At 54.6% G+C, this 57,671-nt stretch carries 56 protein-coding genes and 1 pseudogene (2 of these 57 only partly in view); 33 read left to right on the forward strand and 24 right to left on the reverse strand.

Features of this window, described 5'->3' with window-relative positions:
* A protein-coding gene (tssB, locus tag K5L82_RS13480) for a type VI secretion system contractile sheath small subunit (RefSeq protein ID WP_223134498.1) crosses the window boundary here: on the reverse strand, positions 1-60 show its start. The gene continues 438 nt to the left of window position 1, outside the view; only the first 60 of its 498 coding nucleotides appear in the window; its start codon is at positions 58-60; the stop codon falls past the left edge of the window.
* A 271-nt stretch (positions 61-331) separates the two neighbouring features.
* Here tssB and K5L82_RS13485 point away from each other — a divergent pair, with 271 nt between their 5' ends.
* Together K5L82_RS13485 and K5L82_RS13490 are read left to right on the forward strand one after the other, a co-directional pair.
* Positions 332-592 carry an acyl-CoA-binding protein gene (locus K5L82_RS13485; protein ID WP_133007096.1) on the forward strand — a complete coding sequence of 87 codons (261 nt, stop codon included), beginning with the start codon at positions 332-334 and terminating at the stop codon, positions 590-592.
* A gap of 148 nt (positions 593-740) precedes the next feature.
* Positions 741-1,052 (forward strand): site-specific integrase, encoded by a 312-nt coding sequence (locus K5L82_RS13490; RefSeq protein WP_223134499.1) that lies wholly within the window; start codon positions 741-743, stop codon positions 1,050-1,052.
* Between the two features lie 11 nt (positions 1,053-1,063).
* On the opposite strand, the gene K5L82_RS13495 is transcribed toward K5L82_RS13490, so the two are convergent.
* Both K5L82_RS13495 and greB read right to left on the reverse strand, forming a co-directional pair.
* Positions 1,064-1,537 carry a hypothetical protein gene (locus K5L82_RS13495; RefSeq protein WP_165950624.1) on the reverse strand — a complete coding sequence of 158 codons (474 nt, stop codon included), beginning with the start codon at positions 1,535-1,537 and terminating at the stop codon, positions 1,064-1,066.
* Between the two features lie 108 nt (positions 1,538-1,645).
* On the reverse strand, positions 1,646-2,158 hold the full coding sequence (gene greB, locus K5L82_RS13500) for a transcription elongation factor GreB (RefSeq protein WP_223134500.1): 513 nt from the start codon (positions 2,156-2,158) through the stop codon (positions 1,646-1,648).
* Positions 2,159-2,451: 293 nt separating this feature from the next.
* Between greB and K5L82_RS13505 the strand changes: the two genes are divergently transcribed.
* Positions 2,452-2,733 carry a hypothetical protein gene (locus K5L82_RS13505; protein WP_223134501.1) on the forward strand — a complete coding sequence of 94 codons (282 nt, stop codon included), beginning with the start codon at positions 2,452-2,454 and terminating at the stop codon, positions 2,731-2,733.
* Positions 2,734-2,735: 2 nt separating this feature from the next.
* On the opposite strand, the gene K5L82_RS13510 is transcribed toward K5L82_RS13505, so the two are convergent.
* The 8 genes from K5L82_RS13510 to ftsY all read right to left on the reverse strand — a co-directional run bounded on the left by K5L82_RS13510 (position 2,736) and on the right by ftsY (position 10,845).
* A complete protein-coding gene (locus K5L82_RS13510; protein ID WP_223134502.1) occupies positions 2,736-4,214 on the reverse strand; it encodes an ATP-binding protein in 1,479 nt (492 codons plus the stop codon).
* Positions 4,201-4,881, reverse strand: coding sequence for a response regulator transcription factor (locus tag K5L82_RS13515; RefSeq protein ID WP_133007660.1), 681 nt, complete (start codon positions 4,879-4,881; stop codon positions 4,201-4,203). The genes K5L82_RS13510 and K5L82_RS13515 overlap by 14 nt, the downstream gene beginning before the upstream one ends.
* Before the next feature lie 104 nt (positions 4,882-4,985).
* Complete coding sequence (gene hyi, locus K5L82_RS13520) at positions 4,986-5,765, reverse strand: hydroxypyruvate isomerase (RefSeq protein WP_223134503.1); 780 nt, start codon at positions 5,763-5,765, stop codon at positions 4,986-4,988.
* A gap of 22 nt (positions 5,766-5,787) precedes the next feature.
* Positions 5,788-6,699 (reverse strand): NAD(P)-dependent oxidoreductase, encoded by a 912-nt coding sequence (locus tag K5L82_RS13525; RefSeq protein ID WP_223134504.1) that lies wholly within the window; start codon positions 6,697-6,699, stop codon positions 5,788-5,790.
* A gap of 154 nt (positions 6,700-6,853) precedes the next feature.
* Complete coding sequence (gene rpoH, locus K5L82_RS13530; RefSeq protein ID WP_133007089.1) at positions 6,854-7,714, reverse strand: RNA polymerase sigma factor RpoH; 861 nt, start codon at positions 7,712-7,714, stop codon at positions 6,854-6,856.
* 206 nt (positions 7,715-7,920) lie between these two features.
* Entirely contained in the window at positions 7,921-8,928 is a 1,008-nt protein-coding gene (ftsX, locus tag K5L82_RS13535) for a permease-like cell division protein FtsX (protein WP_133007088.1), read from the reverse strand.
* A complete protein-coding gene (gene ftsE, locus K5L82_RS13540) occupies positions 8,918-9,610 on the reverse strand; it encodes a cell division ATP-binding protein FtsE (RefSeq protein ID WP_223134505.1) in 693 nt (230 codons plus the stop codon). The genes ftsX and ftsE overlap by 11 nt, the downstream gene beginning before the upstream one ends.
* Before the next feature lie 26 nt (positions 9,611-9,636).
* Complete coding sequence (gene ftsY / locus K5L82_RS13545; protein WP_133007086.1) at positions 9,637-10,845, reverse strand: signal recognition particle-docking protein FtsY; 1,209 nt, start codon at positions 10,843-10,845, stop codon at positions 9,637-9,639.
* Positions 10,846-11,003: 158 nt separating this feature from the next.
* Here ftsY and rsmD point away from each other — a divergent pair, with 158 nt between their 5' ends.
* The gene (gene rsmD, locus K5L82_RS13550) at positions 11,004-11,642 is read left to right on the forward strand and encodes a 16S rRNA (guanine(966)-N(2))-methyltransferase RsmD (protein ID WP_133007085.1); all 639 of its coding nucleotides are present in this window, start codon (positions 11,004-11,006) and stop codon (positions 11,640-11,642) included.
* An 81-nt stretch (positions 11,643-11,723) separates the two neighbouring features.
* On the opposite strand, the gene K5L82_RS13555 is transcribed toward rsmD, so the two are convergent.
* Positions 11,724-12,902, reverse strand: coding sequence for a fatty acid desaturase (locus tag K5L82_RS13555; RefSeq protein WP_223134506.1), 1,179 nt, complete (start codon positions 12,900-12,902; stop codon positions 11,724-11,726).
* A 183-nt stretch (positions 12,903-13,085) separates the two neighbouring features.
* On the opposite strand from K5L82_RS13555, the gene mutM reads away from it, so the two are divergent.
* The 6 genes from mutM to K5L82_RS13585 all read left to right on the forward strand — a co-directional run bounded on the left by mutM (position 13,086) and on the right by K5L82_RS13585 (position 18,312).
* Positions 13,086-13,898, forward strand: a complete 813-nt coding sequence (gene mutM, locus K5L82_RS13560) for a bifunctional DNA-formamidopyrimidine glycosylase/DNA-(apurinic or apyrimidinic site) lyase (protein WP_223134507.1) — start codon at positions 13,086-13,088, stop codon at positions 13,896-13,898.
* A 192-nt stretch (positions 13,899-14,090) separates the two neighbouring features.
* The gene (locus K5L82_RS13565) at positions 14,091-14,423 is read left to right on the forward strand and encodes a hypothetical protein (protein ID WP_114335264.1); all 333 of its coding nucleotides are present in this window, start codon (positions 14,091-14,093) and stop codon (positions 14,421-14,423) included.
* An 86-nt stretch (positions 14,424-14,509) separates the two neighbouring features.
* Positions 14,510-15,196 carry a GMP/IMP nucleotidase gene (gene yrfG / locus K5L82_RS13570; RefSeq protein ID WP_133007081.1) on the forward strand — a complete coding sequence of 229 codons (687 nt, stop codon included), beginning with the start codon at positions 14,510-14,512 and terminating at the stop codon, positions 15,194-15,196.
* Between the two features lie 57 nt (positions 15,197-15,253).
* Positions 15,254-15,661: a ribosome-associated heat shock protein Hsp15 gene (gene hslR / locus K5L82_RS13575; RefSeq protein WP_223134508.1), complete on the forward strand. Its 408-nt coding sequence runs from the start codon at positions 15,254-15,256 to the stop codon at positions 15,659-15,661.
* Positions 15,662-15,750: 89 nt separating this feature from the next.
* Positions 15,751-16,605: an Hsp33 family molecular chaperone HslO gene (gene hslO / locus K5L82_RS13580; protein ID WP_223134509.1), complete on the forward strand. Its 855-nt coding sequence runs from the start codon at positions 15,751-15,753 to the stop codon at positions 16,603-16,605.
* 171 nt (positions 16,606-16,776) lie between these two features.
* Positions 16,777-18,312 (forward strand): phosphoenolpyruvate carboxykinase, encoded by a 1,536-nt coding sequence (locus tag K5L82_RS13585; protein WP_133007078.1) that lies wholly within the window; start codon positions 16,777-16,779, stop codon positions 18,310-18,312.
* Between the two features lie 65 nt (positions 18,313-18,377).
* On the opposite strand, the gene K5L82_RS13590 is transcribed toward K5L82_RS13585, so the two are convergent.
* A complete protein-coding gene (locus K5L82_RS13590; protein WP_223134510.1) occupies positions 18,378-20,444 on the reverse strand; it encodes a TRAP transporter large permease subunit in 2,067 nt (688 codons plus the stop codon).
* Positions 20,445-20,471: 27 nt separating this feature from the next.
* Positions 20,472-21,524, reverse strand: coding sequence for a hypothetical protein (locus K5L82_RS13595; RefSeq protein ID WP_223134511.1), 1,053 nt, complete (start codon positions 21,522-21,524; stop codon positions 20,472-20,474).
* A gap of 156 nt (positions 21,525-21,680) precedes the next feature.
* On the opposite strand from K5L82_RS13595, the gene K5L82_RS13600 reads away from it, so the two are divergent.
* Entirely contained in the window at positions 21,681-21,953 is a 273-nt protein-coding gene (locus K5L82_RS13600; RefSeq protein WP_133007075.1) for an HU family DNA-binding protein, read from the forward strand.
* A 46-nt stretch (positions 21,954-21,999) separates the two neighbouring features.
* Here K5L82_RS13600 and K5L82_RS13605 read toward each other — a convergent pair whose 3' ends face one another.
* The 8 genes from K5L82_RS13605 to gshB all read right to left on the reverse strand — a co-directional run bounded on the left by K5L82_RS13605 (position 22,000) and on the right by gshB (position 28,939).
* Complete coding sequence (locus K5L82_RS13605) at positions 22,000-23,019, reverse strand: putative solute-binding protein (protein WP_223134512.1); 1,020 nt, start codon at positions 23,017-23,019, stop codon at positions 22,000-22,002.
* 205 nt (positions 23,020-23,224) lie between these two features.
* Positions 23,225-24,523: a dihydroorotase gene (locus tag K5L82_RS13610; RefSeq protein ID WP_223134513.1), complete on the reverse strand. Its 1,299-nt coding sequence runs from the start codon at positions 24,521-24,523 to the stop codon at positions 23,225-23,227.
* Complete coding sequence (locus K5L82_RS13615; protein ID WP_223134514.1) at positions 24,520-25,539, reverse strand: aspartate carbamoyltransferase catalytic subunit; 1,020 nt, start codon at positions 25,537-25,539, stop codon at positions 24,520-24,522. Before K5L82_RS13615 ends, K5L82_RS13610 begins: the two co-directional genes overlap by 4 nt.
* A gap of 27 nt (positions 25,540-25,566) precedes the next feature.
* Positions 25,567-26,076, reverse strand: a complete 510-nt coding sequence (pyrR, locus tag K5L82_RS13620; RefSeq protein ID WP_133007071.1) for a bifunctional pyr operon transcriptional regulator/uracil phosphoribosyltransferase PyrR — start codon at positions 26,074-26,076, stop codon at positions 25,567-25,569.
* Between the two features lie 10 nt (positions 26,077-26,086).
* The gene (ruvX, locus tag K5L82_RS13625) at positions 26,087-26,527 is read right to left on the reverse strand and encodes a Holliday junction resolvase RuvX (protein WP_133007070.1); all 441 of its coding nucleotides are present in this window, start codon (positions 26,525-26,527) and stop codon (positions 26,087-26,089) included.
* On the reverse strand, positions 26,520-27,086 hold the full coding sequence (locus K5L82_RS13630) for a YqgE/AlgH family protein (protein ID WP_223134515.1): 567 nt from the start codon (positions 27,084-27,086) through the stop codon (positions 26,520-26,522). The genes ruvX and K5L82_RS13630 overlap by 8 nt, the downstream gene beginning before the upstream one ends.
* The gene (locus K5L82_RS13635; protein ID WP_223134516.1) at positions 27,083-27,940 is read right to left on the reverse strand and encodes an energy transducer TonB; all 858 of its coding nucleotides are present in this window, start codon (positions 27,938-27,940) and stop codon (positions 27,083-27,085) included. The genes K5L82_RS13630 and K5L82_RS13635 overlap by 4 nt, the downstream gene beginning before the upstream one ends.
* 48 nt (positions 27,941-27,988) lie before the next feature.
* Positions 27,989-28,939 (reverse strand): glutathione synthase, encoded by a 951-nt coding sequence (gene gshB, locus K5L82_RS13640; RefSeq protein ID WP_133007068.1) that lies wholly within the window; start codon positions 28,937-28,939, stop codon positions 27,989-27,991.
* 310 nt (positions 28,940-29,249) lie between these two features.
* Between gshB and pilG the strand changes: the two genes are divergently transcribed.
* The 12 genes from pilG (at position 29,250) to K5L82_RS13700 (ending at position 45,913) form a co-directional block, all read left to right on the forward strand.
* The gene (pilG, locus tag K5L82_RS13645) at positions 29,250-29,642 is read left to right on the forward strand and encodes a twitching motility response regulator PilG (RefSeq protein WP_114335249.1); all 393 of its coding nucleotides are present in this window, start codon (positions 29,250-29,252) and stop codon (positions 29,640-29,642) included.
* 33 nt (positions 29,643-29,675) lie between these two features.
* Positions 29,676-30,038 (forward strand): twitching motility response regulator PilH, encoded by a 363-nt coding sequence (gene pilH, locus K5L82_RS13650; RefSeq protein ID WP_223134517.1) that lies wholly within the window; start codon positions 29,676-29,678, stop codon positions 30,036-30,038.
* A 21-nt stretch (positions 30,039-30,059) separates the two neighbouring features.
* Entirely contained in the window at positions 30,060-30,605 is a 546-nt protein-coding gene (locus tag K5L82_RS13655; protein ID WP_133007067.1) for a chemotaxis protein CheW, read from the forward strand.
* A 93-nt stretch (positions 30,606-30,698) separates the two neighbouring features.
* Entirely contained in the window at positions 30,699-32,771 is a 2,073-nt protein-coding gene (locus tag K5L82_RS13660) for a methyl-accepting chemotaxis protein (RefSeq protein WP_223134518.1), read from the forward strand.
* 27 nt (positions 32,772-32,798) lie between these two features.
* Complete coding sequence (locus tag K5L82_RS13665) at positions 32,799-33,698, forward strand: CheR family methyltransferase (protein WP_133007065.1); 900 nt, start codon at positions 32,799-32,801, stop codon at positions 33,696-33,698.
* An 11-nt stretch (positions 33,699-33,709) separates the two neighbouring features.
* Positions 33,710-41,173: an Hpt domain-containing protein gene (locus K5L82_RS13670; RefSeq protein ID WP_223134519.1), complete on the forward strand. Its 7,464-nt coding sequence runs from the start codon at positions 33,710-33,712 to the stop codon at positions 41,171-41,173.
* Entirely contained in the window at positions 41,173-42,225 is a 1,053-nt protein-coding gene (locus K5L82_RS13675) for a chemotaxis protein CheB (protein ID WP_223134520.1), read from the forward strand. The genes K5L82_RS13670 and K5L82_RS13675 overlap by 1 nt, the downstream gene beginning before the upstream one ends.
* An 11-nt stretch (positions 42,226-42,236) precedes the next feature.
* Positions 42,237-42,698 (forward strand): chemotaxis protein CheW, encoded by a 462-nt coding sequence (locus tag K5L82_RS13680; protein ID WP_133007062.1) that lies wholly within the window; start codon positions 42,237-42,239, stop codon positions 42,696-42,698.
* A 72-nt stretch (positions 42,699-42,770) separates the two neighbouring features.
* The gene (locus tag K5L82_RS13685; RefSeq protein WP_223134521.1) at positions 42,771-43,262 is read left to right on the forward strand and encodes a Fur family transcriptional regulator; all 492 of its coding nucleotides are present in this window, start codon (positions 42,771-42,773) and stop codon (positions 43,260-43,262) included.
* Entirely contained in the window at positions 43,255-44,028 is a 774-nt protein-coding gene (znuC, locus tag K5L82_RS13690) for a zinc ABC transporter ATP-binding protein ZnuC (RefSeq protein ID WP_223134522.1), read from the forward strand. The genes K5L82_RS13685 and znuC overlap by 8 nt, the downstream gene beginning before the upstream one ends.
* Positions 44,015-44,827, forward strand: coding sequence for a zinc ABC transporter permease subunit ZnuB (znuB, locus tag K5L82_RS13695; protein WP_133007059.1), 813 nt, complete (start codon positions 44,015-44,017; stop codon positions 44,825-44,827). Before znuC ends, znuB begins: the two co-directional genes overlap by 14 nt.
* Positions 44,828-44,908: 81 nt before the next feature.
* Positions 44,909-45,913, forward strand: a complete 1,005-nt coding sequence (locus K5L82_RS13700) for a PAS domain-containing protein (RefSeq protein ID WP_223134523.1) — start codon at positions 44,909-44,911, stop codon at positions 45,911-45,913.
* A gap of 4 nt (positions 45,914-45,917) precedes the next feature.
* On the opposite strand, the gene K5L82_RS13705 is transcribed toward K5L82_RS13700, so the two are convergent.
* On the reverse strand, positions 45,918-47,000 hold the full coding sequence (locus tag K5L82_RS13705; protein ID WP_223134524.1) for a patatin-like phospholipase family protein: 1,083 nt from the start codon (positions 46,998-47,000) through the stop codon (positions 45,918-45,920).
* 213 nt (positions 47,001-47,213) lie between these two features.
* Between K5L82_RS13705 and K5L82_RS13710 the strand changes: the two genes are divergently transcribed.
* Complete coding sequence (locus tag K5L82_RS13710; RefSeq protein WP_316933400.1) at positions 47,214-48,299, forward strand: diguanylate cyclase; 1,086 nt, start codon at positions 47,214-47,216, stop codon at positions 48,297-48,299.
* Here the strand turns inward: K5L82_RS13710 and K5L82_RS13715 are convergent.
* Entirely contained in the window at positions 48,296-49,201 is a 906-nt protein-coding gene (locus K5L82_RS13715) for an alpha/beta fold hydrolase (protein WP_223134525.1), read from the reverse strand. The two genes, K5L82_RS13710 and K5L82_RS13715, sit on opposite strands and share 4 nt — an antisense overlap.
* 200 nt (positions 49,202-49,401) lie before the next feature.
* Between K5L82_RS13715 and folE the strand changes: the two genes are divergently transcribed.
* The 9 genes and pseudogenes from folE to K5L82_RS13760 form a co-directional block, all read left to right on the forward strand.
* Entirely contained in the window at positions 49,402-49,974 is a 573-nt protein-coding gene (gene folE, locus K5L82_RS13720) for a GTP cyclohydrolase I FolE (RefSeq protein ID WP_114335236.1), read from the forward strand.
* Positions 49,975-50,148: 174 nt separating this feature from the next.
* A pseudogene (locus tag K5L82_RS13725) lies at positions 50,149-50,967 on the forward strand (SDR family oxidoreductase); the annotation flags it as partial.
* Positions 50,968-51,109: 142 nt separating this feature from the next.
* Entirely contained in the window at positions 51,110-51,826 is a 717-nt protein-coding gene (locus K5L82_RS13730) for an enoyl-CoA hydratase/isomerase family protein (RefSeq protein ID WP_223134527.1), read from the forward strand.
* 31 nt (positions 51,827-51,857) lie between these two features.
* Entirely contained in the window at positions 51,858-52,280 is a 423-nt protein-coding gene (locus tag K5L82_RS13735; RefSeq protein ID WP_223134528.1) for a CoA-binding protein, read from the forward strand.
* Between the two features lie 81 nt (positions 52,281-52,361).
* Complete coding sequence (locus K5L82_RS13740) at positions 52,362-53,600, forward strand: HD-GYP domain-containing protein (RefSeq protein WP_316933401.1); 1,239 nt, start codon at positions 52,362-52,364, stop codon at positions 53,598-53,600.
* Positions 53,601-53,688: 88 nt separating this feature from the next.
* Positions 53,689-55,935, forward strand: coding sequence for an EAL domain-containing protein (locus tag K5L82_RS13745; protein ID WP_223134938.1), 2,247 nt, complete (start codon positions 53,689-53,691; stop codon positions 55,933-55,935).
* Between the two features lie 54 nt (positions 55,936-55,989).
* Positions 55,990-56,310 (forward strand): hypothetical protein, encoded by a 321-nt coding sequence (locus K5L82_RS13750; protein WP_133007051.1) that lies wholly within the window; start codon positions 55,990-55,992, stop codon positions 56,308-56,310.
* 236 nt (positions 56,311-56,546) lie between these two features.
* Positions 56,547-56,978 carry a MerR family transcriptional regulator gene (locus K5L82_RS13755; protein WP_223134530.1) on the forward strand — a complete coding sequence of 144 codons (432 nt, stop codon included), beginning with the start codon at positions 56,547-56,549 and terminating at the stop codon, positions 56,976-56,978.
* Between the two features lie 3 nt (positions 56,979-56,981).
* Positions 56,982-57,671 carry the 5' end (the start) of a heavy metal translocating P-type ATPase gene (locus K5L82_RS13760; protein ID WP_223134531.1) on the forward strand. It continues 1,902 nt past the right edge of the window, so the window shows 690 of its 2,592 coding nt (coding positions 1-690); its start codon is at positions 56,982-56,984; its stop codon lies off the right edge, out of view.

Raw genomic sequence — 57,671 nt, forward strand, 5'->3', positions numbered from 1 at the left:
GGGGACATACTTGATATTAATGCGCTCTTTTGGCGCGACAGAACCATCTTTACCAGACATGACGTGCTCCCTGTGCAATTCATTTGCAACGTATTTCATTCCTTTGTGTCTGCCATCCTGGCAAACAACAAGCGAGACTCTACACCGGTGTTCGAGCTAGCTCAATAAGCCATTGGCCATAATTGGCTCAAAATGAGCACTCGGGCAAACTTTTGCCAGATTGCCGTAATGCCAAGTAGAGCGCTCTTTTAGTCAATGACGGGGATGGCACCCAAAGCTATACTTCGTTGACCCTTATAGGAAGCAACCCTGCACACCAAGGACCACAACGATGAGTGACCTGAAAGCCAAGTTTGAAGAATCAGTAAACTACATCCAGACCGCCGAAGGCGACTTCAAGCCGTCCAACGAACTAAAGTTGGAATTCTACGCCCTCTACAAGCAAGCCACCGAAGGTGATGTTACGGGCAAGCGCCCCGGCATGATGGATTTCGTTGGCCGCGCCAAGTACGACGCGTGGGACAAACTGAAAGGCACTTCCAGTGAAGAGGCCATGCAACAGTATATCGACAAGCTCGAATCGTTGAAGTAAAACGCTTCAGTCGCTGCCGCTGCTCACTAGCGGCGGCGGCACTCTTCCCCGTAACGCCCCTTCTTTCGATTCATCTTTGCGCCTTTCAAACGTTTGTCATATGATGCGCGCACCATAAGAACAACAAGTCATTCGGAAGATCTTACACATGGATATTACTGAAGCGCTGGAGCAGTCACGCCCCGGCTTGGTGAACCTTGTTCAAGCTGCTATTCACAAACGCGAACTGAACCAGCGGGCAGAACAGACCTACCTGCATTGGATTAGCCGTTTCGTGCTATTTCATGATCTGCAAGACCCTGGAACCCTGTCGGACGACGATCAGGCGCGTTTTTTTGCGTATCTAAATGAACAATTGCGCGTGTCTCGGGCGCGGCTCAACCAAGCCAGACAAGCTCTCGAGTTTTTCTATAACGACGTGCTGAGCAAACCGGAGCAGCAAGACAGCGCTGCGGCCTAAGCCAACGGAAGTTATGGCCGCTCGGTCATGTTCACATTAAGCGCGTCGTAAGTTCGGTTCTGAGGTGGGCGGATCAAGTAGTTATTGCTGTGAGTCTGCCCCGGCACCACTTTCGGGTTGGCGAAACGGATATCCACCGGGATTTCTGACCGCCCCAGATCGGTCCGTTCGTCCCGGGGTTGAAGTGCCAGGGGATCAAGATAAAAGTCCGCGTTTTTTCCCGCCTGCACGGGTACACCCGCGGCAGGAGCGGCTAGCCCGCCTTCGATAACGGTGTTTGCCAACACTTCTTCCTCCATCGAACGGAAAGGAATCGTTTCAATGGTGGAGCGCTCTTCGTATTCAAACACCGAGGCGTCGGCATCCCTGGTCAATGCCTGACCATACGTCGGCAACGACAACCCAATCCCTAGCATCAATCCGATGCACGCTCCCCAAAAGCCGTGGCCTGACGTTTTTCCGGGGGTGTAGTTAGCGGCATTCATGGCAATCATCCTGATCAGAGCGCGCACTCAGTTGGAGTGACAATTTTTGATCAGTGTATCGCCAAAATCGACAAACCGCTCACCGATTAGACGATTTTGTGACATCTCTCACTCGGTGGACGTGTTAGCGTTATACCGAATGCCTGTAATGACAACGTTTTTCCAACCATCGGGTGTTTTCACCGACACGTCATCATCCAGATGCTTTCCTATCAGTGCTCTCGCCAGCTGCGCATTAATACTTAAATAGCCTTTGGTCAGATCAAACTCATCCGCCCCCACCAAACGATAGGTTTGTTCCTCGCCATCTTCATCTTCGACCGTTACCCAAGCTCCGAAATACACACGAGATTGGTCCTCCGGCAGCCGATCTACGACCGTCAACTCATCCAGCCGCTTGCTGAGAAAACGTACCCGGCGATCAATCTCTCGCAATTGTTTCTTTCCGTAGATGTATTCCGCATTTTCAGAGCGATCGCCTTGAGCGGCTGCTTCCCGAACGGCTTGGGTGACTTCGGGTCGCTTGATTTTCCACAGGTACTGAAGCTCTTCTCGCAGCGCCTGTTCGCCGTCTGGAGTAATGTAGCGGGGCGGATGTCCGGAAGATGTGGGTTTTACCATGATACGTTTGCGCTCAACCTGACTAGAGAATGTGGGGGCATAAAAAAACCCCGTGGATCACGGGGTATAAGGCTAGCGCTGTGCTGGAGGAAGAAGCAACCTTAGCGGGCCTGCTTCTTCATCTACAATAACCATTATGCAGTTTGACCATTACCCGGCAGTGGCCACTGCATTACCTTTTGGAAAGAGCCGTCACAACATCTCCCCTGCCAGGAAATTAGGTTGCACACTCTAGACACTATCGATAATTTCCCCCTCACTACCCCTTACTCACCATTTTGTGGAGACACACCATGAACACTCAAAAGATTCTGAATCTGGCGCTGGAAGGCGTTGATAGCTTGGGCTTCAAACTGGAAGAACTGGGCATCACCAACAAGATAAACCGCCACAACATTGCGGCCTTTATGATGGCTGAGCAAAAGCACCTGGAAGGTGAGTGGGACAGCCTGCAGGTGAAAGTGGATCACCGTCGTGCTCAATTTGAAGGGCTGACCAAGCTAGTTGAAGGGCGTGCGGAAGCACTATTCAGCCCTTTAATGGCGCAAGTTAACCGTTTCCGCGCCAGCCACTGAGATTACGCCTGACTGTCTGCGGATGAGCGCGCCTCATCCGCACCGTCGGGGATCTGCTCAATCTGGGCCGCCTTAATACGCTTTCTTACCCCGGTGAACGCAGGCATTTTCACCGCAACCGTTAGCCCCGGCATCTCCGCGTCGAGGTGACTGTCACTCAGCAGAATTTCTCCTTGGTGAATCTCTGCCACTGCGCTGACCAAGCTCAAGCCCAAGCCGTTTCCGGGTAATGATCGACTTTTACCAACCCGGTAGAAACGCTGAAACACCTGATCTTTTTCATCATCCGGAATACCAATACCGGAGTCCTGCACCTCGAAAATGGCACTGGCTCCCTCTTTACGAACCACAACCACAATACCGCCTTGCTCAGGCGTGTACTTGATCGCATTATCGATCAGGTTACTGACCATCTGAAACAGCAGATCCCGGTCACCCTCAATCATCACTTTGGGCTCCATCACCTGCTTAAACTGCTGATCTTTGTCTTCGGCCAGCGCTTCGTAGAGCTCGCAAGCATCACACACCAACTCATCCAGCGAGATCACTTTCATGTCAGCTGTATTGCCACGGGTTTCCAGCCGAGCAATTCTCAGCAACGCATTGAAAGTGGCTAGCAGCTGATCGGCCTCGCCTACAGCCCGGCCAACCTGTTCCCGGGCTTCGTCGTTATCCACAGAAATCAGGGTTCGCTCCAGCTGGTTGCGCAGCCGTGTCAGCGGGGTTCTTAAATCGTGAGCAATGCTGTCGGAAACGTGTCGAATGCCTTCCATCAAATACACAATACGATCGAGCATCTGGTTCAGGTTTTCGGCCAGCTGGTCAAAATCGTCTTCGGTACCGCGGGTCGGAATTCGCAAGGAAAGATGGCCGTTCATGATACGGCGAGAGGTGTTGTTGATTACTTCGATACGGCGGGTGGTACTTCGGCTCATTAAAAAGCCACCCAACAAAGCCAGCGCCAGGGTAATACCCATACCCCAGTTAATGGCACCTTCGATCACTCGTTTGAGGCTGGTCAGTTCATCGACGTCGCGCCCGACCAACAATCGAAGGCCGCCCTGTACATCAAAGATACGGGCACGGGCTAATCGTTCCGGGCCTTGCCAGCCTACGCTAGAGTCCAGAGTAAAGTTGATCCAGCCACTTTCAGCCGTGCGGCTGCCTTCCGGCCAGTCTTCAATATTGCCCGCCAGCTTTAGCAGATCATCGGTCGAAAGAAGGTAAACCGTTTTAGCGTTAGGGTCTCGTGCGACACGTTCCCGGATAATGGTAATTAATCCGTTAACGCCTCGCCCTCGGTACTGCTCCGCGAGGCCTGCAATTTCGGCCTCGATTGTCTCATCAGTCTGAGCGGTCATGAATCCCGCTGTGCGCCAGTATATAAATGCCAAAAGCAAAAATACCGAGGTGGCAAACACCACCATATAAAGCAGCGCCAGCTGGAAAGACGACGTTCTGAGCTGACTAAGCAGTTTCACGCAGCATGTATCCCGCACCCCGGACTGTTTGCAGCAAGGGCGTGTCGAATTCTTTATCGATTTTCGCGCGCAGACGGCTGATGTGCACGTCAATCACGTTAGTCTGGGGATCAAAGTGATAGTCCCAAACCTTCTCCAGCAGCATGGTTCGGGTGACCACCTGGCCGGCGTTACGCATCAAATATTCCAACAACCGGAACTCACGGGGCTGAACATCAATGTTCTGACCGGAGCGCTTGACGGTACGCGCGAGCAGATCCATCTCCAGGTCGGCCACTTTCAAAACCGTTTCGGTTTCTGCCGCCTGTCGGTTGCGGCGTACCAAAGATTCGATCCGCGCCAGCAATTCGGTGAACGAGAATGGTTTAGTCAGGTAATCATCACCACCCCCGCGCAGACCTTCAACCCGGTCGTCCACATCGCCCAGTGCACTCAAAATCAGCACGGGAACCTGGTTGCCAGTGGCCCGCACCGTCTTGATGATGGAAAGGCCGTCCATGCCGGGCAGCATACGATCCACAATCATGATGTCGTATTCTTCACTCGCAGCCATCATCATGCCGTCTTTACCGTCGGCAGCATGATCCACTACGAAGTCGGATTCCTTTAGCCCCTTTACCAGGTAACTTGCTACATCCTGATCGTCTTCGATTACCAGTGCTTTCACCGGTGAGCCCTCCTGATAGCGGATTACATTAACTCTAAGGTTACGAAGAACCGGCAGCGCGGGCCAGTTACGATCTTGTAAGAGGGTGTCGCGTCTGGCGACGGTCAAGCTGTGGAGCTGAACCATCCCAGCGTCTGTTCTGTTACCCCTGAAGGTCTGTACTCTGCACTGACCCAGCCCCCGTACCCCATGTTATCCAACGCTGTAAAAACATTCGAAAAGTTAATCTCGCCGGTGCCCGGTTCGTGCCGGCCCGGATTATCAGCAAATTGCACGTGAGCAATCCACGGCAGCAAACACTCCATAGACCGGACCAGGTCCCCTTCCATAACCTGCATGTGATAAATGTCGAACTGTAGACGCACATTATCGGCATCCACCTCTTCAATCAACGCCACCACCTTGCCGGTGGTATCCAACATAAAACCCGGCATATCCACACGAGAATTAATCGCCTCCAGACACAAGGTCAACCCCGCCTCGGAAAATCGCTCGGCGGCATACTGAACATTCGTCACCAGTGTGCGCCAGGCTTCGTCTTCGCTTAGCGCTTCCGGCTTTAAGCCCGCCAAACAATTCAACTGCTTACAACCCAGCACCTTCGCATAAGCGATGCCTTGCTCCACCCCAGCCCGAAACTCCTCAACCCGGTCCGGCAAACAGGCGATACCCCGCTCGCCCGCCTGCCAATCCCCCGGCGGTAGATTAAACAATACCTGAGTCAGCACATTCGCCTTCAGCTCCGCCGCAATCGCCTCAGCGGGCCACTCGTATGGAAACAAATACTCCACGCCAGTGAACCCGACAGCTCGGGCTCTGGCAAACCGCTCAAGAAACGGCACCTCAGTGAACAGCATCGACAAATTAGCAGCAAAACGGGGCATAGCAATCTCCTAAAACCGAATCTTATTCCTTGGGTCCACGGCCCAGAGACCCCATCAACGTGCCGTTCAAGTGTTCCAACTCAAGCAAAAGCCCGCTGTGGTCCACCTCACTGTGCCCGTTCGCCATCAGCGACAAATATTCATTATGCACCTGCTGCGACAGCGGCAACGTCAGCCCTTCAGCACGGGCCTCATCCAGAATCATCCGTAAATCCTTCAATTGAATCCGTGCGGGCGCACCCGGCGCAAAATCCCGATCAATCATCCGCTGACCGTGCAATTCCAGAATTCGACTCCCGGCAAACCCGCCCATCAAAGCCTCCCGAACCGCCGCTGGATCCGCTCCGCCCTTGGCCGCCAACAGCAAAGCTTCAGACACCGCACCTATGGTAATCCCGACAATCGCCTGATTCGCCAACTTAGCCAACTGCCCGGCCCCCGTCGGCCCAATGTGAGTGCACTTCCCCAGCACTTCAAACACCGGCAGAGCCCGAGCCACATCTGTCTCGGAACCACCCGCCATAATGCTCAACCGAGCCTCAGCCGCACCCACCGTGCCACCCGACACCGGTGCATCCAAATACCCCGCACTCCGCTTCGCCGCCAGCGCCGCATGACCACGCGCTACCGACGGCTGCACCGAACTCATATCAATCAGCAGCGCACCCGCCTTCAACGCAGCAATCGCGCCCTGCTCAACCAACACATCATCCACCACCTGCCCGTTCTCCAGCATGGTGATCACCACATCCGCATCGGCAACCGCTTCGGCCGGCGATTGGGCGATGGTGGCTTCGTCGGCAAACGGCTCGCACTTACTCTCCGTTCGGTTCCACAATGTCATTGGATAACCCGCGTTCAGCAGGTTTCGGGTCATAGGCGCGCCCATCAAACCAATGCCAAGAAAGGCGATACGAGGAAGTGTTGTAGTCATTTTCTGGAATCCCACTCAAAGGTCCGACGAAGGCTGCCCCAACCCCTTCACCCCGGATGCATGAATTTATACAAGTATCAGGATTATACAAACAAAAACGCCACCAACCGCAAAACGGTGGTGGCGTTTTCAAACACTCAAAACAAAAGGACTATCAGGCCGCTTCCGTCATCTGAGCCTTAATCTTCTTCATGGCGTTTTTTTCCAACTGCCGAATCCGCTCCGCAGAAACGCCATATTTATCCGCCAGCTCATGCAGCGTCGACTTACTGTCCGTCAACCAACGCTCACGCAGGATATCCTGACTGCGCTCATCCAGCACACTCAACGCCTGCATCAAGCGGCCATTGGAATCTTCAGACCAGTTAGAATTCTCAAGCTGCACGGCCGGATCTGCACGACGATCCTCAAGATAATGGGCCGGTGCCTGGTAAACGGCATCGTCATCGTCGTCCATTGGACCATCAAACGACGCATCACGGGAGGCCAAGCGGCCTTCCATCTCACGAACCACCTTGGGCTCCACACCCAAATCTTCCGCGACCGCATTCAGCTCATCGTGATTCAACCACGCCAGCTTCTTCTTTTGGCTGCGCAGGTTAAAGAACAACTTACGCTGTGCCTTAGTCGTCGCCACTTTCACGATACGCCAGTTGCGCAAAATGAACTCGTGAATCTCAGCCTTGATCCAGTGCACGGCAAACGATACCAAGCGCACACCGTATTCCGGATTGAAGCGCTTTACCGCTTTCATCAAGCCTACGTTGCCTTCCTGAATCAAATCAGCCTGAGCCAGACCGTAGCCTGAATAACTGCGAGCGATATGAACCACAAACCGAAGGTGAGAAAGCACCAACTGCCGGGCCGCCTCCACATCGCCGTCGTAATGTAGCCGTTCCGCCAAATCCCGCTCTTCTTCTACTGTGAGAACAGGAATGCGACTTGCCGCCTGAATATAGGATTCTAGATTCGCGCCCGGAACCAGTCTGTCAGCCAGCTGTAAACTCGTACCCATGCATTAACCTCCGAACCTGACGTGCTTAAAATATATCAACAAACTGTAAGACCGCCAAGATCTTAATAAGTTCCCGAGAACTCCAGTAAAACGTTAATTATCAACAATCTGGAAAACTCACCGTGCCTACCTGAAACGCTACTGCAATCGCATTAAGCTACGCCAGAACAAGCTCTAATTTCAATACGGTATTCCCGTGACCTGCGTCACCCGCCGGCTATCTCACCCGGTTCTATATCGTCCAGATGACGCTTCACTGCCACCCAAGCGCCTAGCCAGCCTAACAGCATTGCGATGATAATCAATGCTGCCGCGCCCTCGAAGCCTAGCCCCTGCAAAGCAAATTCACTGCGATACAAATCGGCCAAACGTTCTATGGGGCCGTTTAGCCACCACAACGAGGCCTGTATTAACACCCAGGCAACCAGACCGCCTCCCAAACCAAACCAAGCACCGGAGTACAAAAACGGCCTACGGACAAACGCATCTGTGCCACCGACCAGTTTCGCCACCAGAATTTCATCGCGACGATTCTCGATCGCTAAACGTACGGTATTACCAATCACCAGGATCACCGCCGCGCCCAATAGCAATGACAATGCCCACACCGCTCGCGCCAAAATTTCGGTCATGGCATTCAAACGCTGCAACCAACCCAGATCGACCTGAACCTGATCCACCCGCCCCATACCTTCAATAAAGACTACCAAAGCCTGCACACTCGCGGCCGTGCGGGCATTCTCTTGAGGGGTAATCAGTAATGTATGCGGCAACGGGTTGTCGCCTAGAAAATCCAGCGCATCGCCCAAACCGGAAGCCTCCCGAAACTCAACCAAAGCTTGATCCCGCTCCACCAGCTCGACCGACAAAATCCGGCCGTCACTGTCTATATCGCGAGTAAGCTTTTGAGCCTGTTGCACAGAGGTATCCAGACTCAGGTAGGCGGTGATCCGAGCGCTGCTCTCCCAACCGGCACTCACTCCCTGCAAACTGGTCAGCAATAGCAACAAAGCCACCGGCAACGCCAGTGCCACGCCCATCACTGTCCATGTCATTGCACTGGCAACCGGCGTTTTCAGCAAACGCTGGGCAGAGGCCCGGGCCACCTTGCGATGGTGGTCCAAATAACTTCTGGCCTGATTATTAATCGGAGATTTCGAACGCGTGGCGGCACCACGAGGATTAACGGGTTTCTGTTTTTGGTCAGCGGCCACTCAGACCTCCTCCGACCGGGGCACTACCGCCTGCGATCAGCTCACCGTGGTCCAATGTCAGCCGGCGACGGCCCATTTGGTTAATCAAGGCGATGTCGTGTGTGGCAATCAACACCGTTACACCCACCTGGCTGAACTCCGTAAACAGCTGCATGATGTCTGCCGACAATTGCGGATCGAGGTTACCCGTCGGCTCATCCGCCAAGAGGACCGGAGGTTTATTGACCACGGCCCGGGCAATGCCAACCCGCTGTTGCTCACCCCCAGACAATTGCATGGGGTTCATTTTTTCTTTGCTCAGCAGCCCCACCTTGTCCAATGCAGCCCGCACCCGGCGGCCGATGTCTCTGGGGGCTACACCCATGACTTCAAGCGGCATGGCCACGTTGTCGAACACGGTGCGATCAAACAGCAATTGGTGATTCTGAAACACCACACCGATGTGCCGTCGAATGTAGGGAATCTGTCGCTTCGGCAGGCTATTAAGGCGCTGGCCACCAACCATCACTTCGCCCGCGCTCGGCCGCTCCATCACCATGATCAGTTTCAACAAGGTACTTTTACCGGCTCCGGAGTGACCGGTCAGAAACGCCAGCTCACCCCGGTCGAGATGAAAGTTCACCTGGCGCAGGGCGGTGTGATCAGAATCGTAGCGTTTGCTTACCTGACGAAACTCTATCATCTAGGCTGAGGCTCCCGAGCTGAGTGTCATTCGTCGAACAAGGCACTGACGAACGTTTCTGCATCAAATGTACGCAGATCTTCGGCCTGTTCACCCACGCCGATATAACGGATAGGTAGCTGAAGCTGACGCGCAATAGCAAATACGATACCGCCTTTCGCCGTGCCGTCCAGTTTCGTCAACGTAATACCGGAAACACCGACCGCCTGTTGGAACACCTGCGCCTGGCTCAAGGCATTTTGGCCCGTGCCGGCGTCCAGTACCAACATGACTTCGTGAGGCGCTGACTCATCCAATTTCTTCATAACCCGAACGACCTTGGTAAGCTCGTTCATCAGGTTGTCTTTGTTCTGCAAACGCCCGGCGGTATCGGCAATCAAAATGTCGGTACCACGGGCTTTCGCCGATTCAATAGCATCGAAGATCACCGATGCACTGTCGGCACCGGTGTGCTGGGCAATCACCGGCACATCGTTACGCTCACCCCAAACCTGCAGTTGCTCCACTGCGGCAGCCCGAAAGGTATCGCCGGCGGCCAACATGACAGACTTGCCTTCGCTCTGGAATTTTCGGGTCAGCTTGCCAATCGTGGTGGTTTTGCCAACGCCATTAACGCCAACCACCAAAATGACATAAGGCGCTTTACCGGAGTCAATTTCCAGAGGCTTGGTAACATCTTTCAGCAATCCGTGCAGCTCTTCCCGTAGCGCTTTTCGCAGAGCTTCGCCATCTTTGAGCTGATTGCGCTCCAGTTTTTCCGTCAACGATTCGATGATTTCTGACGTAGCGGTCACGCCGACATCCGCCATCAACAAGGACGTTTCGATTTCTTCCAGTAGGTCTTCATCGATTTTCTTACCCACGGAAAACATGTCAGCCAGCCCACCGGTCAGGCTGGCGCGGGTTTTCCCAAGACCTTTCTTGATACGCTCAAAGACGCTGATCTCTGGCTCTGGCTCTGGCTCTGGCTCTGGCTCTGGCTCTGGCTGAGATTTTACTTCCGGCGCCGGAACAACCTCTGGCTCTTCAACCGGCGTTTCCGGTGCAACCTCGGCTGTTGGCTCGGACGCTTCTTTTTCGGCCTCTGCTATCGGGGCTGGGCCTTTGGCAACGTCTGGTTTGCGCTGCGGGACCGGCTTCGGGCGCGGAATCCGCTTACGATTGCTGGCAACGTCCAGCACGAAGAAAAGAACAAGAAGGGCCAACAGGCCAATTGAAATCCACTCTGCCGTCATAGTCTTACCATCTGTCTGAAAATGGGCGCGCAAAAGAAAGCCGACATTCTAGCAGACTGCCGGCGCTAAGTGATGGGCCAAGCGGTTATCGCTCGACTCTGGCTTTCCGGTACTATTGCATCCCTAACTCACAACTCTTCCAGCCCGCGGAGCAGACCATGGCGAAACGCAAACCAGCCCCTCGAAAACCTGGCTCTGGCGCATCGCAAAGCGCTGGTCAAGGCGACAATGGCGAGTTGCGGATCATCGGTGGCGATTGGCGTAGTCGAAAATTGCGTTTCCCGGATGTTGGCGGTGTCCGCCCAAGCCCGGCCCGAATCCGAGAGACCCTGTTCAACTGGCTGAACTATCACGTCGCCGGCAGCGACTGCCTGGACCTGTTTGCCGGTTCCGGTGCGCTGGGCCTCGAAGCCCTATCTCGGGGTGCGGCTCAAACCACTTTGGTGGATCACACGCCTGCACTGGCGAAAGCTCTACGAGACAACCTTCGGCTTCTTAAATCAGACAAAGGTGCGGTGATCTGCCAAGACGTTGAGCAGTTTCTGAGCCATCGACAACAGCCCCCGTTTGACATCGTATTTATGGACCCACCGTTCCGCCAGGGCTGGCTCGACAAACTCTTTCCGCTGCTGGATTCGGAGCAATGGCTAAAACCCGGAGGCTGGATCTACGTGGAGCACGAAAGCGAGCTTCGCACCCCGCCCACTCCAAAAAGCTGGGAACTGCACCGCCAGAAGATCGCAGGACAGGTTAACTACAGCCTGTACCGCGTAGCCGTAGAGGCAGTCTCGACGTAGGGCCATTCCACAAGCCATCGGCCTTAAAACGAAAAAAGCCCGAATGACTGAGTCACTCGGGCTTCTTACTGCGGCAGTTGATCAGCTCGCAGGGCGCAGCGAATAGGCTCGCAGGTGCGCTGAAAACTCTTCCAGATACCGAATGCCACTGGCTTCGGCATCCTTGCACCATTCCATCAATGCCTGCAACTTTTCCTGGGGCTTCAAGCCACGCTGACGCCACAGCAATTGTAGCTCCTGATGCTTTTCATAGATCTGACGCAGAATTTCATTGCGCTCGAGAACCGTCTCCAAGTGCGCCTTTTCGCGCGGTTTAATGAGCGCTTCTTCCCGGTGCAGTAACCGCTTCAATTTTCGGTACATAGGCCGGATGTCCTCATCCATTACCAACCGCTGCTGACGCAGAACCGGGGTCATGACACGCTTACGATACTGGCGCATGATGTCAAAACGGTTGTTGGCAATGGCCTGCACAGTTTCCACATCGACATCCAGCTTACCGGGAACATGATGCGCAATCGGGCGATAGCCTTTCGGCTTGGCCAGTCCAAACAACTGAAACAGTCGAATATAGCCCCAGCCAATATCCACTTCGAACCAGCGGCGCGACAGTTTCGCCGAGTTCGGATAAGTATGGTGATTGTTATGCAGCTCTTCACCGCCGATCAAAATACCCAGCGGTGAAATGTTGTGTGCATTATCCGCACATTCATAATTTCGGTAACCCAGATAGTGACCAAGCCCGTTGACCACACCTGCGGCCCAAACCGGGATCCACATCATCTGCAGAGCCCAGATCCAAATACCGTTCACGCCAAACAATGCCAGGTTGATCACCGCCATCAGCGTGATACCCATAAACTTATGGGGGGTATACACTTTACGCTCGATCCAGTCTTCCGGCGTGCGCTGCCCATAACGCTGAAGAATCTCAGGCGTCGCAGACTCGGCGTAAAGTTCAGCACCTTCAAAAAGTACTTTACGAACCCCGAGAACAACCGGGCTGTGCGGATCTTCTTCAGTTTCACACTTGGCGTGGTGTTTGCGGTGAATGGCAGTCCATTCTTTGGTGTTCTGAGCTGTGGTTAACCACAACCAAAAACGGAAGAAGTGCTTCAGGACCGGGTGCAAATCCAGTGCGTTATGAGCCGAATGTCGATGCAGATACAGCGTAACACTGACGATTGTGATGTGAGTCATCACCAAAGCAGCCGCTATCAACTGCCATACAGAAAGGTCCAAAAGACCGTTAAACCACATAAACTTTCCTCGAAAATCAATCTACTTCGACATACGGCACGAGAGCAAAACTGCGGGCATTCGAAGGCAATTATCCGAAGCACACTTTAGCGTACAGCTGTACGCCAGAACAACCATATTTGGTGGACTTTTTGTTACCGTTTACACTTATTCTTTTCGCAAGCAGCAAGCGGCGGAGGCTCAGTGCCCGAATTACCTGAAGTTGAAACTACTCGGCAAGGCATCGCGCCTCATTGTGAAGGCCAGACCGTAACCCGGGTTCGAGTACACAATGGCAAACTCCGCTGGCCCGTTCCTGACGACCTTCCCGATTTACTGCAACACAAAACCATTCGCGCCGTCGATCGTCGTGCCAAATACCTGTTCCTGCATCTCGATACCGGCACCGTCATTGTTCATCTGGGCATGTCGGGAAGCCTGCGGGTCATCACTGACAACAGCCCCGCGATGAAACACGATCACGTTGAGCTGAGTCTGGGCAACGGTCGAATCCTTCGCTTTAATGATCCCCGTCGATTTGGCTGCTGGCTTTGGAGTGAAGATTACCGCGCTCATCCCCTGATCCGGGATCTTGGTCCTGAACCGTTATCACAAAACTTTAACGGTGCCCTGTTGTTCCGGTTGTCCCGAGGCAAACAAACGCCAGTGAAATCGTTCATCATGGACAACCATGTCGTGGTTGGGGTCGGCAACATCTACGCAAATGAAGCTCTCTACAAAGCCGGCATTCATCCAACGCGAAAAGCCGGGCGCATCAGCCTGGATCGTTACCACAAACTGGCTGAAGCCATAAAAGAAACCTTAAGCGCAGCCATTTTGATGGGTGGTACCACGCTTCGGGATTTCGTTAACAGCGACGGCAAACCGGGGTACTTTGCCCAATCCCTACTGGTGTATGGCCGCGCCGGTGAAGCCTGCCCCGAATGCCAGGCACCATTAAAAGAAATCCGTATGAACAATCGTTCCACCGTCTACTGCCCCAGGTGTCAGCGTTAGCCTTACCTGTTATTCGTGAGCGGACCCTCTTTTTAACCAGAAAGCGTTTGAAATTGCAGCAATATGATTCATAGTTAACAGAGAATTCATGACCATGCGCTATAATTACCCCTTACACCACTGAAATGCGTGCAAATATTTCGGGCTAGAAGTTCCGGCTCCGCCGGGCGATTCGTTCAGGAGAGATTACCCATGATTCGCAAGTTTTCCCGCACACTGGTAGCCACTGTCGCCGCCTGCCTTCTCGCGTTTTCATCCATGGGCCACGCCCGTGCAATCGATGAAAGCCCTTCAGCCCTCGCCATGACAACCGACGCTGTACTTTTGCGCCCGGCTCTGCTGGCCACCACCATTGTCGGCACAGCCGTTTATCTGGTGTCCTTGCCGTTTTCCGCCCTTGGCGGCAACGCCGGTGAAGCCGGAGAGGTTCTTGTGGTTGGCCCAGCCAAGGCCACATTTGTGCGTTGCCTGGGCTGCACACGAAGTGGCCGGAAGCAAGAATCGGTGTCGCAATCTGACGACTGAGCACCGCGCACGCTCCGTATAATTCCGGCTTGCCAGAGGCCGGAATCTAAGGCAGCCTGAAGCAAAATCCTTCAGGCTGTTTTTTTATGGTTGATTGGTCATCACTCGACACAGTGTTTCTGGACATGGATGGAACACTGCTGGATCTGCATTTTGACTCGCACTTTTGGCTGGAACACCTGCCCAAACGCTATGCAGAGCAGTTCGACCTGCACCCACAAGAAACCAAAGACCAGCTGGTCAGCATGATCATGGCCGAACGCGGCACACTGAACTGGTACTGCACCGATTACTGGAGTGAGCGGCTCTCAGTGGATATCACTCAATTGAAAGCGGAGGTCGGCGATCGAATTGGCTACCGGCCACACGTGCATGACTTCCTGGGCAGCCTGAGAACGGCCGGACTGCACTCCGTCATCGTCACCAACTGCCACCCGGACCCTTTGGCCCTAAAGCTACAGCGAACCGGCTTGGATCAGCATGTCGACATGATCATTTCCAGTCATGAACTGGGCAAACCCAAAGAAGACCGGGATTTCTGGCGGGATCTGTGTCAGCGGGTTAACTACCAGCGCGAACGTACCTTGATGGTCGACGACAGTTTCCCGGTGCTTGAAAGCGCGCAAGAAGCCGGCATCGGCCAATGCCTGGCGATTCTTTCGCCCGACAGCACTCAAGCGGCCAAACCCCATCACCCTGATATTCCGGGCATTTGTCATTTTGATGAGATCTTGCCGTCTTTGCAGGCCCGCCGAACACTGCCATCAGCCTGACGAGGCCGTTATAATTCGAGGGATGACTGCCCGGAGCGCTCATCAGGTAAAAGTGATATGAAGCCTACAAACACTGAAGATCAAAAAGTACGACTCGACAAATGGCTGTGGGCAGCGCGCTTCTACAAAACCCGCTCCCTCGCGAAAGAAGCCATAGAAGGCGGCAAAGTTCATTACAACAGCCAAAGAAGCAAGCCAGGCAAGATTGTCGAGGCGGGGGCCAAAGTCACGCTTCGACAAGGCTGGCAGGAGAAGATTGTTGTCATTGATGGCATCAGCGACCGACGCCGCGGAGCGCCGGAGGCACAAACGCTGTACCACGAGACGGACGCAAGCGCTAAAAAACGGGAAGAGCTGGCCTGGCAACGCAAAACCATGCAAGCCGCACAACTGCCACCCGCGCGCCGGCCCAGTAAAAAAGATCGCCGCAAGATCCAACGATTTCGGGAAGAAAACGACTTGTAGCCCGTTACTACAAGCTCGGAGGCTCCGGCATCAACACACAGAATTCTCTGCCCTGAGCGGGCAATTGACCCATATTTTCAGGAGACACCATGGCATCCCGAGACCAGTTCCAACGTTTTATCTTTGAGCACAGCCAAGTGCGAGGTGCTTGGGTACAATTGGGCGGCAGCTACAATGAAATCACCCGACAGGCTCCCTACCCCGACGCCGTTCGCGACTTACTCGGCGAAACACTGGTTGCCAGCGTTTTGTTAAGCAGCACACTCAAATTCGAAGGCACCGTGGCACTGCAAGCCGCGGGCGAAGGGGCGTTGCGCACCTTAATGGCCGAGTGCAGCCACGACCGCAACATCCGCGGCTTGGCTCGCTTCGACGACCAAGCTATCAGCGGCGGCACCTTGAACGAAATGCTGGGCGCTGGTCGCATGGCCATCACCATCACGCCAGACAAAGGTCAGCGCTACCAAGGCGTGGTTCCGCGAGAAGCCGAGACACTGTCCGGCTGTCTGGAAGAATATTTCGAACGCTCCGAACAGCTTGCTACAAGCCTCTTCCTCTTTTCCAGCGAAGACTCAGCAGCGGGGCTACTGTTACAGCGACTACCGGGGCATACCGAAGAAGACGACGAGTTGTGGAACCGGGTGAACCATCTCGCCAGTACTGTTAAGGCTGAAGAGCTTCTCGAACTGGACAGTGAAACCCTGCTGCACCGCCTGTTCAACGAGGAAACTGTGCGCTTGTTTGACCCCGAACCCGTGGCCTTTCACTGCACCTGCTCAAGGGAACGCACCCTCGGCGCACTGGAATCAATCGGCAAGGAAGAGTGTTATAGCATTCTGGAAGAGCAAGGCAGCATCGAAATGGACTGTCAGTTCTGCCACGCCAGCTATCGCTTTGATAGAAACGATATTGACCAACTTTTCACCGGTCATACGTTACACTGATACCCTACTAAATTATCCGGAAGCCGCGCCAGAAGCAGCCTCCGGAGCAGTCGTTTTTTTCCGGCGTCTCTGGCATAATAGCGCGCCTGAATTGACCCGATTGTTCAGAATTCCGCCAACTTAGAAGTGCGGGCTGGGCAGTCACTAAGACATCCCGAGGGCGAGGTCGAAGTGAGCAACACTTATACTGATCTGAATACAGCACGGCTGGTCGAGCTAGCACTGGCACGGAACGAAGGCCAACTGGCAGCGAACGGCTCTTTAGTGGTCACCACCGGTGAACGCACCGGCCGATCTCCCATGGACCGCTTCATTGTTCAGGAGCCCAGCACAGCTGACGATATTCATTGGGGCCCGATCAACCGTCCCTTTGACGCTGATAAGTTCGACGCCCTCTGGGATCGCGTTGAAGCCTACATTGCCGAAAAAGACCAATTCGTTTCAAACGTTCACGTAGGCTCAGATCCTGAGCATTACCTGGCCGTGAAGATGACCACCGAAACAGCTTGGCAGAATCTGTTCGGCCGCAACCTGTTTATCCGCCCGGAAGCCTACAACCCGGCCGACAAACAGGAATGGCAGATTCTCAACGCCGCTAACTTTCAGTGCGTTCCCGAGCGTGATGGCACCAACTCCGACGGCTGCGTGATCATCAACTTTGCCAAGCGCAAAGTACTGCTGGCTGGCATGCGCTACGCTGGCGAGATGAAAAAAGCCATGTTCTCTGTGCAGAACTTCCTGCTGCCAGAGAAAGACGTACTGCCCATGCACTGTTCTGCCAACGTCAGCGAAAACGGCGATACCTGCCTGTTCTTCGGCCTGTCCGGTACCGGTAAAACCACCCTGTCTGCCGACCCGCATCGCTTCCTGATCGGTGACGACGAGCACGGCTGGGGCCCCGGCACTGTGTTCAATATCGAAGGTGGTTGCTACGCCAAGTGCATCGATCTGAGCCAGAAGAACGAACCCATCATCTGGGACGCCATCCGCTTCGGCGCGATCGTCGAGAACGTCATGATCGATCAGGAAAGCCGCGAGCCGGATTACACTGACGTTTCCCTGACCGAAAACTCTCGTTGCGCTTACCCTCTTGAGCACGTTGAGAAGCGCGTTCTGGAAAACCGTGCCGGCGAGCCGTCACACATCATTTTCTTGACCTGCGATATGACCGGCGTTCTGCCTCCAGTCTCTATCCTGAGCCGTGAAGCTGCTGCTTACCATTTCCTGAGTGGCTACACCGCGCTGGTTGGCTCCACCGAGATGGGGTCTTCATCTAAGCTGAAGTCCACCTTCTCGACCTGCTTCGGCGCACCGTTCTTCCCGCGTCCAGCTGGCGTATACGCTGAACTGCTGATGAAGCGTATCGATGAGTTCGGCAGCAAAGTGTTCCTGGTTAACACCGGCTGGACCGGCGGCCCCTTCGGTGAAGGTAAGCGCTTCAGCATCCCGACGACTCGCGCGATCATTGCTGCGATTCAGAACGGCGATCTGGACGACGTGGAAACCGAGCACCTGGACGCACTGAACCTGGAAGTGCCCAAGCACATCCCGGGTGTAGACAGCGAGCTACTGAACCCACGCAACACCTGGACCAGCCCGGAGTACTACGACGGCAAGGCTCAGGAGCTGATCGGTCAGTTTGTTGAGAACTTCACAAAGTTTGACGTGGCAGATGCCATTGTTGAGGCAGGTCCGAAACTCGACTGAGTTTCATCCGGCCAAAAAAAAGCGCCCTGCGAAAGCACGGCGCTTTTTTTGTGCTCTGTTAACGCTTAACTGGCGTAGAACAGCAACGGTACGAACGCCACCAGCACTAGAGAAATACCCATCGCAATCAACGGCATAATGATGCGTTCATGACGCTGATAGAAGGTGCCCTCTTCAGCTTGTGCCGCCAACACCTCGGCTTCCCCCACCACTTGCCGGGTCAGCAAGTGGTTCAGCGCAACCGGCGGGCTCAAGTAACCCAACTCAAAAGCGACCAATGTCACCATCCAGAAATGAACTGGGTGGATACCGCTGGAATAGGCAATGGTTGCGACCGTTGCCGTCACCAGAATCACCGCACCAAAGGCATCCATAATCATGCCCAGAATGACCAGGATAACCACCATCAGCAGCATCGCCGACCAGGCACTGTCAAAGGCCTGGGGGAAGGCTGCCATAATGTGGGATCGTTCGATAACGCCACCGATACTCACCGACAACCCCAACAACAGCAGCAGAGCGCCAATCTCCGCCGTGGTGTCATTGGTGGCATTTCGAACGCTTCGTTCCAGCCCATGATGGGGGTTACCGTTGAACGAAACAGCCTGCTCCCGCTTACGACTTACGTGTTCGTACAGCAAAATCGACAGCATGATTACGGGAAGGAGGCGCGGCGCGGAAAATTCATCCATTTTCACATCGAGCGCAAAGCGGTACAGCAGCACCACTGACACAATCACGAGGACATAAGGAAGCAAAGGCCGAAGGGCCCGAATGCTCGCAGGGAAGGCTTCTGAACTGGGAGCGAGGTTGAATTGGCTTTGGCGGTTAACGGTGGTCGCTACGATGCCGAACAAAGTGGCGGTCAACACAAACACCCAAATACCCCAACCGAACAGCTCATCGGTCGTGACCTCGCGGTTCAGATAAGCAATCACGACCACCAGCAAGCAGGGCCGCAGCACCACCCCTAACGAACCAGACATAGCGGTAGCGGCTAACGCTAGATGACGCCGCGCACCTGCCGCCCGCAACTCACTGTATATAACCGCGCCAGCGGCGATGACGAAGATGCCGGACGCGCCGGTGTATGCCGTAGGAATGGCTGCCACCAGCACCGCAACCACAGCCAGCATCTCCGGCGGCATACGCCACGGACGGAATACATCAAACACCAGTGTGGCCAACTTGGTCTGTTTGAGCATCATGCCCACCCAAACATACAAGCCCACATTCAGGAACATATCCGCCAACTCAACCATCTTGCCCAGATAGATACCGATGCCGGACGAGTGACCAATCAACGCAAAGTAGCTGCCCGAAATCAAACACATCACGGTATACAGGGGGACAGCCATGAAGGCTTTGCTCGGACTTCCGCCAGGCTCGAGGTCATCAGGTACACGAACGAGGCGATACAAACTGGCCAAGGTCAAGCAGGCGAAACCGGCGATCCAGAAGTTATGCAGTAACATCTCTTCGCTGGACAATGCCGTACTGCTAGCGAGTGTAGACTGCCGAAAAATCACACTGGACCCGAGCAGCATCGCGTTAGCAATGGTTTGCAGGATCATGGAAACCGTATAATCCAGCCGGGTTTCCATCGCGCGCATGGCAATATGGTGACGCGTTAACGTAGCGGTGACAGCACACAGCATCACCAAAATGACCAAAATATAGCGCTGTGCGGCAAGCCCAAACGCAATCAAGTCAGCCACAAACAATTCAACGGTCCGATACGCCGTTACGCCCGGTGTTAATTTATCTTGCAACTCGGAGTAACCAGTGTGGGCTGCGCGACAATCCGCGGCTGAACGTTCAATCGCCAAACGGACTTCAGCGGGGTCTTTCTCAAAATCCCCCAGTAGCGCTGCCATAGGGTCGTCAGCCGGCGGTGCTTCGGCCATCTCCTTCGCCACTGCGGCATCCACATCCTGAATGACCTTGCATTGAGGCTGGACCGGATCCATTCGCAGCTTGTAATAGCCACTCCACATCTGCTCCCCCCCCCGGAGCATTTGGTTATGGATGTCACTGCTGGTAGAAAACAACACAACAGCAAGCAAAAGCAGACAGGCCGGCAGTGAAGAAAACCACTCCAGCCCACTACGGTTCATTCGACCCTGAATCATGACAGCCCACCCTGGAAAATGACGGATTTACAACAGATCGTCGAGATCCATGGTTTCAACGGGCGCTCGCTGATCATCCCAGAACGAGCCGAAACGGCCGGTTGGCGTCCGGTGCCCTGTATTTTCCATCCACAGCTTGTCGGAGATGGTCACCAGCATGTTTCGGGCCATAGCATCAATGAAACGCCAGTCTTCGCTAACCTCAACCGTTTCTTCGGACTCGGCGAAGTCGCGAATAATAGCCTTCACGAGGGCCGTATCGTTTTTGTTGGTGGCGGCAATAGCGTGGAAAACGTGACCCAAGCGGACCCCAGCTTCCTTACCTTGCTCTTGCGCGGCAGACAAACGCTCAAAGGCATTTTCACCCTGCGGCTGAGTGCCTGGAATCATGGCCCATACGGTAGCTCTCAGGCCCATTGGTGCACCCCACCACTGGCTGTTATCCAAACACTGACTCGCACGACCAACAATTGAGCCTGTATTGAATGGCACGCCAATGGATGACGAAGCCTGAATTTGAGCACTCAGCGCTTGCATACCCGACAACAATCCAGCCATGTAGATGAACTCATCGGCCTCGTCGTCAAAGCTTGGGCACTCCCCTCCATCCGGATCGCCGTAATGGGCGTTGTGGTGCTGCCAACCTTTAAAATAGCGCTTGGCGGCGACGGTATAGGCACGCTTTTTCTGAATAAACGCATCTTCAGCCCCGGTGCCATCATTGGCGTACAGCTTCGACATACCGTTAAGCTCGTGCCCGATGGCTCGTTCTTCGGCGCAGCCGCCGGCGGAGAGGTATAGCACCACAGCGATTTGATCCGGCTCGCTGGTTACGCGGCCAAACGACATCAGCAACGGTGCCGTGGCTTCACTCATGGTACATCCCATCGCAAGGTCGTCAGACTGCATCAGGTACGGCACGGTATGATTGCGGGAAAACCCCTTCATCACATCGCCAGTGGTCTTGTAAATCATGTGGTTGACCGCCCCACATCCACTTAACGCCATGCTGGCTGCAACCGCAGCCACGAAACCGCGTAGCCGCGCACCTGAAGCCATCTTTTTCCGGAAAACTGTCATATCAACTACACCCTTTTATTCTTATGCGTATTCTCAGATCATTGAGGCTCGGGTTTGCACATTCGCGCCAAACCCACTATAGATTGCATACGCTGCTCGCCTGCGCTTGGCAGCTCAAACAAAGATTACAACCAAAACAAAAGACAGGAGTACCTAATGCGCAAACCTGAACTCTCTGCCGCTATCGCTGATCAAACCGGACTAACCCGGGAAAAAGCCGGCGAGGTGATCAATGCGGTGACCGATCAAATTACCGCTGCAGCCGCCCGGGGCGACGACATCAGCCTCATCGGTTTCGGAACCTTTTCAGTTCGCAAGCGAGAAGCTCGCAACGGTAGAAACCCGCAAACCGGTGCTGCCATTCAGATCGCCGCCAGCAAGACCGTGGGCTTCAAACCCGGAAAGACACTGAAAGACGCCGTCAATTGAGTCAGCGCTAGCCCGCTTAGGCGGGCTATATCTCTACCTGCTTACCTTAAGAAGCACATTCCGATCTGGCGCCATCGACACGGCAACGTATCGCTTTCATCAACTTGATGGCGCGCTCGTCGTATACGCCCTCCTCGAGCAACGACATCCGTACCTGACGAAGCATTTTGTCGTACTCAGCCGTATCTTCCTGGGGCAAATTCACCCAAACGTTATCGGGAATGCTGGCTTCTGCTTCGGCAATAATTTCGTAGGCCTCGTCGATACGTTTGATGGATTCGTCACGCACCATTTGACCAGCATCTTCGGGGAACCGCTCCGTGTTGATGATCACCTGGAAATTCATATAACCCAGCGCGTATTTGAACACACCGCCTTTGTCGCCAATGCCTTTATAGAGTTCGAGGGGCTGATACGCCACCGCAGGTGCATAGGCAAAATCGACACTGCCGTTATTGAATTTGCCGGCAAAATTGGCTGAGTTTGAACCTACCACCGAAGCGCCCACATGGCGAACCATCCGCACCGACGCTGTGTCGTAATCCAGAGTGGCGACACGTTTACCCTGCAGCTTTTCGACCGTATCCAGAGTCCGATCTCGGGCATGCAGATACACGGCACCGCCGGGGAAAACACCCGCCACTTCATAAGGACCGTCAATCAGGAATGGGCGCGCCTTGGGCTGACTCAGAGTATTGAACAGTAAACGCATTTCTCGCTCACCAGGGATCGCCCCCATGGCCTCAAGCGTCCCGGTAAACTTGTTGAATTCCCGAGCGCGGGTGCCCGTTAACAAGACCGCATCACACTGGCCCGCCTTGAAGTCTTCTGCCGCCACTTTTTCATCGGTGTATGCACGCAGATTCAGTTTGATTCCACGTTGAAGGGCGACCGGCTGAAATTCTTTAGTAATCGAAAAGAGCGGACCATTAGCACCTACTGGATCAAACACACAAAACGAGCGTTCAATGATGTCGGTCTGAGCTTGCGCATGCATCGGAGCAATCAAACTGGCGCAAAGTGCGGCAGCCCTAGCGATACCGCGGGTGAATCGAATGGGTTTCACGGGATGACTCCTAATTATTATTGTCAAAAGCATAGACTGGCTGGATGCCAGCAACTCATTCATTTTTACGAGTTATGGTAGTTGGAGGGGATCTAGGATACGTTGGCTGAGGTGACTGCCCGCAAGGCCTTTTAAGAATATTGGCTACAATTTGTGATGGATTCGACAGAGGTAATGCTGCCTCCGTCGAATCCTGAGGTGAACGTTAGTGGCTATCCACCCAAACCGGACGGCCAGCCACCAACGTCAGCTCGACCTTTCCTGACAATTTCCGCTCCACCAGCGGTGCGTGTTTACCAGTAGACACCAAGGTTTGTTCAGACGGCTGCCAGCTAGTAGTTGGATTGAAGATGCACAAATCCGCAACGGCTCCACACGTGATCTCAGGCGATAAGCCAACAATACGCCCCGGCCCTTCGGTAAGCGCGGTCAGTAAGCGTTGCCGGCTCAACTCCCCGCTTTCGACCAACTCCAAACCCAGCGAAAGCACACTCTCAATACTGGATAAGCCCGGTTCAGTTGCGGGCAACGGCGCTTGCTTGGCGGCCGTATCATGAGGCTGATGTTGACTGACGATGGCATCGATCACTCCGGCCTGAACACCTGCCACCAGAGCTTGCCGATCGGCTTCAGATCGCAGTGGCGGGCGAACGTGGTACCGGCTATCAAAACCCGCCAGCGCCTCTTCGGTGAAACACAGCTGGTGCATGGCCACATCGGCTGTCACCTTTACGCCTCGCTGACGAGCAGCCGCCACCATCTCAACACTGCGGCCACTGGACAGCTGGCTAAGATGCAGCTTCACGCCCGTTTCTTCGGCAAGTAGCAGCATTTCCATCACCGCGGCCGTTTCGGCCACCTCCGGGATACCCAACAGACCAAGGCGAGTGGTCACCTGACCATCATGGGCGTAACCATCCGCCGCCAACGCCTGATTTTCGGGGCTGAACATAACCGTCAAACCGAAGGTCCGGGCGTAAGCCATACAGCGGCGCATAATCCGGGCGTTTTTAATACCACGAGAGCCATTACCCACAGCCACACAGCCTGCATTTTTAAGCCCGGCCAAATCGCTAAGAAGCTCTCCTTCCAAGCCCCGGGTAATTGCCCCAATGGGCAAGACACGAACCGAACCCCGCGATGAAGCCCCGTCTCGAATCAGATGTGTTACCGCACTGGAATCATTGACCGGCGAGGTCTCAGGAGACGCACACACGGTGGTAAAGCCCCCGTGGGCGGCGGCCAAGGTTTCTGATGCGATATTCCCCTTTTGCCCGTTACCCGGCTCCCGCAGGTTGCAGCAAAGGTCGATGAACCCCGGCGCAATCACATAGCCACTGGCATCGTATTGCTGATCGACCTCGGCACTTAGCGCATCCGCACCCATGGCCACGATCTTGCCTTCTTTTATTAACAGACCCGGGTTGTCGCTCTCGGTGCCTGTGCCATCAAACAAGGTACCGCCGGTTATTTTAAGGCTTTTATCTTGTGAACCCGCCTTCATGCCCGGCCCCCCTCTCTTTCCATCTGTTTTTGCTGCCGTTCCGCCATCTGACCACCCATGGCCATCGACATCACCGCCATGCGGATGGCGATGCCATTAGTAACCTGATTCAGAATCACCGATTGAGGCCCGTCTGCCACCGCAGACTCAATCTCGACACCCCGGTTAATGGGGCCCGGATGCATCACAATGCAATCGGGTTTGGCCAGCGCCAACTTATCCTGATTCAGGCCGTACAAGCGGTAGAACTCTCGCTCACTCGGCAGCAAAGCACCTTCCATACGTTCTTTTTGCAGCCGCAGCATGATCACCACGTCGAGATCTCTCATGCCCCGGATCATGTCGTATTCCACCGTGCAGCCCAAATCTTCGACATCCCTCGGCAACAAGGTTCCCGGTGCAATCACCCGCACCTCTTCGGCACCAAGTTCGTTCAGCGCACGAATCTGGGAACGAGCCACGCGGGAATGCAAAATATCGCCAACGATGGCAACCTTCAGGCTCGCGAACGAGCGCTTATGCTGGCGAATGGTCAACATATCCAGCATGGCTTGAGTCGGGTGTGCATGACGACCATCGCCCGCATTGATGATGGCTACCCCCGGCGTCACGCTTTCCGCAATAAAATGAGGAGCGCCACTTTGGGAATGCCGCACGACGAACATATCGCTGGCCATCGCCTCCAGATTTAGCAAGGTATCTGAAAGCGATTCACCTTTGGACGTGGCCGAGGTGGAGATATCAAGATTCAGCACATCTGCAGACAGCCGCTTGGCAGCCAATTCAAACGTGCTTCGGGTGCGGGTACTGGATTCGAAGAACAGATTTACAACGGTTCGCCCTCGCAGCAAGGGCACTTTCTTAATACTGCGTTCACCCACCTCGATAAAAGAATCCGCAGTATCGAGAATGTCGGTGAGCAGTTCGCGGTTCAAGCCATCAAGGGTAAGAAAATGTCGCAACTGACCACCCCGGGTCAGCTGCAAGTGGTTCGGGGAAGGGTCAATCGCGGTCATGGCTCGCCTGTTATCAATGGGAAGGTTTTACTGCCCGGTTTCCTGAAATTCAATGCGCAACGGCTCAGGGCCGCGCAGCTTTACTCTCTGATAGGTTTCCAGCTCAAGCACTTTACCGACCACATCCGGCTGTATCGGCAACTCTCTGGCACCTAAATCAATTAATGTAGCGAGTATGATACTGGCAGGACGGCCATAATCGAAGATCTCGTTCATGGCAGCCCGAATGGTGCGACCACTCATGATCACATCGTCCACCAAAATGATATCCCGCCCTTCCGTATCAAACGCCAAACTGGACGGTGTCACCGTCGGGTTTAACCCGATGCGGCTGAAATCATCACGATAGAACGAAATATCCAGCTCACCAAAGTCCTGCTTCAGGCCCAGACGCTTATTCAGAATGTCGGCAATCCAAACACCACCGGTACGAATACCAATCAGCGCCGGATTCTTGATACTCCGGCGCTCCAGAACATCACGCAACCCTGCTTCCAGCTCGTCCAGCAACGGATTGATATCAAGCAATGCGGTCATTAAAGCCTCGTTAATCAACTCGGCCGGTTTGTTCCCGGCACCAGGTTTCCAAAATCAAAACGGCCGCCAGATCATCTACACCATGACGACCGAAATCCCGACTACCACCGTCGGCTATCACCCGGCCTTTGGCCTCAAAACTGGTCAATCGTTCATCAACCATTTCCACCAGCACATGGTAGCGACCGTGAATGCGCTTGCCGAACTTTCGGGCTCGGGCGCACATGTCGTTTTCGGTATCATCCATGTTCAGCGGCAACCCCACCAGCACCAGATTCGGCTGCCACTCAGCTAACAAAGCTTCGATCTGAGCCCAATCAGGCACACCATCCCGGGCCGGGATCATGGCCAGCGGCTGTCCGGTACCCAGCATTTCCTGACCAGTGGCTACGCCAATACGCCGCGTGCCAAAGTCAAACGCCAATACTCTTCTATTACCGACCTCAGGCATGTCCCACCGAATCGCTAAGCTGACTCAAATCCACACCGATCAGTTTAAGAACGGCTTCGTAACGCTTTTCAATGGGCGTTCGAAACAACACATCATCAGTGGCCGGGCATGTTAACCAGGAGTTGCTGCCCAACTCTTCCTCCAACTGACCTTCACCCCAACCCGAATAACCGAGCGCGACTAGAAATTCGTGCGGACCATCATCCTGACCGATGCTTTCCAAAACATCACGAGATGTGGTCAATAAAACGTCGTCGGTCACCCGCGCGGTGTTCTGCCACTCCCGCCCCGGTGAGTGCAGCACGAATCCCCGTTCAGGCTCGACCGGGCCTCCGGCATACACTGGTATGTCCAGCTCTCCGCCGCGCATGTCCAATTGTTCCAGTATTTCGCCCAGGTGGATGCCCAAGGGCTGGTTGATCAACAAACCCAGCGCACCGTCCTCCGAGTGTTCACAGATATAGATCAGTCCACCGTGAAATCGAGGATCGGATAGCCAAGGCGATGCCACCAGAAAATGGTGCTTCAAGCTACCTGTCGCAGTGGTATCTTCAATCATCCTGAACTGAGCCCCCGCTTCTGGAACGACCAGGTTCGTATAATTTCCAACTCATCCGCTTTCTCACGCATGCTTTCCGGGAAAGGCGCAAAAGGCGCAGCCATCCGAACAATGCGAATGGCTGCGTCGTCTAGTACCGAGCTGCCCGAAGACTGCAAAATGGCCACCTCCTTTATGGTGCCATCTTTACGAATAGAAACCAGCATTCTCAGATCGCCATAGATGCCCGCTCGTCGGGCCTCTGTCGGGTAATTAATATTCCCTACCCGGGTCACTTTGCCGACCCAGTTCTGCACGTACCATGCGTTATTAGACTTCAGCGTAGAAGCCGCCGTCACTCGCATCACCCGGGGCTTGCGCGCATAAGCTTGCTGCTGCGCATCGAACCGGGCTTCCAAGCTGGCAATTTCCAGACTCCGTTCCATCAAGCTTTTGCGTTTGGCCCGGGGCAACGGCTCCGGTGCGACCTCATCGTTTTGTTGCGACACCTGCCGCCGAGCGTTTTCCGCCTGAACCACCGCTCGGTTCTGACTGGGCTGCGGTTCTGTTGTGGTTTTCGGCTCAGGCTGCACGTCAGCAACCTCTGGCTGGCTGACGTCGGCCGGTTGAGGCGAGGTCATTTCCAGGGGTTCATTTTCGGTGCCGCTACCCTGTTGGTTCGTCTGCGCCAGAAAATCCGCTTGCTCCGGGGCTTGTTCGTCATCAAATTGCGACAGCGTGATTTCCATCGTTTTCGCTACAGAGCTGGGCAGCTCCGGAGCAAAAGTAATGCCCAATACAGCGATGGCATGGAGTGCCACCGCCATAAAAAGTGTGAATGAAAATCGATCGAAATCGCTTACCTGAACTGCCATCACGTGTCCTGATTCTGCATCGGGGATGCCCGTCGATATTGATTCAGCTTACTGCTTCAGTCGTCGCTCAATAGCATCCATCAACAACGCTGAAATATCGATGCCAAACTGCGCATCCAGCTCTCGAATACAGGTTGGACTGGTCACATTAATCTCGGTGAGATAATCACCAATGACATCCAGGCCCACAAACATCAATCCTTTCTCTTTAATCACCGGAGCGACGCGGGCGCAGATTTCACGGTCGCGATCGGTCAGCTCGCGGCCTTCTCCACGGCCACCGGCGGCCAGATTTCCGCGATTTTCACCCTGCGAAGGAATTCGGGCAAGGGCATAAGGCACCGGCTCACCATCAATCAGCAGAATGCGCTTATCGCCATTCGAAATTTCAGGCACGAATTTTTGCGCCATGGCCTGGTGTTCGCCGTAATTGGTCAGAGTTTCAATAATCACCCCAAGGTTGGCGTCATTTTCTTTAACCCGAAATATCGACCGCCCCCCCATGCCGTCTACCGGCTTCATAATGATGTCGCCGTGCTCGGCGTAAAACTCCCGAAACCGCTGCGAGCTGCGGGTCACAATCAGCGGCGGAGTTAAATCTTCAAACTGTGCGGCAAACAACTTCTCATTGCAGTCCCGCAGCGTTGAGGCGGGGTTAACCACCAGCGCACCCTGCTGCTCGGCAGCATCAAGAATATAGGTCGCCATCAAGAACTCACGATCAACCGGGGGATCCTTGCGCATCAAAATAACATCCAGATCACCCAACGCCCGATCCTGGCTGGCACCATAACTGAACCAATCGTCCGGGTTAGCCCGCACGGTCAGGCTGCGGGTGCTGGCCCGAGCCTGGCCTCCCGCCAAATACATATCCTGGAGCTCCATGTACTCAAGTTCCCAGCCACGGTTTTGCGCCGCAAGCAGCATGGCCAGCGAGCTGTCTTTTTTGAAATGGATGTCCTCGATCGGATCCATAATGATCCCGAGCCGAATTGCCATAGAGTCTCCTGGAATATCAAGTTGAAAATCTGCAAATAAACCACTGAAAACACGAACCAGGCAGCAGAGTGCATCACTGATAAAGTGCTATGCTGATGATGGTATTGTACCCCAGTCACGAATGCATCCGCAGAAATCCTGTGGCAATTACGTGACAAGGGCTGCAGAAGTACATTTGGTCACAAACAAATGCTTTTTATCCAGCCATGGATACTCTATAAATGAGAGGGCTTTATAGAACAACCTTAAGGTTTGTGCTAAAACCCTCTCTAAAATAATGACACCCGCTCGAGCGCAAGGCAGTCGGACAATGGATGACAACTTCGAGAACTTGAAGATCATGGTGATCGACGATAGCAAAACCATTCGTCGCACCGCAGAAACTCTCTTGAAAAAGGTAGGTTGTGAGGTCATCACTGCCACTGACGGCTTTGACGCTCTGGCCAAAATCGCTGATTCCCAACCAGACATCATCTTCGTAGACATTATGATGCCTCGCTTGGACGGCTATCAGACCTGCGCCTTGATCAAGAACAACTCTACGTTCAAGAACACGCCGGTCGTTATGCTTTCGAGCAAGGATGGCCTGTTTGATAAAGCAAAAGGGCGCATCGTTGGCTCGGACCAATATCTGACCAAACCGTTCAGCAAGGATGAGCTGCTCAACACCATCCGCCAGTACACGCCTCAGGCGGAACAGTAATCCTGCTGCCACCCCAGAACCATCGAGGAAACCATGGCTCGCATTTTGATTGTTGACGATTCGCCAACAGAAGTTAAAAAGATATCCACCATTCTGGAAAAGCACCAACACGACGTCCTGACTGCCGATAACGGCGCAGACGGTGTTGCCAAAGCCCGTGCAGAGACTCCAGATTTGGTACTCATGGACGTTGTAATGCCAGGCCTGAACGGCTTTCAAGCAACCCGTCAGCTGACCCGTGCACCGGAAACCGCATCCATTCCGGTTGTGATCGTCACCACCAAAGATCAGGAAACTGACAGAGTGTGGGGAACCCGCCAGGGTGCCAAGGGTTATCTGGTCAAGCCAGTTAACGAAGACGACCTGATCAAAACAATCAATAACCTGATTGCCTGATCCATCGCCGTGGAGTTAAGCATGTCCGCCGAGGCCGCCCCTTTCGCCGTTCTGACGGATATCGCCCAGCGCAGCCGGGCAAAGGCCTCGGGCCTTCCAGAGCAAGAACAAGCTGTTGAGCTTTGGAATGGCATCGGGTTTATCCTCTCCGGCCAACGCTATGTTGCCCCAATGGGCGATGTAACTGAGATATTGCACGTACCGCGGTTCACTCACATACCCGGGGTACGCCCATTCATGATGGGTGCGGCCAACGTTCGTGGCCGACTTCTGCCCCTGATAGACCTCGCCAGTTTCTTCGACATTCCCCGGTCCTCGCGTAGCCCACGTGAACGTCGGGTGTTGGTGATCGAACAAAGCGATATCTTCAGTGGACTTGTCGTAGACAGCGTTCTGGGCATGCAATATTTTGCAAAAGACAGTTTCCGGGCCAGTCCGAAAGGGGTGCCCGACAACGTTCGGCCGTTTGTAGATGGCGGTTACGAGCGCAACGAGGAGATCTGGAATGTGTTCTCTGCCGCCGACCTGGTGGACGACGAACGCTTTCTTGATGTCGCACAGTGGTAGGGATGATGGTACTGGCAGGAACGTCACCCTGACCGTCTGCAACCCGTTACAACAACTTGCCATTTCCAGAAGAAAAAGGCCGGGAGCCAGAAGATGAAAAACAGAGCCGGAAAACTCAGTATGGGACAGGGAGGCAACAAGCTGATTGCCGGCCTGATCGCAGCACTGATTGCACTCACTATCCTGCTCGTTGTGGTGCTGTTCATCATCAACAAAGACAGCCAGAACGACCAGGAGTACATCGCCAATACCGCAGAAATGCGCGTGCTTTCCCAGGAGATAGCGAAAAACGCGACCGAAGCGGCCGGCGGTACTGCCGAAGCCTTCGACCAGCTGCGCCGCTCCCGGGATGAATTCCAGCAGCTCTGGACCAGCGTTACCAAAGGTAATCCGGAAACTGGCCTCCCGCCCAGCGAGCTCGCCCAGCAGAGTAATACTCAAAAGTTATGGAACCGGGTGCGCGAAAACGCAGACAGCATCCTTTCCACTCAGGAAGCGGTACTCGGCCTGCACGAAGTGGCCCGCACACTGAACGAAACCATTCCACAGCTGCAGGTTGAGTACGATGATATCGTACAAATCCTGCTGGAAAACGACGCTCCGGCTGAGCAGATCGCTCTAGCTCAACGCCAGTCTCTGCTGGCAGAGCGGATTGTACGCTCGGTCAACAACGTACTTTCCGGTGATGAAGACGCCGTCATCGCTGCCGACCGTTTTGGCCGTGACGCCAGCCTCTTCGGGCGTGTACTGGACGGACAGTTGAACGGCAACCCCGGCATGGGCATTTCGCAAGTGGCTGATGAAGATGCCATTTACGGCCTTGAGGCGGTAGATGAGCTGTTCGAGTTCGTTTCCCAGAACGTTGATGCCATCCTTGAAGCCTCCCCTGACCTGTTCAAAGTGCGTTTGGCGGCCAGCGACATCTTCCAGAACTCGGAAGTTCTGCTGACAGAGCTATCCACCTTGGCCAATGACTTTAGCGCCCAAGCCGAGTCGCGTGTAATCAACGCTACGCTGGCTTTCGCCATCCTGGCTGCCATGGTTGCGATCGTCGTTTTCATCGGTCTTGCCCTCTACCGGGAGACCCAGTCTCGCCTGACCACCACTCAGGAACAGAACGAGCAGAACCAGAACGCAATCCTGCGACTGCTAGACGAACTTGCTGATCTGGCCGACGGTGACTTGACCACCGAGGCTACCGTAACCGAAGACTTCACCGGTGCCATCGCCGACTCCATCAACTTCGCAATCGACCAGATGCGTGGATTGGTACAGTCCATTCGAGGCACCGCGGTACGAGTTGCCTCCGCCGCTCAAGAATCTCAGGCTACCGCCATGCATCTGGCCGACGCCTCCGAGCACCAGGCTCAGGAAATCGCCGGTGCCTCTGCGGCGGTTAACGAAATGGCCGTGTCCATCGACCAGGTATCCTCAAACGCGGCTGAATCTTCTGCGGTTGCGGAGCGCTCGGTTGCCATCGCCAAGAAAGGCGCGGAAGTGGTGCAAAACACCATTCGCGGCATGGACAACATTCGTGAGCAGATCCAGGAAACTTCCAAACGGATCAAACGACTGGGTGAATCTTCCCAGGAAATCGGTGACATCGTATCTCTAATCAACGACATTGCCGACCAAACCAACATCCTGTCTCTGAACGCCGCGATTCAGGCCTCCATGGCCGGTGACGCAGGCCGAGGCTTTGCGGTTGTTGCGGACGAAGTTCAGCGCCTTGCGGAACGTTCCTCTGCCGCCACCAAACAGATTGAAGCGCTGGTTAAGACGATCCAGTCTGACACCAACGAAGCCGTTATCTCCATGGAGCACACCACCGCCGAGGTAGTACGTGGTGCTCGCCTGGCTCAAGACGCCGGTATCGCGCTCGAGGAAATCGAAAACGTATCCATGAGCCTTGCGGAACTGATCCAGAACATCTCCAACGCTGCACGCCAGCAGTCCTCTTCTGCGTCGCACATTTCCAACACGATGAACGTCATCCAGGAAATCACCTCGCAGACGTCTTCCGGTACCAACGCTACCGCGAAGTCGATCGGAAATCTGGCAGAAATGGCTTCCGAGCTTCGTTCTTCTGTTGCCGGCTTTACCTTGCCGGATGAAGAAGCGCTCAGCGAAGACAACGAAAGTTACGACGAATCGGTGGTCAGCTGACCACCGGCCCGGGGCAGCTGAAGGTTCATGGTTCAGACACATAACCAAACGGCACCCGCAGACGGAATCTGGTCGCTGCGCAAACTTCCGGAAATGGACGATGCGCAGTTCGGTCAGTGGCAGAGCCTGCTGGAACACCGTACAGGTATGACCCTGACCTCAGACCGCAGATCGTTTCTGGAAACCAACTTAGGTATCCGGATGCGGGAAATTGGCTGCAACAGCTACCAGGCCTATTACGAACAGATCGTGTCGGGCCCAAACGCTATTCAGGAATGGGCCACGCTGGTAGACCGTTTGACGGTTCAGGAAACCCGTTTTTTCCGTGATCCTGAAGCGTGCAAACTGGTGTCTGACTATGTCCTGACCCGGCCCCGGGAAGGCCTGAAAAACCAAGCTCTGGAAGCTTGGAGTGTAGGATGCTCGACCGGCGAAGAGCCTTACACACTGGCTATGGTGCTTAACGAATGCATGGAACAGCTCGGCCTGCAGCCCCTGTACGGGGTAACCGGCTCGGACATCAGTCAACCGGCACTCGTTAAAGCCAAATCCGGTTTGTTCAGCGCTCGCAAGCTGTTAGGCATGGATAAGGCCTTGAAATCCCGGTACTTCCAGCCTGCCGAGCGGAATACCATAGAAATCGTAAATAGCATCCGTGAGCGGGTGTGCTTTGCCAGGCTCAACGTATTAGACCTGAACAAAGCCCCGATGCACGGCATGAACATTATCTTCTGCCAGAACCTGCTGATTTACTTCCGCCGCTGGCGCCGGCGCGAGATTGTTAGACGGCTTTCAGAGCGTCTGGCACCGGGGGGGTTACTGGTGTTAGGCCAAGGTGAACTGACCGATTGGCAGCCACCGGGCCTGCAGAGGGTTCCCTCGGAACATGTACTGGCGTGGATCAAACGCCAGTCCGACGAAGAATAACCGGAGTGGTTATGGGCAATCACCATGACAGTATCGCCCTCGACTGGGTTCGGGGCGAAATACAGGACACGCTGACTCAAGGCCAGCATGCACTCGAAGCGTACGTGGATAATCGTGACGATACCGCTCGCCTGCGCTTCTGCCTGAACTACCTTCACCAGGTGCATGGCACCTTGCAAATGGTGGAGCTCTACGGTGCCGCATTGCTCACCGAAGAGATGGAGAAACTCACCCAGGCCATTCTGAACGAAACCGTCGTTAACGTTGATGATGCCATCGAAGTGTTGATGCAGGCCATTCTCCAGTTGCCACAGTATCTGGAGCATCTGGGCAGCAGCCGCGACGACTTCCCGATGGTGTTGTTGCCGTTGCTAAACGACCTGCGCGCTGCTCGCGGCGAATCACTGCTGTCTGATACATCGCTGTTCAAACCGGACCTGACCGCAGCCCGTTTCAATGTAACCGGCAAAGTCTCCGAGCGCCTTCAAGACCCTAAAGTGCTAGGTCACCTTCGAAAACTGCGGCAGATGTACCAGTTTGCACTGGCTGGAGTGGTTCGCGAAGAAGATCTGGACGCTCATTTTGGCTACATGCAAAAGGTCATCGACCGGCTTTCGCGCTTGTGCCAAAAAACCGCTCGGGGCGAACTGTGGAAAGCCGCCGGGGCGTTTGTTGAAACCCTCGAAGCCCACGTAAACCCCGTCAACACCGCGGTTAAATCGCTGCTGCGCGAACTCGACGGCGAAATTCGGAAGCTGACAGACGAACACGCTGACATCCTACTTCAGCCGGTTCCCGAAGCACTGCTTAAGAACTTACTGTATTACGTTGCCCGAGCCCGGGATCTGGACCGGCCACAGGTTAATTACCTGCGAAGTGCCTACCAATTGTCCGAAGCCCTGCCCTCCGACGACGATGTCAGCGAGGCCCGCACACGGGTGTCTGGCCCTGGTCGCGATGCCATTCAATCGGTGGTCGGCGCGCTGAATGAAGAGCTTGGACGATTAAAAGATCAGCTCGATTTATTCGTACGTGCGGAACACCGCCACAACAACGAGTTGGATGAACTGCTCCCCGGTCTACGCCAGGTAGGCAATACCCTGGCAGTACTTGGCCTCGGTATTCCTCGCAAAGTGATCACGGAACAGATTGAACTGCTCGAAAAGCTGTGCGGCCAATTAGAAACCATCGATGACGGCACCTTGATGGACATTGCAGGCGCTCTGCTTTATGTCGAAGCCAGTCTGGCCGGCCTCGACGTCGATCGCCACACCGAAGTATCCGACAGCGTCGAGACGGGTGAACCCACGAACATCGGTTCTCGTGAACTGTCTGAAGCCAACGAAGCTCTGATTCGGGAATCCCGGAACACACTGGAACAAGCGAAGTCCGCCATCGTTAACTTCATTGCCTCGCAATGGGACATCCAAGAAATCGAACACGTTCCAGCGCTGCTACACAGCATTCGTGGTGGCCTTGGGCTGGTCCCTCTTGAGCATATTCCAGACATGCTCGACTCTGCCGAGCGTTATATTTCCGATGTCTTGCTCTCCAGCCAACAAGTGCCAGATTGGCGCCAGCTGGACACACTGGCCGATGCCATAACCAGTATCGAGTACTACCTTGAACGGGTCGCCGAAGGCATCACCGATAACGACACCATCTTGCGTATTGCCAATGAAAGCCTGGCTAGCCTCGGCTTCCCTGTCGGGGAAGATCCCACATGGAACAAAGCCGGCCACGTTGAGGCCACTGAAGCCGAAGATGTTCCGGTTTTAGAGCCGGTCCAGGAAGAACCTGGCTCACTACAAAAAGGCTCTGACAGCGAGCTTGTGGATGATGAAATTCTTGGCATCTTCGTTGAAGAAGCCGAAGAAGTTCTCGGCACCATTCAGGAATACTACCCTCGCTTGCGTAGGGATCACGGCGACCGGGAGGCACTGACAGAAGTTCGTCGTGCGTACCATACATTGAAAGGCAGTGGCCGACTGGTAGGTGCCGAGAGCTTGGCCGAAATGGCCTGGTCGGTTGAAAACCTTCTGAACCACGTGATCGACCAAACGCTAAAAGCCACAGACGACATGTTTGCGCTTCTCGACGACGTGAATGCGCGCATTCCAGAGCTCATTCAAGACTTCCGTGAAGGCGAAACCACAGGCGACGTCGAAGCACTCATTGCCCGGGCTGAAGCATTGGCCACCACCAGGCGCACCGAAGCCGACTCAGCCGAAGAGACGTCAGCCGCCCCCACTCCGGTAGAGCCCATCGTCACTGAAGCCATCGATTCATCCGAGCCAACCGAAGACGACGAAGACGACGAAGACGACCTCATCGACGATGAAATCCTGGAGATCTTTGTTGAAGAGGCAGGCGAAGTACTCGAAACCATCAATGAGTACCTGCCCATGCTGCTACGTCAATACGATGATCGCAGCGCGTTGGCCGAAGTAAGGCGCGCCTTCCATACCCTCAAGGGCAGTGGCCGCATGGTCGGCGCCGAAGTGATTGGGGAATTGTCCTGGTCCGTGGAGAACATGCTGAACCGAATCATCGAAGGCAGCATCTTCATGAACGACGACCTCGCCGCGCTGCTCCAGGACGTAACCGAAGTCATCCCAGCGCTGGTCAATGATTTCGAGAATCGCGTTGAGGCAAGTGTCGCCACAGCGCCACTCGAAGCCCGTGCTCACGCCCTCGCCAGTGGCGAGCTCGACACCTCAGCCATACCTGCGGCGGAAACGCTGGACACCTTGTCCGACGCGACAACCGGCACCGACGAATCTGACCATCAGCATTCCGAAGACGCAGATCTAGTCCTGCTCGAGATTTTCGAGCAGGAAGCCCAAACCCATTTGCAAACCATCAAAAATTACCTGCTGGCTGCCCAGCAACAGACCGCAGCCTATACCGACGACCTGTCTCGAGCTCTGCACACCCTGCGCGGCAGCGCCAATACCGCGGGCATTGCTCCGATTGCCGCCATCATTACGCCTCTGGAGCGATTCATTAAAGAAGCCAGAGCGCAAAACAAACGGGCCGATCACGAGGTACTGGAGTTAATTTCCCGAGCCAGTGTTTTCCTGACTCAAGGGCTGGCGCAAATTCATATTGATCCACAAGCCGAACTTGACGGCACTGCCGACTACCTCGAAAAACTCGAAAAGGTCAGCACCGCCACATTCCAAGGTCAGGTTTTTGATGACGACATCGCGCCAGCAAATCAGGTTTCATCGCAACTGGTTCAGCTATTTTTGGGTGAAGGCCTCGACATCGTTTTGGATGCAGAGACGATTCTGGACGAATGGGTCGCCAACCCACAGCAACAAGAAGCTCTGTCCCCCCTGCGCAACGAGCTTGAATCTCTGACCGACAACGCCGCAGATGTCGGCTTGGCTGACATCGCTAACCTTGCCGACGCACTCACTCGCCTGTACGGCGCAGTGACCTTGTATGGTTTACCAGGCAACGGTCAGTTCTTTGAAACCGCCAGGAAAGCTCAGGAACAGCTCATCAACCAGATGGATCAGGTGGCGGCTGGGCTGGCAACAGACCCCTGTGACGATGTCATCCTCGAACTTCATGCGTTGACCGATGCGGTTAACCGGACCGACGAACCTGACGAATTCGAGCAACAGTTCACCGAAGATCTCGAAGAAATAGATCTCAGCCTGAAAGACAGTGAATTTGCAGTTCCCGATACCACTGACGAACAGCAAGCCACGTTACCAGACGTCTCCGATGACAGTGAAATGGACGAGGAATTGGCCGCCATCTTCCTTGAAGAAGCTCGGGACCTCATCGATAGCACGGCTGAAGCACTGCAAAACTGGAGTGAAGACACAGGCAATATCGATATTCTGCGTCTGCTGCAACGAGATTTACATACCCTTAAAGGGGGCGCACGTCTGGCCGACATTGAGGCCGTCGGCGATCTGGCCCACGAGCTGGAAACCCTGTTTGAAGGCCTGACAGAACAACAGCTTACCATCAACGACACGCTTTCCGACTTGCTGTTCCGGTGTCACGATCGCTTAGCAGGTATGGTGGATGCCCTCGAAGCGCAAGGTGAACCCAACCCAGCTCCTGATCTGGTCGTCGAAATTCAGCAATATGTTGCTGACGCCCAAGGCACCCGACCGGTCACCGATATCGCACCAGAGGCTGAAACCGCCATCGAATCCGGCGACCACGATGCACCTGTGCAAGATTTTGGCGACATTAACGTCGACGAAGATACTGACAGCAACGTAGCCGACCTTTCCCACCTGGACCCGGAACTGCTCGGTATCTTCCTCGAAGAAGCCTACGATCTGATCAACGCCACCGGTAGCGCCCTCCATACTTGGAGCGAGAACCCGTCTGACCGCCTTATTGCCGCGGAACTTCAGCGAGATGTGCACACCTTGAAAGGGGGTGCTCGCATGGCAGGCGTAGACGCAATCGGCGATTTGACTCACGTTCTTGAAGACCTGTTCGAAAAGGTTGCTGAAGGCCAACTGAAAGCTAACAGCGCCATGACTGACACCCTGTTTGCTTGCCACGATCGTCTGGCACAAATGGTCGAGCAAGTGGCCACACAGCAGCCTTGCCCACCCGCTAAGCAGCTGGAGGCGCAGGTGCAAGCCATCCTGCAGGGTGAAAATGCTACCGATACCAACGCCAACGTTGAGGCTGATATCGAAGCACACCCTCAACAAGCGAGTGTGGAAGCCCAGCACGAAAACGTTGCTCCGGACTTCGAGGCAGACGATATTCTCAGCATCTTCCTCGATGAAGGTCTGGAAATTCACGATGCAATTGCCGAAAACCTGGAGCATTGGCACGAGCAACCGACGGAACTTACGGCGGTCATGTCACTGCGCCAAGACCTCCATACCCTCAAGGGCGGTGCTCGCCTCTCAGATCTCGATGCCGTTGCGGATCTCGCCGAGGCTTGGTCTGAACTACTTGACGATACGCTTGCCGGCAGTAAACCGGCGGAAACCGCACTGACACTGAGCGTTCGCGCGCAAGACTGCCTACGCTCGATGCTGGACACTATGGAAGCGGGTCAACGGCCGGAACTCGATTTCAGCCTGATCGACGCGTTGTCCCAATCCAGCCCTGAAATGTCGGAGCCGGTTTCTCAAATCGAGCAGGCTGAACCCGAGATTCAAGAAGCGCCAGACCCTGAAGTTCTGGAGATCTTCCTCGAAGAAGCCAGCGAAATTATGGACCAGCTCGAACAACTGCTGGCCGATTGGCATAAAGAACCAGGCAACCATCATTTCAACCAAGAGGCTCAGCGAGCCATGCACACCCTGAAAGGGGGTGCTCGCCTGTCTCAGCTCTCAGGATTGGGCGACAAAGCGCATACCTTTGAAACCTTGTTGATCGATCTCGGCGGTAATGCGCCTACCGACGCGCAGTGGCAGGAAATTGCTCGTCAGCATGACGACATTATCGCAGCCGTAGCGGCAGTTCGTGCTCATTATGAACAAGGTACCGCGCTGCCTGAGCCGGAAGATAGCCAACCCGTCGAAGCGCCTGCACTGCAAGCCACCGAAGCGACGATCACTCAATCGGAGCCCGAGCCAAAACCTGTTGCCAGGAAAGCTTCCAGACGCCGCAGCAACAAGGCGGCCGAAGCTCAGCGCGCGGCACAAGAAACGATTCGCGTATCGGCGCCGTTATTGGACGATCTGGTCAACCTCGCCGGTGAAACCAGTATCACCCGTGGCCGACTGGAACAGCAGTCCAGTGACTTCGGTCACACCCTCGACGAAATGGCCGCCACCATCGAGCGTCTGCGCGAGCAGCTGCGTCGAATGGATATCGAAACCGAAACCCAGATTCTGTTCCGGGCCGAACAAGAACACGGCGCCGACTATGGCGAAGATTTCGATCCGCTGGAGATGGACCGCTATTCGTCGATCCAGCAGCTTTCCCGTGCTCTCACAGAGTCCTCATCTGACCTTGCCGACCTGAGAGAAACATTGGCGGATCGGGTGCGCGACACAGAAACTTTGCTGGTTCAGCAGTCTCGCATCAACACCGAGCTTCAGGAAGGTCTGATGAAGACCCGAATGGTTCCATTTGCTTCTACTGTGCCACGGCTGCGCCGGATTGTGCGTCAGATCAGCGGCGAACTGGGTAAAAAAGTAGACTTCGACGTCCGTAATGCCGAAGGCGAGATGGACCGAAGTATTCTGGAGCGCATGATTGCGCCACTGGAACACATGCTGCGAAACGCCTTGGATCACGGCATTGAAACCCCGCAAGATCGCCGTCAGTCTGGCAAACCTGAGACCGGCGAGGTGGTTCTGTCGCTGACCCGCGAGGGCGGAGATGTAGTGCTTCGCATGATCGATGACGGCAAGGGCATTCCCGCGGATGTGATTCGCGAAAAAGCCATTCGCCAGGGCTTAATGCACGAAAATGAAGCCCTCTCCGAGCGGGAGGTCCTGCAATTTATTCTGCAGCCCGGCTTCTCTACCGCCGAGAAAGTTACCCAGATTTCCGGCCGTGGCGTTGGTATGGACGTAGTAGCCAGCGAGATCAAACAGCTTGGTGGCAGCCTTGATATTGATTCGTCTCTGGGTCATGGCAGCACCTTCACCGTGCGCTTGCCGTTCACCGTATCGGTAAACCGTGCCCTTATGGTTGCCACTGGCGAGGATTTCTACGCTATCCCGCTGAACACGATTGAAGGTATCGTTCGGGTCAGCACGTACGAGCTGGAAGAGTATTACAAACCCGATGCGCCTCTGTACGAGTACGCAGGCCAGCAATATCGTTTGCAGTACCTCGGCAACCTACTGAACAGCGACCACCACCCCAAGCTGCAAGGCCAGGCTCTGCCGCTGCCGGTCATTCTTGTGCGCGGAGCCGAGCAACCACTAGCGCTGCAGGTGGATCATCTAATGGGTAGCCGCGAGATCGTCGTTAAATCCCTCGGCCCGCAGTTCGGTACGGTGCGTGGGGTATCCGGCGCTACTATTCTGGGTGACGGTAACGTGGTCGTGATTCTCGACCTGCCCGCAATGATCCGTTCAGACGTTCTGTCTGACCGCCAGCGCATGGCCAACCTGGCCAAAGAACGCTCGACCAGTCGCTTCGAAGAACAAGTGACAACGGTGATGGTAGTGGACGATTCGGTCACCGTACGCAAGGTGACCTCACGCTTGCTGGAACGCAACGGTATGGAAGTTGTCACCGCCAAAGATGGTTTGGATGCCGTCGCACAGCTACAAGACCACCGCCCGGATGTCATCTTGCTGGATATCGAGATGCCCCGGATGGATGGTTTCGAAGTCGCCAGTTTTGTGCGCCATGATGAAACGCTCAAACATACGCCGATTTGCATGATTACCTCCCGAACCGGAGAGAAACATCGCGAACGAGCTCTGGCCATTGGCGTTAACGAGTACCTCGGCAAGCCTTTCCAAGAAACCGTGCTGCTTGAAACCATCAAACGGCTAACTGAGAGCGAGTGATGTCCGGCCAGACCGGCCGACCGAAGGTCGGGATTGTTTCCGATGACGCGTTGCAGCGCCGGCGGCTTCAGGAAGCCGCCGGCAAGTTTGGCTTGAGCAGCTGCTTTACTGGTGATCCCGGTCGATTAATCGATTATCCGGAGTTTCCAGAGGCTGCTTTGTGGCTGATCACCCTGCAAGACGAAGCGGATCACCCGACCTTTTTCGACCATTTGCTCGGTCACACCGACGCGCCCGTGCTGTTCGGTGTCGATCTCGCGCCCAAACCGAGCAGCAAAGACTTTATTCGCTGGGAACGCCGCCTTCAGAACAAACTGGAAAAACAGCTGGGACCTTTGGAAGCATTTGATAGCGTCCGCGATCTGGAAGAACTTGTTGATTGCGCACCTGCACCCAAAAACCCGCCGAGTCTACCCAGTTCCGTCACACCCGCATCGCCCGGTTCACTGGCCAGCGAAATCTGGATATTGGGCGCTTCTCTCGGAGGCCCAGCTGCCGTAAAAGCCTTCTTGGACCAGCTGCCATCGGGTTTGCCGGTAGGCTTTGTTTACGCACAGCACATTGATGCTAATTTCACCGATGTCTTGGCTCGGGTCTTGGGTCGTCACTCCCATTATCAACTTAAAAAAGCCGAGCCAGGCTATCGAATACAGAACGGTGATGTGGTGTTGATGCCGGTCGAGAACGAGTGGTCTTTTGATTCAGAAGGCCGTCTCCTGCAGCTGGACAAACCCTGGCCCGGGCCATATGGCCCTTCCATTGATCAGGTGCTGCTCAATGTTGCCGATCATTTTAATAAACACTGCCACGCCATTCTCTTTTCAGGCATGGGCAACGACGGAGCCCTTGCGGCTCCCATGCTGAAAGCCTACGGTAGCCACATCTGGGCACAGGAAAGCCAAAGCTGCGGGAACAGTTCTATGCCGGATTCCGTTTCAAAGACTGGCTGCACCAGCTTTCGTGGCACACCGGAACAGTTGGCTGAAGAGCTGATTAAAACCATCAAGAACAACAGCCTGCTCAAGAGTCGGCACAAACGGGATTCCGCCTGAGGACACACGCTATGAATGAAAACAGCCAATCCCTATCCTGCGTTATGGTACCGGTCAGCGGCCGGCAATTGCTGCTTCCCAACGTATCCATCGCGGAAGTTGTTGATCTAAACAACACCAAAACGGATCGGGGCACCCCCGATTGGCTGGTCGGTTTCATCGACTGGCGTGGCCTTAGCTTGCCGGTGATTTCTTATGATGCCGCCAATGGCAAAGAACTGGTCGTGCCCGGCGGCAACCGAGGCCATATTATCGTGATCAACACCATCGGACCGCACCATAACCAATTGCCATTCATGGCGCTGGTGACACAAGGCATCCCCAGTCAAACTCGACTGACCGAGCCCGAAATCAAAAAGATGGAAGCGCAGCCCGGCCCCGCCGACCTTATGCAAGTTGAGGTTGAGGGCGAAGCCGCCTGGATTCCGAACCTCGAATATCTGGAATCACTGGCGGTAAACGCAAAACCCTGATGTTACGGCGAGCCCCCATAGCGGGTCGGCCTGCAAATGTTATAATGTTGCAAATTTTGCAGGAGCCACCCCATGCCAGAGCGCGCGCTTCCGTACCGCCCGCACAATCATCAAACTTGCGTCAGCCAAGCTCTGACTGACGCACAAGAGATTTGCCGTCAGCAGAATGCCCGTCTGACCCCCATTCGGGAACGGGTTCTCGAGCTGATCTGGCAATCCCACAAACCATTGGGCGCTTACGACATTCTGGCTCAGCTCGGAGCCGAAGGTCACAAGGCCGCGCCCCCCACCGTATACCGGGCATTGGACTTCCTATTGCAACACGGCCTGGTGCATCGCATTTCGTCTTTGAATGCCTTTATCGGATGCACCCATGCCGGCGAGCATCATCGCAGCACCTTTCTGATCTGCCGTGAGTGCGGCATTGTGCTGGAGCTCGCCATAGACACCGTAACCGAAGCGATTGAGTCTGCCGCCAAAGCCGAAGCTTTCCAGGTTGAAGACATCACACTGGAAATTTCCGGGTTGTGCCCAAGCTGCCAGGGAAACGCCGGCCATGCCTGAACACTTGGTACAGCTTAATCAGCTTACGGTGCGCTTTGATGAACGGATCGTAGTCGATCACGTCAATCTTGCGGTTGGCCGTGGCGATATCATTACCATCATCGGCCCCAACGGAGCGGGAAAAACCACTCTGATCAAAACCATTCTGGGTATTCAGAAAGCCACCAGTGGTCAGGTATCTTTAGCACCGGATCTGGTCATCGGGTACGTGCCTCAGCACCTCTCTCTAGAGGCAACTCTGCCTTTAAGTGTTAAGCGCTTCATGCTGCTGAGTGGCCGCCCACTAGCCGCCTGTGAAACAGCCTTACAGCGCACCGGCGTAGGGCATCTTCTCAATGCCTCGGTACACCATCTTTCGGGGGGAGAAAAACAGCGTTTGCTGCTGGCACGCGCGCTTGCTCGACAGCCCGATTTATTGGTGCTCGATGAACCGGCCCAAGGGGTTGATATCAACGGCCAGGCCGCTTTGTACGAACTGATCAGAGAACTGAGGGACGAACTGCACTGCGGCGTGATCATGATCTCTCATGATCTTCATCTGGTTATGGCCGCCACGGATCAGGTTATCTGTCTGAACCAGCATATCTGCTGCAGCGGGCATCCTGCAGACATTTCCCACGATCCGGCTTTCATCGAAACCTTTGGTCATCAGGTTGCTGAATCACTGGCGGTGTATCACCACCAGCACAACCACAGTCATGACCTGCACGGCGATGTCGTCACGGGAACCGAACCACACGGAGCCTGCAACCATGAACATCATTGATCTGATTCTGGGTGATTTTTTCTGGCGGGCGTTACTTGGGGGGCTGGGGGTCGCTCTGGTCGCCGGCCCTCTCGGCTGCTTTGTGGTCTGGCGCCGTTTGGCCTACTTCGGGGATACTTTAGCCCACTCGGCCCTACTGGGCATCGCGCTGAGTTTTCTGATCAGCATCCCCCTCAATCTCGGCGTGATCATCACCTGCTTGCTCATTGCATTGGCCTTGGTGCTGTTATCCCGAACCCGTGCTCTGGCCACCGATACTTTGCTGGGCATCCTGGCTCACAGCGCGCTGGCTATCGGCCTGGTAACACTCAGCTTTATGCCAGATATCCGGGTTGACCTCACCGGGTTGCTGTTCGGGGATTTACTGGCAATGAGCCGTCAGGACCTGCTCTGGATTTACGGCGGGGCCGCCGTGGTGCTGACCCTGTTGGCATTGCTGTGGCGTCAGTTATTGATGAGTACCATCCACGAGGAACTCGCGCGCGTGGAAGGCGTGCCGGTAGAACGGTTGCGCCTGGCGCTCATGCTGATGTTCGCCTTGGTCATTGCCGTGGCGATGAAGATCGTTGGCGTGCTGCTGATTACCGCGTTGTTGATCATCCCCGCTGCCACCGCCCGACGCTTGGCAAAAACACCGGAACATATGCTGGGCTTGGCGATTGTCTTTGGGGTTATCGCCGTTTCAGGTGGCCTGACCCTGTCTTGGCACTTAGACACCCCGGCGGGGCCGTCGGTTGTCGTCACTGCCTTTTTGACGTTTTTGCTGGTCTACGGCGGCGCGCGCAACACCCGTTATTAAATTCCTCAGGCTTTCCGGATGGGGCAGACTGGTCTATTGTGGATTGGCTGACCAACGGAAAGCCTGAGGGAGGGTCCTGGCATGGGCAGCAGCCCGGACAGCACGACACTAGGTTGCAAAATCCGCAGGGCTTTTTGGCCGGGCTTATGGGTGCCTGTAGTTATCCTGCTAGCTGGAAGTGCGCTCAGTGTATCCGTCGCCAAACGAGTTGCCTTCCAAGCCGAAACCCTCGCTCACCAAAATTATCAACAGCAGCACCGAACGCTGGTTCTTATGGTGCTCGACCAGTTATACCAACACGGCAACGACGTTTCCCTGTTGAAGGTGCCATTGGCCAAAGCCATGCCTCAACATCTACACCTTCGCATTGATACCTTGGACCGGCACACCAAAAGGCCGTTACTGGAACTTGGCTCGATTCCTACACCGATGAAACGCCACGCCCTGCGCAGTGAACTGAACATCGATGGTCATCGCTCGATGATCACCACACTGCCGGATGCCCGATTGCTCACTGCACCTGCTCAACACTCACGCTGGCTGATTCTTGTCAGTGGTGTGGCTCTTTCTTTGTTAGCGTTTCTTCTGTCGCTCTACTTGTGCTGGCGCAATCAGCAGCAGCGCAAGCTAACCAATCAGCAACAAAAAGACCTGAAAACCCAAAACCAGAAAATCGCCAACCTGAACGTTGAAAAACTCGTTCTAAGGCAAGCACTCAACGACAGCGAGAGCCGGTCACGGGATTTGATCAACCTGTCGGGCAACCTGATTGCCGAATTGGACGATCAGGGGAGAATCGCCTACATCTCGGCCTTGGCGGCCGATATTTTCAAGCAAGCACCGTCCGATTTGGACCAAATACCCTTTCAGCAACTGGTCGCGCAGGCCGACCAGCAGCGTTTTTCGGAATGCCTTGAAGCCGCCCGCGCTGACCACGACATGACCCAGGCCGATCTCGCCTTGGTGGGCGAGCATGCTGAGCAAAACATGCCAGTTACCCTACGATTGAAAGCTTTAACCGACCCGGTAAGAGGTATTGCAGGGTTTCGGCTCAGCGCACAGCTAAAATCCCCTGAGGTGGATTAAGGCTTCACAATGGCTGCACCCGCTCCAGTAGCCGCCCAGTTGCGAGCAGTTCCAAAAACTCGTCCCCGAGCCGGTCACTCTCGGCAATCGCCCGTTGCCAGGACCTCTCCCGCCCGGCATCGTCGCCCAGGTAGGTCTCGAAATCCTTTCGGTCCGGCAGTTTTCGGTCAGGCAAAGCTTCCAAATAATCTCGGGACGGTGACAGCAGCAGAACATCTTGCAGACGAGCGGCATCGCCTTTGCGCCAAGGCAATGTCTTATCAAACCACCCAGGGACCACTCGATCGGTAAAGTGAGGGTAAAGCACAATGCCAGGCTGCTCATACGGTAGATCAAGGTGATAATCCAGCAACCCCCCGTCCCGATAGACCCCGGCCGGTGCTCCCGGAATATCGTGCACCGCCGACATCACCATCGGGATGGATGCTGAAGCCAGCAAAGCAGACAGCAAGTTGTCAGAGCTCAAAGTCACTTCATGACGCGGGAACTCGGCGTGGGTGGATATTGGCGTTTTCTGCCGAACATCGTGCACAAAGCCTCGCTCCATAAAGCGGCTGAGGTGGCGGCGGCTGAGCATATTGGCACCGATAGCGCTCATCAGCCCCATACCCAAGCGGCCTTTCGAATCATGCTGCAGCAACCCAAGGCTCCGCACCACCACGACACTCAGCCGGTACACCGGATGGGCCAGCAGGTAATCTTCCCGACCGCCAAGCAGCTCCTGCAAAAACGCGACACTTTTGCGACTGACTTCCTCTGCACTGACGCCTTTGCTGAAACGTTGTTGAGTGTAAAGCTCCGCCAACTTGCTCAATTGCGCGCGAGGGTTATCCGAGGAAGCCACCGCGGCAAAGCGCCAACTTCCGATCGATGAGCCAATCAGCGCAATTTCCTGTTCGGCATCGGCCAACCACTCGCCGAATATGGCTTTGTCCAGCCCACTGATGCCCAGAGCTTTCGGGCCGCCGGCAGCGCCAGGAACCACATGCACATCTGACACTTCCAATGGTTTCTGCCGCAGCCGCTCCAAAGCGCGGCGGCCGGCTCGAATCGTGAGTGCCGGGGCACGAGTATGAACTGCAGTCATTCGATATCCTCTCGTTAGCTGGCAGGAGTGTAACCAAGGCTTATGGGGCCGGCCAACTGAACAAAATTCATGACGCCCATTGGTATTGTGCATAAACCGTCAACATTGACGATAAAACAAACAAATTTCGACTTTTCCGAGAAAACTGCCATGCTAGACTCTAATCAATAATGGCACAGGAAACGTGCCGTAGATTATCAGCCGGAGCTGAGCGTGAACCTTCTGACCTCACCAGACACCATGCAGTCTAACCCCAACCTCGCGGTGCTCGGATTCCGGCGTCAATTGGTTTACCACTTACACTTCTGGTCTTTTATCGCCGTCGTCCCGCTGATTCTGATTCAGTGGCAGCACGGCAACCACTTACTCGCCGCTTTTTTAGCTCTGTTCTGTGCCAATGCCGTGCTCGTTATTGGTTGCTTGCGGCTGACCGGCCGTTACTTTCTAAAAGGCTGGCTATTCCCCATTCTGGCGGTGGTTTCCGCCGCCTATTCTACAGCCATCAATGGGCATGCAGGCCTATACTGGGCCTATCCAGCCGCCATCGCTTTGTTCTTCCTGCTCCCTCTGAAAGAAGCTGGAGTTTGCAATATCCTGTTTGTCACAGTCATGTCGGTGACCTCGTTCCTGAAGTTTTCAGAAGCCGATTTCTGGCGCATCACCTTCTCGCTTGGTTTGAGCTGCGTGTTTGCCATGGTATTTGCCTGGCTGGTCGGACGCATGCAACAAGAACTGACAAAGCTGGCTACGACCGACCCTCTGACGGGCTGCCTGAACCGCTCCCAACTCGCAGACATTCTGAATAGTCAGATCCAGATGCGCGAACGCTACGAACGAGTTTCAAGTCTGGTAATATTGGACTTGGACTATTTCAAGCTTATCAACGATCAATGGGGCCATCTGGCAGGTGACAAGGTGCTGAAAGAGCTGGCACTGCGCATTCGTAAACGCCTGCGAGAGAACGATCAACTGTTCCGTATCGGCGGTGAAGAATTCATGATTGTGCTGCCAGAAACCCGCCAAAAAGACGCCGATACTCTGGCCCACCAATTATTGAGTAGCGTCAGCGCCACACCTTTTCTGGAAGACATCCGGGTAACCGCCAGCGCCGGCGTAGCCGAAGTTATTCAGGGTGAAACCTGGTCGACCTGGCTCAACCGGGCCGATCAGGCCCTGTATACCGCCAAACATCAAGGCCGGAACCAGATTGTAAACGCTCCTAAACCCAACACGGCGATATCAGCAATGATCGAAGAAGAATCATTGCCTCCGATCAACAAAGGTGGCGAGCTGGCTTAATACTCACTCCCATTCGTCGTCAGCTGCCGTTGGAAATCACGGTAGGCTGAAAACACCTCCCAAGGCTTCTCGAAGTGCGGGTAGTGCCCCGCCCGCCTGAGACTGACCACATCAGCTGACGGCACCAGCTCGCGGTAACGTCTAACCATTGCAGCACCCGATACCGGATCTGCCATGCCTGAAATAAGTCGCATCGGTTGGTCCGCATGCTGCAACGCACCCACCCACCGATTACGATGGCATCGGCGCTCCTCCATAAACTGGATGAGCTCATGCAGAATGCCACGGCCGTTGTTGTAATTCAGCAGATGCCAAAAATCCATGAGATCATCACTGCCCGGCTGATTGTCTGCGCCAAACAGTCGCCTAAAGCTTCTCTCAAAAGAGGCCTTGCTAAGGCCTCGGCTGATCAACCCGCCTAATGAGCTCTTCAGCACTTTCTGGATAAATAAAGGGGAGTGCACTTCGGGAAAGAGGCCACCATTCAACAAACATACGCTGCTGATCCGAAATCCCAAGATGCCTTCCTGATCTCTGGCCAGCAGCTCCTGCACCACAGAGGTACCATAGTCATGAGCCATCAGGTGGACTGCCGGCAACCCGAGCCCTTCCAACCAGCCCTGAACCAAATCCGCTTGGTCCTCAATGCTGTACCGATAGGATTGCGGCTTATCGGAAAATCCGAAACCCAGCATATCCAACGCTAATACCTGATAGTGCCGGATCAGCATCGGCCAAAGCCGACTCCAATCCCAACTGGCCGACGGGAAACCATGTAACAACACCAATGGTTCGCCTTTGCCTGCCATACGGCTAAAAACGGCATGGCCACCATAGCTGAACCACTTTCCCGCTTGCTGCCAAGCCTCTAAGGTGGCAGCCATCTCGCTTGTTTCTGCCATTGATCTCGACATAAACCGACCCATGATTTGCCCCGACACCCCCTGTGACCAAACAACTTTAGTGCAAAGCACCATCACTGGCCACCTTCACTCCCGTCACTTTGCTTTCCTTAAAGACCACCGAGCGGCCTAAATCGTGGAGGTGAAGCGCGATTTGCCTTAAGCTTCACACTTTGACAGGCACACTATCGGGAACCACTATGTCTCTACCTCTTGATGATCTCACCGGCCATTACCACGCGATTCTGGAAGGCTTGGGGGAAAACCCCAGTCGCGAAGGCCTGATGGACACCCCAGCCCGCGCTGCAAAAGCCATGCAGTTTTTAACCCGGGGCTATCAACAGGATCTGCAGAGCCTGGTGAATAATGCGGTGTTCGAGTCGGCCATGGATGAAATGGTGGTGGTCCAGGACATCGAGCTCTACAGCATGTGCGAACACCACATGCTTCCGTTCATCGGAAAATGCCACATCGCTTACTTGCCCCAAGGCAAGGTTCTGGGGCTCTCCAAGTTTGCGCGCATCGTAGACATGTACGCCCGTCGCTTGCAGATTCAGGAAAACCTGACACGGCAGATTGCCGAAGCCGTTGAAAGCGTAACCGGCGCGAAGGGTGTGGGTGTCGTGATCGAAGCGCAACACATGTGCATGATGATGCGCGGTGTTGAAAAGCAAAACAGCCGCATGAAAACCTCGATGATGCTGGGCCAATTCCGCAAATCACAAGCAACCCGCAGTGAGTTCCTTACCCTGATTTCGAGCAACCGCGGGTAAATTTGGCACATTACCCTACTCAGATTGGCGTTTTTGGCTGCTGAAAAACCATCATGGTTGCGACAGGATACACCGGTACCGGCTAACAGCAGCCTCCGATCATTGCTCACGCACCCCGCAGCCTGATCGGATGAACGCTGCTCCGGCGTTAGCCTTCACTGTTCAGGAGCTGCCATGAGTTCGCTAAAAAATAAGACCCTCATCATCACGGGTGCCAGCCGAGGGATAGGCCGAGATATCGCGCTCGCTTGCGCTGCCGAGGGTGCCAACATTGTTATCGCGGCCAAGTCTGATCAGCCCCACCCGACACTGGACGGCACCATTCATTCTGTTGCCAAAGAAGTCGAAGAAGCAGGCGGCAAAGGCCTGGCCATCAAAGTGGATGTCCGAATCGAAGAAGACATAGACAACCTGATCGCCAAAACGGTTGAAACCTTCGGCAGCATTGATGGCATCATCAACAACGCGGGCGCCATCGCCTTATCCGGCGTTGAATCCACGCCGCTGAAAAAGCTCGACCTGATGATGCAGATAAACTTTCGCGCGGTGTTTTTGCTGAGCCAAAAAGCACTGCCGTATCTGAAGAAGTCTGAAAACGGGCACATTCTAAGCCTTTCCCCACCCTTGGACCTCGACCGCAGCTGGATCCGCAACCACGCACCCTACACCTTGACCAAGTACGGCATGTCGATGTTGACCTTAGGCATGTCTGATGAATTCAAGCGCTACGGCATTGCCGTCAACGCCCTGTGGCCTCGCACCGTTATCCGTACCGACGCCATTGCGTTCGCCGGTAAGGAAACATTGGAGCGTGCCCGTACACCAAAAATCATGGCAGATGCTGCCCTCGCCGTGTTGAAAACACAGAATCGCCAGGTTACCGGTCAGCTGCTCATCGACGAAGATTTCCTGCGCACCCAAGGAGTCGAAGATTTCGAACATTACCGGGCCAACCCGGAATACAACAAAAAGGACTTGATGCAAGATCTCTTTGTGCAAGCACCAGATGCTTATGTGAAAGGCTCGGTGCCACCCCTTGCAGGCTGGCCTGCTGACGAGTGAACTAACCAACCGCGTCGCCACGAACACGACACAGCTGTGACGATGCGGTTAAACCCACTTGAGACGATTCTACATGCCCCCACTCAGTCTTCGCCGTGAAGATCGCGTCGCGATCCTTTCCATGGACAATGGAAGCAACACCAACAACTTGGTCTTTGCCCAGCAGCTTTTGGCTTTGTTAGAGCAAGTCGTTGATGACAAAACCTACAAAGCGCTGATACTGACCTCAAGCGACGAGAAAAACTGGAGTCAGGGCATTGATGTTGGCTGGTTGCTGGACAGCATTCAGAACGGCAACAGAGACGATGTAAAAACCTTCTTATCCACCATGGATGAGATTTACCGCGTTATGCTGCAATACCCCATGCCCATTATTGCCGCCATCAATGGCCACACCTTTGGCAACGGGATTGTGATTGCCGCCGCCTGCGACTTCCGGTTTATGCGCAGTGACCGGGGCTACGCGTGCTTCCCAGAGGTAGACATGAACATTCCGTTTCTGCCCGCCCTGATCGACGTAATTCTTAAAGCCCTGCCACAGCACACCTTTAACCATATGGTTTTGACTGGGCGGCGCGTTACCGCAGAGGAACTCGCCGATGCCCATTTCGTAGACCATACCTTCGATTCAGTTGATGCCTTGAATGATGGCGCGTTAGAGTTTGCAAGAACCTTCAAAAAAGGCCGCGCCATTTTTGCCGAGCACAAAAAACGCTTGCACAAGCCCGTGCTCGACGCACTAGCTGAGAAAAACCCGCCGGTCATTGAAGCGTTGGACATTCTTTTGTAATCACGCCATCGCCATTTCAAGGAGAACACTTGTGCCGATTGAAAACGATCAAGGCCTTCGAGACATTCTAACCAGCGTTCGTACCATCGCCTTGGTAGGCGCCAGTGAAAAAACCAGCCGGCCATCTCACGAAGTGATGGAATATCTGCAACGCCAGGGGTACCGGATCATTCCAGTGAATCCACGGCTTGCGGGCAAACAGGTTCTTGGCGAAACCGTTTACGCAGACCTTGCCTCCATTCCGGAATCTGTTGATATGGCGGAACTGTTCCTGGCCCCCGAGCGCACCGATGCGCTAATCGATCAAGCCATAGCCGTAAACATTCCGGTACTATGGCTGCAAATCGGTGTCATCAACGAAGCCGGCGCGGAAAGGGCCGAGAAAGCCGGTTTAAAAGTAGTCATGGACCGCTGCCCCAAAAGGGAAATTCCCCGGCTCAACATTGCCAGCTAAACCGAGCTGATCTATTCTGAAAAGAACTCAGGATATGTGAGCGGGTCTATGTCGTTCAAAGATCACCCAAGGAGTGGACAGGTGCCCCCAATTGCGCCCGGGCGCTCAGGCGCCCGCACAGAGACGCTCTTGCACAGGGCCCGCATTCCTGTCGATTTGCTACAGCTCGGCATGCGTGTTGTGCAGCTGGATCGCCCTTGGAACGATGTACCGGTGTTGTTTCAAGGCTTTACCTTATCCACGCCCGATGAAGCCAAGGTTTTACGCCAGTATTGCTCGTGGGTTGTTGTGGAAGATGAGGAAACCAAACTGGCCCCGGTGCTCAACAAGATCCCCCAGCTGCGGCAAAAAACCACCGAACCTATGCCGGAAACCCGCACTCTGGAACAAGAGTTCCCGCGTGCGAAAGAAACCTGGCGTCGTACTCAGGCCTTTGTTGATAAAATTACCGTTGGCATCATCCAGAATGACACCCTGGAGCTTGGCGATGCACGCATCATGATTCGCTCGTGCGTTGAAAGCGTCAAAGCGAACGCCAGCGCCATGCTGTGGATGGGGCGAATCAAAAACAGAGATGCGTACACCGCCGAACACTGTCTAAGGGTAGCCGTTTACGCCATCGCGTTCGCGCGTTTCCTGGGCATGCCGGATGAAGATATCGAAACGGCCGGCATGTGCGGCCTGCTACATGACCTGGGCAAGCTTAAAGTGCCCAGCGCCATCCTCAACAAACCTGGCCCGCTGACGCCTGATGAATACGTCATCATGCAGTCACACACCACACACGGCTTCAATCTGCTCAAGCAAGATGAGAGTCTAGAGCCCATCATTCGTGATGTGACACTGCACCATCACGAACGAGTGGATGGCAACGGCTACCCGACACACCTGCCAGAATCCCAGATCAGCCGTTTTGCCCGGTTGATATCCATCGTGGACACCTACGACGCGATTACCAGTGACCGCTGCTACCGGGACGGACGATCTCCTGCCGAAGCCCTCAAAATCCTCTACCAAAACCGCGGCCAACAATTTGATGCTGATTTAGTAGAAACCTTCATTCGAATGATCGGCATTTACCCACCGGGAACCCTTGTGGAGCTGAACACCGAAGAAGTCGCCTGGGTTGTGAGTACACACCCCGGGCGTAAACTTAAGCCCAAGGTTGAAATTGTATTGGATAGAAACAAGCACAGAATGACACCATATATTCTTGACCTGAGCCTGCAGACAGCCGAAGATGGAAAAGTTCGTGAAATTCGTACACCACTGCCCGACGGTGCCTACGGAATAACTATAAATGAGCGAATTCACAACTAGCGACTCACGATAGAAAGGACTCTGCCGTTACCCCTAGGAATACGCCCAGGTAAACTCGGAGCAGAGCGTGACCCCACCACAGTGCAGCATGCCGTTTGTAACGCGTGTCCTTAAGAGCCCCTTTTTCGCGGCTGTTGTTTTTTTGGCTTTTTTCGCCTTAGCGTGGGCGCTTCGAGCAGGCCTGGTTCAAAAAGATACCGATCAAATTCAAGCCAATCTGGCTAACGAAGCCCAAGCTCTGACTAACAATCTGGAGCGAGAGTTTTCGGTACAGGCAGGTGCCTTGGGCCGTATGGCTCAGCGCATGAAAAACAACGCTTACCCATCAAAATCCGTTTGGCAAGCCGACGCCCACACCTACCTCAACGACTTTGGCATTTATCAAGCCATCGAGTGGATTGATAAAGATTTCATTATTCGGTGGCTGGAACCTTTCGACGAAAATCCGTCGGTCATCGGTTACAACGTAGCCTTTAACGAGCAGCGACGCCGAGCACTGGAGCGCTCAGCTGAGACCGGTCAGCCGGACATCTCGGGTATTATCGACCTCCGCCAAGGCCCTAAAGGTATTGTGACCTACCACCCCGTCGGTGAAGGCTCGGGGAATAACGGCTTTATAGCTGGTGTATTCAAAATGCAGGTGTTGGCCAAACAACTGTTAACGACACGCATAATCGATCAGTTTCAAGTCGAAATACTGCAACGTGGTGAACCCAGTTACGTCCTGAACAAATCGAATGATATCAGCGCCGTATTTCGCGAATCCGTGCCCGTCAACCTCCCCTCGCTCGATTGGTATCTTGCGCTTAGCCCCACCAAGGACTGGGTCGAGAATCAACGCAGCCAATGGCCAAGTATCACCTTTGTTAGCGTCATCCTAATGGGGGCGCTGGCCAGTCTGACCACCCTGTTGGGACAGATGATCTTCAAACGTACGCATTCACTGCTCAGAACGCGGCTGGAATTGGAGCGTCAAGTCGATAAACGCGTCGCGATCCAGGTCGATCTAGAGCGTTTGGAATCGACGGACACTTTAACCGGCCTGGCCAACCGTCGCTTCTTCATGCAAGACCTGTCACACACTCTGAATATTGCTGATCGTCAATTACGCCAGGTTGCTTTGGTGATGATCGACCTAGACCGCTTTCAAGTTCTCAACGACACCCTGGGTCACCAATTTGGTGACGAGCTGTTGATCAAGGTTTCGGAACGGCTGAATTGTCTCAGCAACGAAACCATTCTTGTGGCCTACTCGGGGGGTGACGAGTTTATGATCTGCCAACAACAGATGGACGACATTGACGATGTCATCCATCTGCTTGGCGAGATCAAACAGTGCTTTGCCGAACCTTTCGAAGCCATGGAGCAAGTTCACCAGATCACCGCCACCATGGGCGTTGCCGTATACCCCCAAAGCGGTCACGACGCCGACACTCTGATTCGCAACGCGGATATTGCTCTTTACCGGGCCAAAGATCAGGGCCGCAATACCTATCAGTTCTATACCGAAGGTATGCAAGAGAAAGAGATGATGCGACTGGAGCTCGATAAGGATCTCAGCGAGGCCTTGGCGAATGATGAATTTGTTCTGTATTACCAACCTCAGTTGAATCTCGACACGGGTGAGATCAATAACGTGGAGGCCCTCATTCGTTGGCAGCACCCGACTCGAGGCCTGCTGTCGCCGGTCGAGTTTATTCCGTTGGCGGAAGAGAGTGGCCGCATTACCGAGATTGGCCGATGGGTGGTGTTGGCTGCGTGCCGTCAATTGGCTCGTTGGAAAGGAACTCCCTTTGAACACTTGCGCATTGCCGTGAATTTATCCGGTCGAGAACTGGAAGATGCCACTTTGGTTGACCATGTGCGAGATGCTCTGGCGGCGGAGAATATTGCCCCGCACATGCTTGAACTTGAATTGACTGAAGAGATTTTCATTCAGAACATTGCTCAAAATCGTAGTCAGTTATCGCAACTGCATCAATTGGGAACGCGTCTGGCGATTGATGACTTCGGTGTGGGTTATTCGTCATTGGGCTATCTGCGGGATTTCCCGGTGGATTTGCTGAAAATAGACCGCTCGTTCATTACCAATGTGACGGAGCGCCATGACGATGCGGTGATTACCCGAGCGGTGATCAATCTGGCCCACAACCTGGGTATTCAGGTGGTGGCAGAAGGAGTGGAAACAAAGGAACAGCTGCATTTTCTCCAGGCCCATCGATGCAACTTGGTGCAGGGTTATCTAATCAGCCGTCCAGTTCCTGGTGCTGAGCTTGAGAAGGCGATCCGGGAAGACTCCTTGTTTACCGGTCAGCCGGCCACTTCCGAATTGTAATTAGAGCACCGGCACTGCAAACTTTGTGGTCTGTCTTTCTTGAGTGTGATGTCTATGTCTGCCAGGTATTTGTCTTCTGAGCAAGATGCGAAGCTGCGCCGCTGGGAGCGCTGGAACCGCAACTATTTCATTTTTGCATTTTTCGCGCTGATTCTGGTGCTGGTGTTCAGCAGTCAGTTGGGGATTTCATCGGGTGATGACTGGGGCGGTCTTGGGGTGCTTCTGGTGGTACTGGTGATCCCTATCATTGTGTTGCAGTTGCGGTTGGCTTGTCCTGCTTGCGGCACGAAGATTGGTTGGCAGGCCAAGTTGATGGCGCCGGATCAATGTAAGTCCTGTGGTGTTTTTCTGCGTTCTAAGAACTCTTCTTCCTAAAACCTTTGACCTGTGAGTGGGTCATAGGTTTTAGTCTATCCTTCAAGTAGCGTGTTTTCCGTGCTGGCACGGGGTAAGTGCTTCCGAAAACCGCTGCTCGTGCATCCTTGCACGCTTGTCTCCGCCATCTATGGCTCCGAACATTTTCGGAAGCACTTACCCCGCACCAGCACTCCGCTGACTTGATTCGTGGATTCTGATGAATCCAGCTAGTCATTATTCATTGGGTGCCACCTATGAAAGTCAAAGAACTCGCCACCGCGGCCGGTGTCACCCCGGATACCGTTCGGTTTTATACCCGGGAAGGTTTGCTGCGGCCCAGTCGTAATCCGGACAACAATTATCAGTACTACGATGCCGAGGATCTACGGCGATTACGGTTTGCCCGGAAAGCTAGGCAGCTGGGTTTTTCGTTGCCGGAGATTCGGCAGATTTTGGAGCAGGCAGACGAACACCATTCTCCATGTCCGATAGTTCGGGATGTGTTTGAGCAGCGATTGGCCGAGGTGGAGCGGGAGATTGCCGAGTTGCAGCAGTTGCGCACCCGGATGGCATCGGCGTTGTCGGCCTGGCAGGAGATGCCGGATGGTACGCCGGACGGGCATACGATTTGTCAGTTGATCGAGCATTGGGACGATCCTGCTACTTGTTCACATAAGGAGCATTGAGTCATGAACGAAGCACCAAATTTGAGTATCGCTCTGAGTATTTCCGGAGCCTCGTGTCAGGGCTGTGTGACGAAAATTCGTAATGCCTTGGAACCGTTAACCGGGGATGCCGATCTGGTTGAGGTCGATTTAGAGGCACTAACGGTTGCCCTGCCCAACAACGTCGACAAAGCCGAAGCGGCAAAGATTGTGACCGATACCGGGTACCCGGCAGAGCCGGTAGTGGCTGAGGAGCCATCGTCGAGCTATTGCGCGTCGAAGAGGAACAACGCCTCCGGGGACACGGCCGATCAGGTGGCGCAAACAGAATCGAAAGATGGTGTTCAGGCCAAACCGGCCGAGGGTTCCAGCGAAGACCCAGTGCTATTGGCGGTGACCGGCGCAACCTGTGCGTCCTGCGTGAACACCATTGAGAAGGCGCTGTTGTCCGTGCCCGGCGTTTCTCAAGCGCACATGAATCTGGCTAACAATACCGCAACCGCGACGGGCGCTTCTGACGCCGCACGTCTGATTCAAGCCATTGAGAGCGCGGGTTACGGAGCCAGTGAGATCGAGGACGAAGACGCCGCCGACGATCGCAAGCAAGAGGAAGACAAAAAGCAGTACAAAGCCCTGTTGGTCAAGATGGCCATCAGCCTGGGTTTAGGTATCAGCTTGATGATTTGGGGAATGGGTTTTGGCTCGATGACGGTA

The sequence above is a fragment of the Marinobacter sp. AL4B genome (genome assembly GCF_019916045.1).
Classification (GTDB): Bacteria; Pseudomonadota; Gammaproteobacteria; order Pseudomonadales; family Oleiphilaceae; genus Marinobacter.

Excerpts from the sequence above, each read along its gene's own strand:
- K5L82_RS13630 (WP_223134515.1), bottom strand. The coding sequence starts at position 27,086 with ATGATTGAAGATACCACTGCGACAGGTAGCTTGAAGCACCATTTTCTG.
- K5L82_RS13495 (WP_165950624.1), bottom strand. The coding sequence starts at position 1,537 with ATGAATGCCGCTAACTACACCCCCGGAAAAACGTCAGGCCACGGCTTT.
- K5L82_RS13685 (WP_223134521.1), top strand. The coding sequence starts at position 42,771 with ATGCCAGAGCGCGCGCTTCCGTACCGCCCGCACAATCATCAAACTTGC.
- rsmD (WP_133007085.1), top strand. The coding sequence starts at position 11,004 with ATGGCGAAACGCAAACCAGCCCCTCGAAAACCTGGCTCTGGCGCATCG.
- K5L82_RS13675 (WP_223134520.1), top strand. The coding sequence starts at position 41,173 with ATGTCCGGCCAGACCGGCCGACCGAAGGTCGGGATTGTTTCCGATGAC.
- ftsE (WP_223134505.1), bottom strand. The coding sequence starts at position 9,610 with ATGATAGAGTTTCGTCAGGTAAGCAAACGCTACGATTCTGATCACACC.
- K5L82_RS13655 (WP_133007067.1), top strand. The coding sequence starts at position 30,060 with ATGTCCGCCGAGGCCGCCCCTTTCGCCGTTCTGACGGATATCGCCCAG.
- K5L82_RS13590 (WP_223134510.1), bottom strand. The coding sequence starts at position 20,444 with ATGATTCAGGGTCGAATGAACCGTAGTGGGCTGGAGTGGTTTTCTTCA.
- K5L82_RS13705 (WP_223134524.1), bottom strand. The coding sequence starts at position 47,000 with ATGACTGCAGTTCATACTCGTGCCCCGGCACTCACGATTCGAGCCGGC.
- K5L82_RS13755 (WP_223134530.1), top strand. The coding sequence starts at position 56,547 with ATGAAAGTCAAAGAACTCGCCACCGCGGCCGGTGTCACCCCGGATACC.
- K5L82_RS13485 (WP_133007096.1), top strand. The coding sequence starts at position 332 with ATGAGTGACCTGAAAGCCAAGTTTGAAGAATCAGTAAACTACATCCAG.
- hslO (WP_223134509.1), top strand. The coding sequence starts at position 15,751 with ATGGCATCCCGAGACCAGTTCCAACGTTTTATCTTTGAGCACAGCCAA.
- K5L82_RS13635 (WP_223134516.1), bottom strand. The coding sequence starts at position 27,940 with ATGGCAGTTCAGGTAAGCGATTTCGATCGATTTTCATTCACACTTTTT.
- K5L82_RS13595 (WP_223134511.1), bottom strand. The coding sequence starts at position 21,524 with ATGACAGTTTTCCGGAAAAAGATGGCTTCAGGTGCGCGGCTACGCGGT.
- znuB (WP_133007059.1), top strand. The coding sequence starts at position 44,015 with ATGAACATCATTGATCTGATTCTGGGTGATTTTTTCTGGCGGGCGTTA.
- K5L82_RS13750 (WP_133007051.1), top strand. The coding sequence starts at position 55,990 with ATGTCTGCCAGGTATTTGTCTTCTGAGCAAGATGCGAAGCTGCGCCGC.
- yrfG (WP_133007081.1), top strand. The coding sequence starts at position 14,510 with ATGGTTGATTGGTCATCACTCGACACAGTGTTTCTGGACATGGATGGA.
- K5L82_RS13665 (WP_133007065.1), top strand. The coding sequence starts at position 32,799 with ATGGTTCAGACACATAACCAAACGGCACCCGCAGACGGAATCTGGTCG.
- folE (WP_114335236.1), top strand. The coding sequence starts at position 49,402 with ATGTCTCTACCTCTTGATGATCTCACCGGCCATTACCACGCGATTCTG.
- K5L82_RS13680 (WP_133007062.1), top strand. The coding sequence starts at position 42,237 with ATGAATGAAAACAGCCAATCCCTATCCTGCGTTATGGTACCGGTCAGC.
- K5L82_RS13660 (WP_223134518.1), top strand. The coding sequence starts at position 30,699 with ATGAAAAACAGAGCCGGAAAACTCAGTATGGGACAGGGAGGCAACAAG.
- K5L82_RS13610 (WP_223134513.1), bottom strand. The coding sequence starts at position 24,523 with ATGAAGGCGGGTTCACAAGATAAAAGCCTTAAAATAACCGGCGGTACC.
- hyi (WP_223134503.1), bottom strand. The coding sequence starts at position 5,765 with ATGCCCCGTTTTGCTGCTAATTTGTCGATGCTGTTCACTGAGGTGCCG.
- znuC (WP_223134522.1), top strand. The coding sequence starts at position 43,255 with ATGCCTGAACACTTGGTACAGCTTAATCAGCTTACGGTGCGCTTTGAT.
- K5L82_RS13600 (WP_133007075.1), top strand. The coding sequence starts at position 21,681 with ATGCGCAAACCTGAACTCTCTGCCGCTATCGCTGATCAAACCGGACTA.
- K5L82_RS13700 (WP_223134523.1), top strand. The coding sequence starts at position 44,909 with ATGGGCAGCAGCCCGGACAGCACGACACTAGGTTGCAAAATCCGCAGG.
- K5L82_RS13505 (WP_223134501.1), top strand. The coding sequence starts at position 2,452 with ATGAACACTCAAAAGATTCTGAATCTGGCGCTGGAAGGCGTTGATAGC.
- pyrR (WP_133007071.1), bottom strand. The coding sequence starts at position 26,076 with ATGACCGCATTGCTTGATATCAATCCGTTGCTGGACGAGCTGGAAGCA.
- pilH (WP_223134517.1), top strand. The coding sequence starts at position 29,676 with ATGGCTCGCATTTTGATTGTTGACGATTCGCCAACAGAAGTTAAAAAG.
- gshB (WP_133007068.1), bottom strand. The coding sequence starts at position 28,939 with ATGGCAATTCGGCTCGGGATCATTATGGATCCGATCGAGGACATCCAT.
- K5L82_RS13525 (WP_223134504.1), bottom strand. The coding sequence starts at position 6,699 with ATGACTACAACACTTCCTCGTATCGCCTTTCTTGGCATTGGTTTGATG.
- pilG (WP_114335249.1), top strand. The coding sequence starts at position 29,250 with ATGGATGACAACTTCGAGAACTTGAAGATCATGGTGATCGACGATAGC.
- K5L82_RS13730 (WP_223134527.1), top strand. The coding sequence starts at position 51,110 with ATGCCCCCACTCAGTCTTCGCCGTGAAGATCGCGTCGCGATCCTTTCC.
- K5L82_RS13565 (WP_114335264.1), top strand. The coding sequence starts at position 14,091 with ATGATTCGCAAGTTTTCCCGCACACTGGTAGCCACTGTCGCCGCCTGC.
- K5L82_RS13670 (WP_223134519.1), top strand. The coding sequence starts at position 33,710 with ATGGGCAATCACCATGACAGTATCGCCCTCGACTGGGTTCGGGGCGAA.
- K5L82_RS13715 (WP_223134525.1), bottom strand. The coding sequence starts at position 49,201 with ATGGCAGAAACAAGCGAGATGGCTGCCACCTTAGAGGCTTGGCAGCAA.
- K5L82_RS13615 (WP_223134514.1), bottom strand. The coding sequence starts at position 25,539 with ATGACCGCGATTGACCCTTCCCCGAACCACTTGCAGCTGACCCGGGGT.
- hslR (WP_223134508.1), top strand. The coding sequence starts at position 15,254 with ATGAAGCCTACAAACACTGAAGATCAAAAAGTACGACTCGACAAATGG.
- ruvX (WP_133007070.1), bottom strand. The coding sequence starts at position 26,527 with ATGCCTGAGGTCGGTAATAGAAGAGTATTGGCGTTTGACTTTGGCACG.
- rpoH (WP_133007089.1), bottom strand. The coding sequence starts at position 7,714 with ATGGGTACGAGTTTACAGCTGGCTGACAGACTGGTTCCGGGCGCGAAT.
- K5L82_RS13555 (WP_223134506.1), bottom strand. The coding sequence starts at position 12,902 with ATGTGGTTTAACGGTCTTTTGGACCTTTCTGTATGGCAGTTGATAGCG.
- ftsY (WP_133007086.1), bottom strand. The coding sequence starts at position 10,845 with ATGACGGCAGAGTGGATTTCAATTGGCCTGTTGGCCCTTCTTGTTCTT.
- K5L82_RS13490 (WP_223134499.1), top strand. The coding sequence starts at position 741 with ATGGATATTACTGAAGCGCTGGAGCAGTCACGCCCCGGCTTGGTGAAC.
- K5L82_RS13745 (WP_223134938.1), top strand. The coding sequence starts at position 53,689 with ATGCCGTTTGTAACGCGTGTCCTTAAGAGCCCCTTTTTCGCGGCTGTT.
- greB (WP_223134500.1), bottom strand. The coding sequence starts at position 2,158 with ATGGTAAAACCCACATCTTCCGGACATCCGCCCCGCTACATTACTCCA.